The organism is Chondromyces crocatus (assembly GCF_001189295.1).
Lineage (GTDB): Bacteria > Myxococcota_A > Polyangia > Polyangiales > Polyangiaceae > Chondromyces > Chondromyces crocatus.
Genome location: NZ_CP012159.1, coordinates 3566347 through 3624017 on the forward strand (window position 1 = coordinate 3566347; position 57671 = coordinate 3624017).

Sequence of the window (57671 nt, forward strand, 5' to 3'; positions counted from 1 at the left end):
TGACCACGTACCAGGTCATCGCTGCGGGCACGCCCATCTGAAAGAACAGCACACCCGCCGTGCAGGCCGCACCAGGACCGAACGACAGCGCAAGCCCCGCGCGCTGGCTGCGCTCGTGCGCGCGGCCCAGCTCGAACAGATCGTCGAGCCGCTTCAGCGTCCCATCGACCAGCGTCACCTGCGCGCTGTCCACCGCGGCCGCCGAGGCACCGCGCATCGAGACCGAGAGCGTGGCCTTCCTGAGGGCGATCGCGTCGTTGATCCCGTCACCGACGAAGCACACCGAGCGCCCCTCGGCCTGGAGTTCCTCGATGATCCGCGCTTTGTCTTCGGGCCGGGTCTCGGCGTAGTAGTGCTCGATGCCCAGCGACTCGGCGAGCGCCCGGGTCGGCGACACGTGATCGCCCGAGAGGATGCGCACCGAGAGCCCTCGCTCGCGCATGCGCGCGATCTGCTCCTTCGCCTCGGGCCGGATGGCCGGGCAGAGTTCGAGCAGACCGATCAGGCGCCCCCCCGACGCTACGTGGACGAAGGAGTTTCCCATCGCCTCGCCCTTGGGGAGCAGATCCTGGATGTGCTCCGGCAGGGTCACCCCCTGGTTGCGCATGAACCGCTCGCTGCCCACCAGGACGGTCTCGTCCCCCAGGTGTGCCTTCACCCCGTGGCCTAGCTCGTAGTGAACGTCGTTGATGGGCGAGAGCGGGATCCCACGCTCCTCCGCCGCGTGCAGGATGGCCTTGGCGATGGGGTGACTCTGCCGCTGCTCGCAGGAGGCCGAGAGCCGCAAGAGCTCTCCCTCGGACACGTCGCCGAGGGCGTGGATCTCGCCGAGCTTGAAATCGCCCAGCGTGAGCGTGCCGGTCTTGTCGAAGACCACCGTGTCCACGCGCGGGATCAGCTCGAGCGAGCGGCCATCCTTGATGATGACCCCGTCCTGCGCCGCGCCCTCGGTGTAGTTCAGCATCATCCAGGGCGAGGCCAGCCGGTACACCACCGAGAAGTTCGAGGTGACCACCCCCTCCAGCCCCGTGAGACCGCGCAGGCCCAGCCCCAGCAAACCGAGGCCGAACGTGGGGAGCACCGTGGCGTCCGAGATCGACTCGCTGCGCGTCGTCAGCGAGTCCTCGAAGGTGGTGGTGCTGTTGATCACGCTCTCGATCTGCGACGCGGCCGTCGCGGCGCCCGTCTTCTCGACCCGGATCTTGACGCGACCGCGGACGATGAACGTGCTCGCCAGGACCTCGTCGCCGACCCCCTTCTCCGCGAGCTGCGCCTCGCCCGTCAGGAACCGCTGATCGACGGCGGCGGTCCCCTCGACGATCTTTCCATCGACGGCGACCAGCTCCCCTGCGCCCACGACCAGGATGTCGTGCAGCCGCACCTCCATCAGCGGGACGAGGACCTCGACGTCGTCCTTGACCAGCCACACCGCGGTCGGCTGCTCCTTGAAGACCTTCACGATCTTGTTGCGCAGCCGGTTCTTCGTCTGGATGCGCAGCTTCAGCCCGCCGAAATAGATGCACTCCGCGAGGGAGTTCAGGACGAACATCTTGGCGACGATGCCGATGACGATGGCGCCGAGGTCCATGACCTCGATGGGCAGCTTTCGCTCCTTGGCGACGCGCGCCGCGATGATCCCGCCCAGCCCGATGAGGTTGTACCCCACGCAGCCGAGGCTGACGATCGTCGCCGGTGGATACACGAACGTGCCTCCCACGGCGCAGGCGAGCCCTGCCACCGAGATGGCGAACCGCTGGTCGACCTCGCGCTCGGTGATGATCTCCTCGCCAGGGCTCGGCACCTCGTCGGAGGCCTCGTCCCCGGATGCCGTCACGTCCGCTTCTGGACCCTCGGAGGCCCCCTCGGCCTTCGCGGCTTCCCGGGACGTGGTCCAGTGCTCGTAGAGTTTCGCGCCTACGCTGACGACGCCACCGAGGATCAAGGCGCTCAAGATCATGGAGTGCGGCCGGAGTCTACGTACGCCGTGCGAAGAGGGTCAAGGCATCCACCTCGATGCGGTGATCGTGGTGTGCGCGTGCCCGACATGCTCCGCGGACATGAAGCGTCCCCGTTGCTCGACCTTACGGATGTCGTTATGGTCGGCGACGCTTGCCGACGGGACAGACCGATCGAGCTTGGGAGGTACGCTCTACATGATGCTGGACCCTGGCCGTCTCTCGACGCTGCGACGACTCGCTCGCGTGACGGGGACGTCATTCGAGGAAATGAGCGAGGTCGCGCGCCAGCGTCCGTTCGATCTCACCTCGTTTCTCCTCCTCCGCGCGGAAGAGGGGACCTATGCGCTCGCCGCCTTGAGGCAGTTCGTGCCCGACGCCCGCGAGCTGACCGCGAGCCAGGAGAGCGGTCCGACCCGCGCATCCGACGCGCCCCAGGGGACTTCGGGCATCCGGGTGAAGGGAAACCGTGCCGAGCTGAGCCTCACGAACGCGCGCCTCGCGACCCCGCGGATCGTTCGTCGGTCCGCGGGTGGAGATGCCGAGGGGACGGTGTCGGGTGAGCACCTCGATCGCCTGCTGCGCGCTCTGGCCGATCAGCCCCGCGTGCAGGACGTCGTCCTCACGGGAGGCGATCCCCTGGCGCTGCCGAACGAGACGTTGATCCCCTGGCTCGAACGGCTCGTGGCCATCCCCCATGTCCGCGCCGTACGGATCGACAGCCATGCCCTGAGCGCCGACCCGGACCGCATCGACGACGAGCTGCTCGCCTTCCTGCAGCGCCACCCCGTCTTCTGGTACGACGCCCACTTCAACCACCCGGACGATCTCGATCACCCCCTGGTCCTCGCGAAGCTACGCCAGCTCGTCCGGGCCGGCGTGCCGGTGACGAGCCAGACCGTCCTGCTCGGCGGCGTGAACGACGACGCGGCGACGATGACCCGCCTGATGGAGCTGGGTTACTTCAACAAGGTGCATCCCCGAGGCCTCGTCGTCCTCGGCGCGGACGACGTCCCCGCGCACCTCGCCGTCTCCGAAGACAAGGTCATGGACATCGCCCGCGCGCTGGAGGCCCTCCCGCGCCCCGCGCAGCCGCTCCTCGTCCACGAGGGCGACGACGCCAGCGATCGCCGTGAGGTCATCGAGCCGGCGCCCGTCAGCCGGATCATCGTCGTGCATGCGCCCCCCTCGGACCCGAGCGGCGCGCTGGCCAGGGAGCCCTCGTCCCCCGTCGTCAACTCCTGGAACGAGTGGGATCCGCTCGAAGAGGTCATCGTCGGCCGCGTGGACGACGCCTGCTTCCCCGCCTGGCCCACCGTCAACGAGGTCACCGTGCCCCGCGAAGAGTGGGAGCCCGCGGTGCGCGCCATGTCCGGGGAGCTGGGGCGCCCGTACCACGCCGAGGCGGTCCGCCGCGCGAACCTCGCCCTCGACCGTCTCGTCCACACCCTCGAGAGCGAAGGCGTCATCGTCCGCAGGCCGGATCGCGTCGACTACAAGCGCCCCTTCTCGACGCCCGACTGGTCGGTGACCACCGGCTTCTGCGGAGCCAACCCGCGCGACGTCGCCCTCGTCGTCGGCGACGAGATCATCGAGGCGCCCATGCCCGATCGATCCCGCTACTACGAGATGTGGGCCTACCGCACGCTCCTCAAGGAGTACTCGCGGAAGGGCGCTCGCTGGACGGCCGCACCCCGCCCCCAGCTCACCGACGAGCAGTTCGACAAGGACTACCGCCTGCCCCAGGAAGGGGAGCCCATGCGGTACGTGCTCACCGAGTTCGAGCCCACCTTCGACGCCGCGGAGTTCGCGCGATGCGGTCGCGATCTGTTCGTGCAGCGCAGCCACGTGACGAACGACTTCGGCATCGCCTGGCTCCAGCGCCACCTCGGCGACGGCTTCCGCATCCACGTCATCGAGTCCCGCGACCCCTACGCGATCCACCTCGACTCGTCCTTCGTCCCGCTGGCCGCTGGCAGGGCGCTCGTGAACCCCAAGTACCTCGACCTCGACAAGCTGCCCCCCCTCCTCAAGAAGTGGGACCTGCTCGTCGCGCCGCCGGGGATCCCCACCCCCCTCGACACGCGCTGCCTCCTGAGCGGCTGGATCCACCTCAACGTCCTGTCGCTCGACGGCGAGCGCATCCTCGTCGAGCAGCGGCAAGAGCCCTTGATCCGCGCCCTCCAGGGCTGGGGCTTCAAGCCCATCCCCGTCGACTTCGAGGACTTCTTCCCCTTCGTCGGCGCCTTCCACTGCGCCACGCTCGACGTCCGCCGCCGCGGCACCCTCCAGTCCTACTTCTGAGCGACCTCGGGGGCTCCGGCCTCCGGCACGCCCATCACCTCGCGATCGCGGGGAGGGACTGCCCCTGCGACGTGCGAGCGACGACGAAATCGCTCCGCCACGGCGCACTTTTCTCCATCGCGGCGGTGGCGAGCCCGCCGAAGCGAGGCAGCCCGACGAGCACGCGCATCCCGCCGAACACCGTGTGCTGCAGAGGGGGCGTGACGCGGTCATCGGTGGTCGGAAAGACGGCGCCAGGGGCGATGGCGCGCGCGTCCGCAGCGCCTTCTCGAAGACGCAGCGCATGTCCCTCGACGAGGAGTTCACCCCGGAGGCATGGCGGTGGCATGGCGTCGCCGAGTTCGAACTGCTGGCTCGTCTGGGCGACCATCTCGGAGAGCTGGATCAGCTTGATGTCCTCCTCCTGCTCGCAGGGTGCTGGTGCGGCCGGCGTGACGCTCTCGTCGCCTCGCTCGCCAGCGAGAACGTAGGAGCCAGCCGCCTCGCCCCGCGCGATCCTGTAGCGCGCCCCTTCGTGCGCCACGACGTCGAGGGCATCACCGCGACCGACCCAGAGACGCACGGCCGCGCACGTTCCGATGAGGTAGACCGTGTGTCGACCTTGCGGGGGCAGGGTGTGCGGTGTCTGGCGGTAGCGCTCGGGGATCGACTGGAGATCGCCTCCGGCCAGCGCCGCGGCGACCACCCAGGGCGCGTTGCTCGCGTCGATCGCGCTGCAATTGAGCTCGCGCTGCGAGACGCGCGCGCGCACCTCGACGCTTTCCGAGGTGGCGTTGTCGATCTCCAGCCCGAAGTACGGCGGAGGCGTGGGGGTGATCGGAAGGCACTGGCCACCGCCGGTCGTCCGGGTGTCGCTCGGGCACGGGAACGGACAGCCTGCGAGGAAGAGCGCGCACCCCAGGAGACCGACGCGCAGCATGCAGGGAGAACGCATGGTCGGCGTCGAGCTTACACGTCCCATCGAGGAGACGCGCTGGTGCCGCGGGAGCACGTGGGCACGCCCGAGAGAAGTTGCGGGGGAGGTGGGGGGCTCGTGGAGGAAGGCGGAGGGGAGAGTGCGTGAGGCGGAGGCGGGGGCGCGGGCGGCGCGGGCGGCTGCGCGAGGCGGAAGAAGTGCGGCGCGCGGGGGAGGGGGCGAGGTGAGGTGGGATCGAGGGGCAGGTCGCGGAGAAGACGCAGCTCGCGGAGAAGCCGGGGAGCTGAGGTCGGAGCGGGTTGTTGCTCGCGAGGGAGGGGAGGAGATGAGGTGAGATCGGGCTGCTGCTCGCGAGGGAGGGGAGGAGATGAGGTGAGATCGGGCTGCTGCTCGCGAGGGAGGGGAGCGGATGAGGTGAGATCGGGCTGCTGCTCGCGAGGGAGGGGAGCGGATGAGGTGAGATCGGGCTGCTGCTCGCGAGGGAGGGGAGCGGATGAGGTGAGATCGGGCTGCTGCTCGCGAGGGAGGGGAGCGGATGAGGTGAGATCGGGCTGCTGCTCGCGAGGGAGGGGAGCGGATGAGGTGAGATCAGGCTGCCGCTCGCGAGGGAGGGGAGGAGATGAGGTGAGATCGGGCTGTCACCGGCGGGGAGGGAGAGTGTCTGAGGTGAGATTTCTCGCTCACCAGCGGGAGGGGGGAAGAGATGAGGTCAGATTTCGTTCTCCCTGACGGGGGGCGGGAAAATCCGAAGTGAGATTTTGTTCTTCCTCGCGAGGGAGGACAAAATCTGATTTCGCACTGTAAGCATTCTCCCATTTGGGCAGCGACGGATTGCAGTGATGCGACAAGGTGGCTCGTCGTGGGGGCCTGACCTCTCCGCCGTCTCGTCGCGTGGGCTTCGCTCGGGCTGCGCGTTTCGAGCGGCGCGGCGCTGGCATGCCTCGACGCCGCGGCGTGACGGATGACCGGCGTGCGCAGGTCGAGATCAGTGCCCCGCGTCCACCTTCACGTCCGCCGCGGGGCGTCCCAGCAGCAGCACCAGCGGCAGGGTGCAGACGATGACCACCGCCGTCAGCACGAAGGTGTCCCCGTAGGACATCACCGCGCTCTGCAAGCTCACCGACCGATCCAGCAGCGACAGCGCCTGCTGCTGGGCGCTCACCGGGTCCGAGCCGCGCGCGACGAGGCCCGCGGCCGTCGCCGTGAGGCGCGCCTGCACCGCTGGATCCGTGACGCTCAGGTGCTCCACGAGCACCGACCGATGGAATGCCTGCCGGTGGATGAGCAGCGTGTTCAGGAGCGCGATGCCGATGCTGCCCCCGAGCTGCCGCGTCAGGCTGAAGAAGCCGGTCGCCGCGGCGATGTCCTGCTTCGGGATCGGTCCCAGCGCCGCCATGCTCAGCGGGAGCATCATCAGCGCCGTCCCGATCGAGCGCACGATGAGCGGCATCATCAGGTCGTCCTGGGACGTCTGCGGGCTCGAGCGCGCCAGCCAGAGCACGGATCCCGTCAGCACGAGCGCCCCGATCACCAGGAGGATCTGCGGTGGGTAGCGCCGGGTGAGCCGTGCGGCGAGGGGCATCATCAGCGCCGACGTGAGCGCCCCGGGCAAGAGCAACAGGCCCGTCTGCTGCGACGTGAAGCCCATCACCTGCGCGGCGAACAGCGGCAGCGAGAACAGCGCGCCGTAGAGCGCCATCCCCATCACCACCGACAGCACGCTCCCGGCCCAGAGGGACCGGTACCGGAGCACCCGCAGGTCGACCACCGGGTTGTCGGACTTCAGCACCCGCACGACGAACACCGCGAGGCCGACCACTGCGCACACCGAGAGCGCCACGATGAACTGCGAGTCGAACCAGTCGTGCGTGTTGCCCTCTTCGAGCAGGGTCTGCATCGAGCCCAGCCCCACCGCGAGCAGCGCGATCGCCAGCCAGTCGACGGACCCGCGCGCCCCTTTCGGTGGGTCTCGCGGCAGCGCCATGCTCACCATCGCCACCGCCAACACGCCGAGGGGCAAGTTGACGAAGAAGATCCAGCGCCACCCGATGTTCGTGACGATGTACCCGCCCAGGGTCGGCCCGATCGTCGGCCCGGCGATCACGATGGCGGAGAAGAAGCCCTGGGCCATCGCCTGCTCCTCCTTCGGGAAGGTCTCGAAGAGGATCGACTGCGCCTTGGCCAGGAGCCCGCCTCCCGTCAGGCCTTGCAGCACCCGGGCGACGATCAGCGTCGGCAGGGTCGTCGCCATGCCGCACAGCACCGACGCCAGCGTGAAGCCCACCAGCGAGAACAGGAAGTACCGCTTCTTGCCGAAGCGGTGCCCCAGCCACGCCGACAGGGGCAGGATGATGACGTTGGCGATGCCGTAGCTGGTGATGACCCAGCTCATCTGCTCGATCGACACCCCCAGCGAGACGGCCATCTCGGTGAGCGCGACGTTGACGATGGAGCTGTCGATCAGCTCCAGCAGCGCGCCGAGCGACACCGCGATGGCGATGACCCACTTGCTCGCCACCTTCGCCGCTGGCTGCGCCGGGTCGGAAAGTGGCACCTCCAGGGGGGGTGCCGCCGCACTCATCGCGCCCTCCGCCGTTCGTCCGTCAGCCTCTCGCTCATGGGCGTCACCCGGGGGTCACAGACGGGTGTCGACCTCGATCTCGGCGCTCATCCCGGGCCGCAGTGCGACCCCTGGCGGCACCTCCGTGAGGCGCACCCGCACGGGCAACCGCTGCACCACCTTGGTGAAGTTGCCGCTCGCGTTGTCGGGCGGAAGCAGCGCGAACTTCGCGCCCGTCGCCGCCGAGAAGCTCTCCAGCTCTCCCTTGAGGGGCGCTCCTGGGTAGGCGTCGACGCGCACCATGACCGGCTGACCCGTGTGCATGTGCGCGAGCTGCGTCTCCTTGAAGTTCGCCGTCACCCACACCTGCCGCGTGGGCACGAGCTGCCCCACGGGGGCGCCCGCCGAGAGCGTCTGCCCCACGACGATGTTCTTCTTCGAGACCACCCCATCCTGCGGCGCGCGGATCGTGGTGTACGACAGGTCCAGCGCGGCCAGGTCCCGCGCCGCCTGCGCCGTCGCCACCTGCGCCCGCGCCGCCCGCGCCCGCGCTTGCGCTTGCTGCACCACCACGTCGACCTCCCGCGCCTGCACCGCGCGCGCGGAGGCTTCTTGCACGCGGCTGCTCGCCGCCACCGCCGTCGACCGCAGCCCGCTCAGCGCTGCTTGCGCCTGGGTCAGCGCCGCCGACGCGCTGTCGAAGGTCGTGTTCACCCGGTCCAGCTCCGCCTGCGAGATCGCCCCGCCCTCGAACAGCCGCACGGTGCGCTCCTTCTCGCTCGTCGCCTGCTGGAGCGCCGCCTGCGCTGCCGTCACCCGGGCTTGCCCCTCCGCGATCTGATCCTTCGACGAGAGCGCGCCCGCGCGTGACGCTTGCAGCGACGCCTCCGTCACCGACCGGTTCCCGAGCGCCGTGATCTCCGCGACCTGCGCGTCGGCCTCGGCCGCCTCGGCGCTGGCGATCGCCACCTTCAGGTTCGCCTCGGCCTGCGCGAGCCGCGCCTTGCTCGGGGCGTCGTCCAGCTCGGCGAGCACCTCGCCGGTCTTCACCTCCTGGTTCTCCTCGAAGCTCACCTTCACGACCACGCCCCCGACGCGCGGGGCCACCGCCAGAAGCTCCGCGTCGATCTGCGCGTTGTCCGTAAATTCGAGGCCACGGTGCGTCACCCACCAGCCGACCCCTGCGAGCACGGTGATCGCGCCCGTGACGCCGAGCAGCAGCGCGCGCCGGGGGGCCAGGGGGGAGGTGGCATCAGGGAGGGCGAGCGTGCTGCTCATGATCTGGGCTCCAATTCAGGCAACTCTAAGTTGCCATAGTAGGTCCGCGGGGATGAAAGGCAACAATTGGTTGCCTTTGGTTTGTTCTGGCTGGACAAGAACAAGCTCTTTCCGTTGAGGTGGGACGCACGCACGCCGCCATGTCGACCCCCGAAGAACGCCGACCGCGCCGCCGCACCGAAGGCGTCCGCCCCCGGGGGCGGAGCGCGCGCGTGGTCGAGACGGTGCTGCTCGCGACCGCGGAGGAGATCGGCCGGGTCGGTTACGCAGCGCTGCGGATCGAGGACGTGGCCGAGCGCGCCGGGGTGAACAAGACCACCATCTACCGTCGCTGGCCGACGAAGCCGGCGCTGGTGGCCGCCACCCTCGGCCATTTCACCGAGCCCGAGGAGCCCCTGGAGTCCGGCTCGTTCCGCGAGGAGCTGCTGAGCGCCGTCCGCAGCTCGTGCCATCTGTGGGGCTCCGCGCTCGGCAAGGGGCTGGGGCGGATGATCCAGGACGAGCGCGCGCTCCCCGAGGTCGACGCCATCGTCCGCACGTTGCGCGACGAGTACCGGGCCAGGCGCCGGGCGATCATCGCGCGCGCCGTCGCCCGCGGTGAGGTCCCCGAAGGGAGCGACGCCGAGCTGCTCATCGACGTCACCTTTGCCCCGGTGTCTTCGCGGATGCTCCGGAGCGGGGAGCCCGTCGACGATGCCTACCTGGTGAGGCTCGTGGACTTCGTGGTCGCCGGCGCGCGCGCAGGAAACGCCGTGCCGCGCACCAGGGGCTGAAGGGGAGCGGGAGCTGGGCGTCGGGGAGGGATGGTCGCTTCGTCGAGCTTACGTAGACGCCTTCGCGCGCTGGCTGAAGCGCGCTGGCTGAAGAAGGAGGTCTATCGATGCGTGCCCGACGGGACCCTCACCTCGTCTCGCTTCTTTCGCTTTGGCTGGCACGGTGACACGATGATTCAGGAGGTGATGACGCCAGCGGTGATGCGCATTGAGCGATGTTATCACTTCGACTGCGCCGACGAGCCCGGGGCGCACCGTGAAATCCAGTGGTAGGCATGTCCTCGGAGAGGTCACGAGGACGGTCTGGGGCGACGCTTCGATGCGTGAGAGAGCCGAGGCGTCGCCCCCGGGGTGGTGAGTGCGAACGCTGTGAAGGCCGTGGCGATGGGCCACGCCGCGGCAGGATGGAGGCCCGGGTGGAGAGGGGAGTGAGCGGAGAGAGCCAGACCCGAGAGCTGCAGGCGTTGCGCGTCTGGTACGCGGATGAGCGCGCCCAAGCGTGTGTCGTGTATGGGTCCGTGGAGGCCGACAAGGGGGCTGTCATCGAGCATTTCCTGCGCGAGACGGGGGCTCCCGGCGTGCAGCAGGTCATGGTGCGGGTGGGCCGGGTTCAGGGGGCCCCCTTCGAGCAAGACGTCCTCGCGGCGATCGCGGCAGCGCTGTGGCCCGAGGAAGCTCCTTTCATGGAGGACCTCTTCGGGCTGCGTGAGCGGTTGCTGAATCACCTCGCCAACCGCGATCAGGAGAACGACGATGCTCCTCTCCTGCTGTCGCTGGTCGATCTCGACGCCTGCCTCGACTGGCCCGAGGCCGCGAGGGCCTCCGTGGTGGCCTCGCTGGGGCCTGCGGTGCGCGTCGTCGTCGCCATCACCGGGGAGCGCGATGCGGGGGAAGCGTGGTCACGACGGCTCGGGTTGGGTGCCGAGGACGTGACCTTGGTCGGCGTGGATGCGGAGACGTGGAGGGCGTTCGATCTGGGGTCTCTGAGGCTCGTCGCAGCGTCGCTCATGGCGTGGTGTAGCGTGCAGCGAGAGACGGAGATCGTGGGGTTGCTCTCGTTGGTCTCGCGGGCGCTGGCTCCCCTCGAACTCGTGGATGTGGCCTCCGTGCTGGGTCGGAGCGAGGCCGAGGTGCGGGCGTTGATCGAGGCGCATCGAGACAGCTTGTCGATGCTCGTCACCTGGGAGGGAGAAGCGCTGCGCGCCATCCGGTTCACGCATGAGGCGTTCTGCACGGTGTGGGAGGAGGCGCGCGACACCATCGAGGAGGCGGTGGACCCTCTGGACGCGATGAGGGATGCGGCGGCGTTTCACCATGCCGATCCCTTCGCCGAGGCCGCCAGACGCTTCGTCCTTTCGCGCATCGCGCGCAGCGACGAAGAGAGCGACGGAGGGACCTACCTGCGTCGCTTCGCTGGCGATCATTGGCGGCTGTCGATGGGGCAATCGGCAGAGTTCGCGACGCCAGAGGGCCTCGCGGCGCTGAGCGATCCGAGGTGGGCCTGGCCGTCGACCCGGTCGGATCTCGCGGCACGAAGGGCGGAGCTTCGGCGGGCGCGTGGCCTGATCGCTGAGCCGTCTCGGTTTCTGGCGCCCTCTGGAGGGGTGGTGGCCGCCATGGTCCGACTCGTGGAGACCGGGATCGCGCAAGGGGTGCTGGGGACGCTCCACGAACAGTGGACTCCCGGGGAACGACGACCGTGCTCGGAGGCGCTGGAAGGGGCCGACTGCGCGCTGGCCATGGCGCTGCTGGCCCTCGCGGTACACGCGCACCCGCATGATCCGGGCGAGACCATGAAGCTGGGGTCGCAAAGCGCCGTCGCGTCGTCTCCGGGTGGCGTGGCGAGGCCGCTTCGGCACGAACTCATCGCGCAGGCGCTTGCGCTCGCGGTCCGGGGTGGCGCCGGATGGCAGGCGCCACAGGCGCTGCTTCTCGTGGCGCGCGCGGCGTCCGAGGTCGATGCCTCCGAGGCCGCCGAGTTCGCGCGGCGAGCCCTCGCCTTGGTGGATACGCGAGGAGAAGCACTGAGCTTTTCCGACTGGCTCGCTGCGGTCGACCTCGTGCCCGTTGCCGAGGCCGAGCCCCTCGTGGAGAAGACGCTCGCCGAGCTTCGGTCGCGCGCGAATCCTGGGCGGTGGCTCGCTCGCCTCGGAAGCGCGGAGGGACTCTCCACGGCGCTCGCGTCGAGGCTCTTTCGGCTGGCGATGGACCTGCCACCTGCATCCCGCGCGAACGCGCTGGCGCCTCTCCTGGGGAGGCTGCCGGCCGAAGCGCGAGAGCGCGCGCTGTCCGTCATGTTCGAGGCTTTCTTCGAGGGGGAAGATGCGGGGGACGAGGGGGAGGCGGGAGGGGAAGGGGAGTTCGACGGCGAAGGGGAGGCGGGAGGCGAGGAGGCTGCGCTGGAGGATGGGGGAGATGCTGGTGAGCTGCTCGACCACGGTGCGTGTACCGAGGCGCTGGCTCCTTTTCTGAACCTGGCGCAGGTCGTGCGGCTGCGCGGGGAGGCGATGGGAGGGATGGGGGAGCCTCTCGCGCGACGCTTTGCCGAGCTGGGTGAGACAGGCGATGAGCTCGAGACCATCGACACGCTGTGCGGAGGCGGCGTCGATGGTGCGCGCGCGCTGCTGAGGGCGGCGTCGACCCCGGGGGGGCGCGCGTTGGTTTCTGCAGCGCAGGGGGCCGTGGCGGCGCTCACCCCTGCCTGGGTCGCGGCGTCGCTCGTGCGGGATCAGGCGGAGGCTGCCCTCCAGGTGCTCGGCCTGGATCAGGCTGTCGCGCTCGCCGAGCGAGGAGGAGACGAGGCGTCGCTCTTCGGTCGGATCACGGCGCTGGTCGCGCTCTGTCGGGTGGCGTCCGAGGCGCTCCGTCCTGGGCTCGCCACGCGTGTGGTCGCGGCGTACAGGGACGATCCCGGCAGCGAAGGGCTGGAGAGCGTGATGCGCTGTGCGCCGTGGATGGCGCTGGAGGATGCGGCGTGGCTGCTGTCCGTGAGCCTTGGCGACGCGGCAGGGGCGGCGACGCTGGTCTCCACGCTGAGCGGCTGGGGAGGCGTGGAGATGCTCGCGCCGGTGGTCGCGAGGCTTGGTGGAGACGAGGCGGTCGACGCGGTGGCAGCCGCTGCACAGCGGCAGACGGAGTGCTGGGCGGAGATGGCGCGGGTACGGCTGGAGGGGGACGGAAGCACGCCGCTGGAGTCGCGTACTTCTGCGGTGTGAAGGAGAGGGCTGACCGTGGCCGATGCCGCGACGGCCTGTGAGCGTCTGCTCCTACGCGCGCATGGAGATCGGGTGTAGAGACCGTCCCTCATGGGAACCGTGTGGCTTCATGGTGCGAGCGGGTTCGGCGTCGTCTCGGTGGAACTCGGGGGCAAGCCGCTCGTGGCCGGACGGAGCGGCGACCTGCGGCTCACCGAGGACATGATCGAGAAGAAGCATGCGCGGTTCGTGCTTCGGGACGGGAAGGTCTTCGTGACGCCCATGGGGCGCGGGGACGTGAGCGTCGGGGTGGAGCGGATCTCGGGCGAGAAGGAGGTGGCGCCAGGGGACCTGGTCCTTCTGTCGACGCATGCCGTGATCTTCGTCGCCGCTGACGTGGACCCGACGCCCTCGAAGAAGGCGCGTGATGCGCTCCGCGATCTCTCGCGTTCCGAGCGCGATCGGCTCCTCGTGCGGCTCCTGGAGCTTCCCGCGCCGAAGCTCGTGGCGCTGGTGGTGAGCGATGTTCTCTTGCTCCCGGCGCGTCGGGCGCATGCCGTCGCATCGACCTTGAAGACCGTGCTCGACCGGCTGGCCGAGCGCGCCGACCGGCCGCCGGAGGACAGCATGTCGGCGCTCCGCTCGCTGCTCCGGACCGAGAAGCCAGCGTCGGCGGTGCTGGCCGACGAGGAGGCGCTGGCGCGGCGACGGGCGGCTGAGGCAGCAGCACCTCCTCCGCCACCCATCGACGAGGACGCGGATCCCGAGCTTTCGGCAGGGACGGGGACGCCGACGCGGGCGTGGAATGTGGTGCCCGCCGACGGGGACGTAGGGCACGGCTTCTCGTTCGGGGTGCCGCCCATCCCGGTGGCACAGTGGCCACGGTCGCGTCGCGATGGCGTGCCGATGGTGCACCTCGGCACGCTGCTGGTGCCGGCCGAGTACCGGGTGGGTGGTGAGGGGAAGGTCGCGATCGCCCTCTTCCAGGCCGACGATCACACGCGGCGAGAGGTCGAAGGAGCGCCGCGTCACGAGGGGGATGCGTGGGTGATGGAAGACGAGATCGGTGGCGGTTACGCGCTGATCTGGCTCGACGCGCCGACGTTCGCGCAGGGGCAAGGCCGCGAGGTTCCCGCGGGGGTGCAGACGAAACCACCGCAGTACCTGCGTCTCCGGGCGCGCATCGGCGATCCCAGCGTCGGCGCGGTGATCCCCGACTGGGATGCCGCCGAGGACGATGCCATCATCCCCGGCTCCGACGCCTGGGAAAAGCTGGACCTCGCGCGGTACTCGTTCCAGCGGAGCAAGGCGCTCGTCCACTTCGGTGGGACGTCGATGGCCTGTGACAACTTCGCCCATGGCCTCGGGCCGGTGTACGTCGGCGTGGAGCACGCCTTCGGGGGCGCCAATTTCGGTGGGGGCAATGCGGTGATCGATCTGGTGCGCAAGGAAACCGTCTTCGGGCAGTAATCCTCGGAGAAAGGCGCACGGGGCGAGGACTCGGGTCATCACCTGATGCGTGCGTGGTGAGGACTGCGGACCTCACCCGGGGGGAACATCGCGAGGGGACGGCTGGCCATGCCCCTCGCGCGTGCTGGCCATGCCCCTCACGCGTGAAGACCGTCGCGACGGAGGTCTCCGTCCATCGAACGGCAGCCACCGAGGGCGCCGATCCTCCGGGGTGACCAGGAGCATCAGACACCCGAAAGTCTTCGAGAATCAGGAGCGGAAGTGTGCGCCATGGGTGGCCTGTGGTGTGCATCGAGCGCGCGCATGCACTCCCTGGATCGAGGGCGAGCAACCGTTTTGCGCATGAACACCTCCCGGGAGGAAACACCTCTCGGGGGAGTGAAAGGAGTCACGGGCATGAGGATGGGTTCGGGGCGGTTCAGGGTGGTCTGTGCCTCGGTGGAGGAACACCACCGCATGCATGCCCTTCGTCTGGCGAGCAGCTTCGAGCGTGCCCTCTCGACGAGGTCCTTCCGTCTGCCCTTCGACATGGTCAGGGCCGCAGCGATCTTCAGCGAGCTGCCGGACGCGGAGCTGGTCTTCGGCGGCGGGAGGAGCTCGGGCCATGGCGCGCTGCCGGTCTCCAGCTCCGTCGCGGCGCAGATCGCGGACGTGGCGAACTTCCTGGATGACGCGGCGGCCCCGCTCCTGCCGACCTTGCGCGCGGCCATCGAAGCGGCGATCGCGCAGGTCTTCACCGGGCTCGACGCGCAGAAGGAGGCACCCTGGCTGACGCTGAGTGAGGAAGAGGGCGTGACGCGCTACCGTTACAACCTCTTCTTCGCGGCAGCCCACCCGTCGATTGGGGGACCCGCCTTGCGCGCCTTCCCCCTTTCCCTCTGCGTGCAGGTCGACAAGCCGGTCGCCGAGGTCCTCTCCTTCGTGCCGACCACCGAGGCCGTCTTCCGGCTGACCTACGGCGCGCTGGTCTTCGAGCAGCGTCTCCCGAGCGCCTGAAGTCGCCTCAGATCCCGCTCCCTTCGAGCGAGATCGTCTCGTCTTCGTGCAGGGTCGAGCTGGCCGCGTCGCTCGGCAGGTCCTGGATCAACTCCAGCAGGTTCCCGTCGGGATCGCGCAGGTGCGCGATGCGCAGCCCCCAGTCGGGCATGTCCCTCGGCGCACCCAGGAGCGCCACGCCCCGCTGGCCGAGCGCGACGGCGAGCGCGTCCACGTCCTCGATCCGCAGGATGAGCACGAAGCGATCCTGACCTTCGCCTTCGCGAGGCAGCTTGGCCGTGCCCACCGTGCTCGCCATCAGCTCGCGGCGGAACAGCCCGATCGTTCCGCCGTCGGGCAGGTCGAAGCTCGCGTAGGGGCCGGAGGCGTCACCCCAGGTCAGGGTGAGACCGAGCGCTTCCCGGTAGAACTGGAACATCTCTTCGAAACGCACGACCAGAAGGCGGACGTTGTCGAGCTTCATCCGGTGGGTCTCCTCATGTTCATGGGGGATGGGTCGTCAGAGCCGGCGGCTTCAGGTCGAGGCGGGATCCTCGACGCGGCCGACGAACAGGATCATGCCGGAGCGCACGTCGCGGATGAAGAACAGGAAGGGGTGATCCGCGTGGAAATCGACGATCGGCTCCGGCCTCGGGGCGGCGCTGCGGACGCCCATGATGACGCCCGTCGCGGCGGCGGCCTCGGTCCCTTGCTCGTCGACCTTCACGAACGCCTTGTGAAGGACCTGGGTGATCAGGAGCCGGTTGCTCGGGTTCGTGGGGTTGGCGATGCCGGTGAAGTCCGCGCGTCGCTCGTCGAAGGCGTCGGGCATGCCCAGCGTGGAGAGCGGGTTGCGGAGCGCATAGACGCTCGGGGACAGCTCGAACTGCGGGAGGGCGACGTTGACCTTCGCCCGGGAAGCGGCCTGGATCCAGGAGGACAGCTTGTCGGCCGTGAGCTGCTTCTCGACGGCGGGGAGTCCTTTCTTGTCGTCGGGCAAGACGAGCGTCATCGAGAGTTCGTCGCCCTTGTAGGGCAGCTCGAGCACGCGCAGTCCGTCGACCGCGGCGTACTTGAAGTGGCTGGTGAGGTTCATGGTCGGGACGTCCTTCGCGGCGCCCTTGCTTCCATGGAAAGGGGCAGGCCGGGTGGAGGCCTTGGGGAAGGGGGTCACCCAGCTGCCGAGGAAGTAGATGGCGTTCACCAGGACGAGGCGGGTGCTGGTGTCGAGCACGCCGCTCGGGATCAGGTTCTTGATCCGATCCTGGGTCTCCTTCTCGACCCAGCCGTTGATGCGGGCGCGCGCCGTCTCGGGGGCCTTCGCCGAGCTGGCGAAGTCCGTCGGCTCCAGCGGGGCGCTGAAGGAGGTGGCGGTCTTCTTCAGGAAGGCGTCCTCGAAGGTGAAGGTCTTTTCCCCGAAGAGGCGGTTGGCGACGCGCAGCGTGTAGGCCGTGCGGGAGGCGTCGTTCCACACCGAGAGCTGCTTGCCGGCGGCCTCGAAGACGGCGTCTTGCCCGCCGGTGAGGTGCAGGACCTTGGCCATCTGAGATGCGGTCTCGCCCTTGGCTCCACCCCAGGTCATGGTCAGGGCGAGGGTGATGCTCGCGGGCGAGAAGGCGAGGTTCCCTTCCTTGGTGCGGAGCTGGGCGTAGAGATCGGTCGCGAAGGCGTTGCTGCTGGCGGCGAGGTCCATGCTCTCTCCCTCGGTGGGCGGGCTGGGGCGGGGCGCGGCGGACGGCGAGTCGCCCTCGGTGGTAGCCCCCGTGGGCGCGCTCTGGGTCGCGCTGGGCGCGGTCGGGGTGGTCGTCGTGTCGGTGGTCGACGAGGTGGTTCCGCTCGGTCCGCACGCCACGGCGAGCAGGGGCAAGAGGCAAAGAGCAAAGCGCATGGGTCGACTCCTCTCGGTCGTCCGGCGGATGGGGCTCGCCGGGCGTCGTTGATGCGCGGCAGGGTAACCGATGGGCGGCGTCGGAGCGATGGGCTCCATGAGGCGAGGCGCGCGTCCGTGGAGGCCGGACTCAGGCCACCTGCGCCGGTCCAGGCTGGGCGCGACGCTGGCCTTCCCAGGGAGAGACCTTGAGGAGCTTCCAGCCGCGTGCGCGGGTGACCTCGTCGAGTTCACCGCGCGAGGCGAGGCGGAGAGCGCGTGCGAGATCCTCGATGCGATCGAAGCGATCGGCTGACTTCTTGGCGAGGCCGATGGCGAGCACCAGCTCGACGTCGCTGGGGAGCTGCACGAACTGCGACGGTGCGGTCGGTTGCGCGAACATCACCTTGTAAGCGATCTGTGCGGCGTCGTCGCCTTCGAAGGGGGCGCTGCCGGTGAGCGAGCGGTAGGCGATGGCGGTGGCGGCGTAGAGATCCGTGCGGTGATCCACCTCGCCAGCGAGCTGCTCGGCGGCCATGTACGAAGGCGTGCCGAGGATCTGGCCCTGGGTGAGGGTGCTGGTGGTGCCGAGCGCCTTGGCCACGCCGAAGTCGAGCACCTTCCACAGTGACGGGCCCGCAGGGCGCCCACGCTGGGTCGGCGCCTGGCGTGCGAGGACGATGTTCCCCGGCTTGAGATCGCGGTGGACGATGCCAGCCTCGCGCATGACGGCGAGGGCCTTGGCGAGCTGCTCGACGAGATCGACGACCTCGCCGAGGGGGAGTGGACCGCGGCGGCGGAGGTGCCAGCCGAGGTCGTTGCCATCGAGCAGCTCCATGACCAGGAACGGCGCGCCGTCCGGAGCGCGGCCCAGGTCGATGACGTCGACGATGTGCGGCGTGCGTACGGCCGCGGCGATCTCGGCTTCCTGCAGGAAGCGGCGGACCTGCTCCTCGTCGTCGAGGAGGCCGAGGTGCATGATCTTGATGGCCACCTGGCGAGCGGTGATCACGTCCTCGGCGCGGTACACCTCGCCCATGCCACCGCGGCCGAGCAGCTCGCCGAGGCGGTAGCCGCCGAGGACCTGGCCGGTGCGACGGCCCTCGCCGGCCTGGAGGGCCCGATCGAGTTCGCGACGCGCTTCCGCGAGCTGGGCGTCGCGCTGGCGGATCTGCATCGCGGCGCGCTGCGCCTGGTGGACGGCGTTCTCCAGCGCCGCGCGGTTGCGCTGGGCCATGAACAGCGTGATGGCGAAGAAGACCTGCGACATGCCGACCTGGAACCACTGGACGGCTGGCGGCACACCGGCGACCGAGAAGAGGGCGATGTCGGGGAGCAGCCCCGAGGCGATGCCCGCGGAGAAGAAGAAGTAGAGGATCGCGATGGTGGCGTAGGCGGCGATGCTGGAGCTTCGGTTCCCGCTGGTGGAGAAGAAATGGATGCCGAGGATGAGCACCATGCTCCCGGCGCAGAAGATGCCGATGAAGTACAGGATCGCGGTGCCGACGAGACAGCACCCGGCGGCGAGGAGCGTGACGCGGGGCCCGGTGTAGCGTGCGGGATCCTTGGCCAGGTGACGGCCGATGGCCGTGAGGATGACGCACACGACGAGGACGACGCCGGCCATGATGCGGGCGTCGCCAGGGAACGGGAGGAGCGGGACGCAGAGCAGGTTCGCGGCCGCGAGGAGCAGGGCGGAGGGAAAGAAAATACGGGCACGCGCGACCTCTTCTCGGTGCAGCACGTCGCCAATCGACAGCGAAGGCAACCCGCTCTCGGGGGTGAGGGATGCCTGCAAGGTCGCGGGGGTCTTTCCACCAGAGTCCATCGGATCGCGGCGAGCGTAGCCAGACCTGGCGCGGATCGGGCCAGCTTTCCGGCGTTGACGCGGTGCGTTCTCGATGCCGTGCTGGCGTGGTCCGGGGCTTTACATCGGGCGAAGCACCCCGTAGGTCGGTGATCCGACCGACGAACCAAGGAGAAGTCGCATGGAGTACCGCACGCTCGGCAGGAGTGGCGTCAAGGTCTCGACGCTGTGTCTCGGGGCGATGACCTTCGGCGAAGCCGACGAGAAGAGCATGATGCACGGCATCTCGTGCGACGAGGACACGTCGCACCGGATCATGAGCCGCGCCCTCGAGCTGGGGATCAACTTCATCGATACCGCCGACATCTACGGACAGGACGGCCTGTCAGAGCGGGTCGTCGGAAGCTGGCTCGCGAAGGGGCAGCACCGGGACCAGGTGGTGCTGGCCACGAAGTTCAGGTTCCGGATGTCCGAGGGGCCGAATGGCTCCGGGGCGTCCCGCTACCGGATCATGCGCGCCGTGGAGGCGAGCTTGCGCAGGCTCCAGACCGATCGCATCGACCTCTACCAGATCCACATGCAGGACATCGACACGCCGGAGGACGAGATCCTGCGCGCGCTGGACGACCTGATCACCCAGGGCAAGGTGCTGTACCTGGGGGCCAGCAACTACACGGCCTACCGGCTCGTGGACAGCCTGTGGACCAGCAAGAGCGAGGGGCGAGCGCGCTTCGTGAGCCTCCAGATGCAGTACAGCCTGCTCGTGCGCGAGCTGGAGCGGGAGCACATCCCCCTGTGTCAGAAGTTCGGCCTCGGCGTGCTGCCGTGGTCCCCGCTCGCGGGAGGCTTTCTGACCGGCAAGTACGACAAGGATCAGCCGCCTCCGGCTGGTACCCGGCTCGAGAAGTGGAAGGAGCGGCTGTCGAGGTACGACTCACCCAGGAACTGGCGGATCATCGATGCGGTGCGCGCACTGGCGACGGAGCGGGGGTCGACGCCGACGGCGGTGTCGCTGGCGTGGCTCGTCCAGAAGCCCACCGTGAGCTCGGCGATCTTCGGTGCGCGCAGCCTCGATCAGCTCGAGCAGTGCGCGGCGGCGGCCAAGGTGACGCTGTCGGACGAGGACATGAAGCGCCTGGACGAGGCGAGCGCGTTCGACCTGGGCTACCCCTACGACTTCATGGGACACATCCAGAAGCGCTGGTGAACGCCTGGAAGCGCGGATGAACGTCTGGAAGCGCCGATGAACGCCGGGCGGACCGAGCTGACCCGTCCGCAGCGTGCGACATCGAGGCGCTCTGGAATCTCCGGTCTTTACCAGCCCCTGCGAGGGTGACATACTCGCGTCGTGGAGCAGGGGCGACCCGGCTCCACGGACCCGTAGATCAGGGTACTGGAGCGCCAGCGTTTCCTCACGGAACGCGTTTTGTTGCAATCGCAACTTCCCCGCAGCACAGGGGACGAGCTCGCCTGACGGGATCCTGGGCGCCTTCGCGGAACGCGGAGGATGCCCCGTCTTGTCGCTGCACGGCTGCGCAGGCTAGATTGAGCGTCCGGCCTTGGATGTTCTGTCGGGTCGCGACGCAGGAGGCGCAGCGTGAGGCTCACGTCACAGGACTACTGGAAGCGACACTGGCAGGACTACGGTGACGATCTCAGCGAGGGCTGTGAGCTCTACGACGACGTCGCGCCCTTCCTCCCTCCCGGTGAGGGGCGCAGCTTCCTGGAGATCGGCTGCGCTCCTGGGCGAATCCTCGCAGATTTCTGCGGCCGCCTCGGGTTCACCGCGTACGGCCTGGACTACACCGCCGATCCCGAGGTGATCGAGAACAACCTGCGCAAGCGCGGGCTCGACGTCGGCAAGATCCACAAGGCGGACTTCTTCACGTGGGAGAGCGAGGAGCGCTTCGACGTGGTCGCCTCGTTCGGGTTCATCGAGCACTTCGAGGACGCCGACCGTGTGGTCGATCGGCACTTCGAGCTGTGCAAGCCGGGCGGCACGGTGGTGATCGGGATGCCGAACTTCGGAGGCGCGCAGCGGGCGCTGCACTGGCTCCTCGATCGGAAGAACCTCCTGCGGCACAACACGAAGATCATGAACCTGCCCTTCCTCGAGTCCGCGGCGGCCAGGAACGGCGCGGAGCTCGTGCAGGCCCGCTACACGGGCGGCCATTTCCACTTCTGGGTGGAGGACGACGCGCCGGTCCTGGCGCAGAAGGCCGTCCGCCGGCTGACGGGGCCGCTGCGCTTCGTGGCGAACCGGGTGGTCCCTGGCGAAAGCAACCCGTGGTTCTCGCCTTTCCTCTTCGCCATCTACCGGGTGCCGGGGGCCGAAGTGAAGGCCGCCGCCGCCGCGTGACGACACGATGGTGAGTTCCTCGGATGCACGTGGCGTGAGTCCCTCGCAAAGTGAGGCCCAGGGTCCCCCCGACGTCGTCGACCAGGACGCCGATCGTCGCTTTCGGGAGCGCGCCCTCGCGCTCGGCTGGAACCCCGACGACGTCTTCGTCGGTGGCTACGTGTCCTGGGAGTGGGAGCGCAGCCGGCACGCCTTCCAGGCGATCTTCGGATCCGTCCGGAGGTTGCGGGTGCTGGAGCTGGGTTGCCATCTCGGGGCGACGGGCATCGTGCTCGCGTCGCTCGGCGCGGAGGTGACTGGCGTCGACATCAGCGAGAAATACGTCGAGCTGGCCCAGCTCAACGCGGCGAGGCACGGCCTCGGGGACCGGGTGCGGGTGATGCATCTGCCCGACACGACGCGCATGCCCTTCGAGTCGGGCTCGTTCGACGTGATCTCCTGCAACAGCGTGCTGGAGTACGTGCCGCCGGAGATCCTCGGCGCGGTGCAGCGCGAGATCGATCGCGTCCTCGCCCCGGGTGGGTACGTGGTGGTGCTCGGCACGAGCAACCGCCTGTGGCCGAAGGAGTCCCACTCCGCTCGCTGGGGCGTGAGCTACGTGCCGCAGCGGCTCCAGCAAGCCTTGCTCGGGTTTCGCGTCGAGAGCGTGTCGCCGTTCAGGTTGCGCGCGGGGTTCGCCGGCTACCGCGATCTGGGGCTGCGGGACGGTGGAAAGCTGCTGATGGATCTGAAGACGCGGATGGGCGTCAGCGGCAAGCGGAGGCAGGTGCTCTCGGCCGCGAACCGGCTGCTCTTGCCTCTGGGGGCCCACGTGGGCTTCATCTCCCCGACCATCACGATGATCCTGCAGAAACCTTAGGGGTTCTATGAGCGACAGGACGCGGGTCTACATCACGGTCGACGTGGAGTGCGCCGAGGAGCGGATGGGCGAGGGGCGGGTCAAGCCGCCGATCGGCTACGACGTCCGGGTGTGGGGCCGCCTGGTGAACCAGCGGGAGCCGCTGGGCATCGAGCGGATCATGCGGGAGCTGGAGGCCTGCGGGCTGCGCGGCACGTTCTACATGGAGGCCCTGGGCGCTCGCTATTTCGGCGTCTCGAAGCTGCGCGAGATCTGCACCGCGCTCCGGAGCCGCGGGCACGACGTGCAGCTCCACATGCACCCCGTGCAGCGGGTGGCCGATTTCATGAGCCGTGGCGAGTCCAGAGCGCCGGACGACATCGCCGCATACACGGAAGCAGAGCAGGTCGCGCTGCTGATGGAGGGCCGCTCCTTGCTCGCGGAGGCCGGCGTGCCCGAGTCCGAGATCGTGTCGTACCGGGCCGGGAATTTCGGCGCGAGCAACGCGATCTGGGGGGCGATGAAGCAAGCCGGGATCGCCCTGAGCAGCAACTACAACCCCTGCTACTTCTCCAAGAACTGCCGCATGCGCCTGAACGAACCCGCGCTCGGCCTGTTCCGCTCTCCGGAGTCGGGCGTGTGGGAGCTACCCATCACCAACTTCACCGAGCTGCGTGGTGGCTACAGGCACCTGCAGATCAGCGCCGTCTCCGTCGGGGAGACCATCAAGTGCTTGCGGCGCTACCGGGCGCTCGGCGTGCGCGAGGTGACGCTGGTGACGCACTCGTTCGAGTTCTTCTTCCTGGACGAGCCCGAGCGCCGACGGGGACGGCCGAACCAGATCAACCTGGAGCGGCTGCGCGGTCTGTGCCGCTACCTGCAGCAGCACGCCGACGAGTTCGAGGTGGACACGGTCGGTGCGCTCGGGCAGCGGCTTTTGCGGGGAGAGGAGACGGCTCGGCCGGTGCGCGGTGCTTATCCGCGACTGGGGCCGCTCCCGTATGCCCGCCGCCTCGCCGAGCAAGCCCTGAAGCGGGTCGCGCAGCGCGTTTCGTTCAAGTAGGGGCGCAGGCCCGCCAGGCGGCACGCTCGTGACACCTCCGGACGGCGCGGGGCTTGCCCTTCCGGCCTGGATGATGAGCAGCGTGAAAGCAGGCACGCTCGTGGTGGTGGCCCTGGCACTCGCTGCCTGTGCGGGGGCATCGCAGCGCGGGCGAGCGCCAGCGGGGCCAGAGAGCACGGAGATGTGGGAGAGTCAGGTGCTCGACGAAGGGCCGAGGGAAGTCCCCCGGCGCCTTGCGCCACCTGGGCGAGCGACCCCAGGGGCGAACCTGGACGGCTGGTTGAACACGATGCCCGGGGGCGTGTCGCCCGCATTGCCCGATGACATGCCCGGTGCCTTCGAGGGTCTGCCGCCAGGTGGGAGCGGTGCAGCGCCGGGGACGAGATCGGTGCCCCCGTCCCAGTGGGAAGGGCCGGACGCGCAGCGACCCCATGACCCGCTGCTGCGGCGATGACGGTAGACCCGTACGGGGTGCGAACGAAACGCGAGGCGCGGCCACGGCATGAGCGACTAGACTGCGCCGGATGAGCTGGATCGACGCGCTCCTCCTCGGAATCCTGGAGGGGCTGACGGAGTTTTTGCCTGTCTCGTCGACGGGACACCTGATCCTGCTCGGGTCGTGGCTCGGACACGAGGACGAGGCCGCGAAGACCCTCGAGGTGGTGATCCAGCTCGGGGCGGTGATGGCGGTGGTGGTGTACTACCGCAACCGGCTGCTGGACCTCGGGCGCGGTGTGCTGGCGCGGGATCCGGCCAGCTTGCGGTTCGTGATGGCGCTGGGCATCGCGTTCATGCCCGCTGCGGGCCTCGGCTACCTGCTCCACAAGAAGATCAAGGCGCTGCTGTTCGGGCCGATGCCGGTGGCGGTGGCCTTGATCGTCGGTGGCGTCGTGATGATCGCGATGGAGCGGCTCCAGCGAAAGCGCGGGCAGGAAGGGCTGACGCGCCTGCAGGACGTCACCCCCAAGCGCGCACTGATCATCGGCATCGCGCAAGCGTTCGCGCTGTGGCCGGGGGCGTCGCGGTCGATGTCGAGCATCCTGGGGGGGCAGCTCGTCGGCCTGAGCACGGCGGCGGCGGCGGAGTTCTCGTTCCTGCTCGCGATCCCCACGCTGGGTGCGGCGACGGTCTTCGACCTCGTGAAGAACGGGCAGACGTTGCTCGATGCGCCAGGGGGGATGCTGAACCTCGGCGTGGGGCTCGTGGTCTCCTTCATCGTGGCGTTGCTGGTCATCTCGGGCTTCCTCCGTTACCTGAAACGGTTCGGTCTCACGCCGTTCGGGTGGTACCGGATCGCGCTCGGCGTCCTGGTGCTCGCGCTCGCATCCCGGTAGGCAGCGCCGGCGGCTGCGGTAAGCTCGCAGGCGCCATGTTCCGTCGAACATTCCCCCCCCTCGTGTTCCTGAGCAGCGTGGTGGCCGGGTGCTCGGGCGCGCCGGCGACCACGGTCCACGCGCCCGCGCGGAAGGTGACGGAGGCGCCGAGCGCTCCTGTGGAGACGGCGATGCCTGCCCGCTGGGTGGTGTCGGGAGGAGCGACGCTGGTGGGGCCCAGCGTGGAAGGCGGGACGCTGGTGCTGCTGGGGGGGCGCCGTGGCGTCGTGTCGGCCGATGGAGCGCTGCGGACCTCGAAGGAGGTCGACCCGGAGCCGCTGGAGGAGGTGCTCGAGGTGCCCGCCGTCGAGCCCTCGGGCAAGCCGCGCGTCGTGCTGCGGGGGGCCCATGGCATCTACCGCCTCGATGAGCCCCTGGGGCCGCTGGTCCCGCTGGCCCACGCCGAGAGCGTGGTGCAGCGGCTCGGTTCGGCGCCTGGCAGGGTCATGGTGTTCCTCGTGGGGCCCGCGAGGCCACAGAGCATCGACGTGGAGACGGGGAAGCCGAACCCGCTCGCGAACCTGCCCTTGCCCCCCCTCAGCGCGCTGAGGTTCCTGGATGCGAAGGTGGGGGCTGCGCTCTTCGAAGTCTCGGGCCTGGCGGTGACCAGCGATGGGGGAGCGACCTGGCGGCTCCCGTCGGGTGGGGAGCGGAGAGCCGCGCTGCGGATGCGTGGTCTACGCGTCCGGGGTGGGGAGCTGCGCGCTTACATCGATGAGCACGGCTCGGCAGAGAAGGCGATCGACGCGGCGACCGGGCGGCTCTCGGCGATCGAAGCCCAGCCTGCTGCCGCAGCGTCCGAGCCGGCCTTGCTGCGCTGGGTGCGCCGGACAGGGCGTGATCCGCTGGAGGCCGCCGTGGTGAGCGGGGTCGCGGCCGCGACCGGGACCGCCGTCGTGGCCAGCCACGGGCTCGCAGCGCGGGTCGACCTCGTGACGGGGAACGTGCTGGAGCTTGCTTCGATCTCGCAGGTGGAAGAGCCCGAGACATGCGGTGTGGGGGGCACGGCGCGAGCCGCCTGGGTGGCGTGCGCCATGGATGACAAGTCCACCCGCGATGTCTACGAGCCCTTCGGGGTGGTGCGGATCCCTCTCGGCGAGGAGCGGCTCGTGGTGGAGCCGCCCACCCTCGTGCTCGATGGAGCGCAGCCGCTGCGCACCTCTCCCAGCGGCGGCGTGATGCTGGTCGGGCCTTGCAAGGACGGGGCGGAAGGAAACGTCTGTGTCCGGCAGCCGAACGGGAAGTGGCTCACGCTGATCGCCTCCGGCGACCCTTACGGCAGTGGCGCTGGTGCTTTGCTGGGAGGTCGCGTGGCGCAACTCGGAGGCCTCTGGCGTGGCGACGAGATGCCGCCCTTGCAGTCGGACAAGGCCCTTGATGGGAAGGGTGGCGACGAGGAGGAGGGAGCGTCGGACACCTGGGTCGGACCGTTCATGACGGCGACGGGACCCGATGGCCATGTCGTGCGCGTGGGCTCTCTCGGATGGGGGAGCGAGATCACCGGCGGTGGAGAGGAGGTGGACGAACTGCAGTTGCTGAGCCCGATCGAGGAGGGAGAGGATCACGCCCTGTCGTTCGTGCTCAAGAACGGTGGGTCGATCTGGTCTGTGGTGCAGCCGTCGGGCGAGGGGCCCTACGTGCTCACCGCGCTCACCGACACGAAGCACGCCTCGATCCGTCAAGGCCATGGCCTCGCGCTGGGAGAGAATGGAGAGGTGCAAGGCTCGCTCGACGGCGGGCGGAGCTGGGTCCACATCGCGGCGCCGGCGGCCGTGCGAAGCGCGATCGGCCAGATGGATTTCCATCATGCCGCGGACTCGGAGGAGACGCTCTCGGTGGGGACGGTGGGCATGAAGATCGACACCCACCTCCGGCTTGGCTGGGGGCCTGCCGGCGGCGGGATCGCGCTGGCCGCTGCAGCACGCTCGGGCTCAGGAGTTCCCGACGCGACCCCGGCGAGCGAGGCGCCAGCGACCCCGGCGGGAGCAGGGACGCTCCTTTCCCGCCCCGTGCGCGAGCGCGCTGCACCCGAGCGCATCCTCGGCTGCGCTTCTCGTGGCCCCGCGCAAGGGCTCGCCGTGCTGGGGTCACCCCTGCAGCTGAGTGAGCTGCTCAGCCGTCGCACCAAGCGGCCTCCCACCGCGGCAGACGAGAGGCAGAGCACCGCCACCCAGGGACGCTGGGGCGTGCTGGATGCCATGGGCCTCCTCGAAGCGCGGCGTCCGAGCGCCCCGGCGAATGCTGCGCTCACCTGGACCCTGCACTGGCTCGATCCGAGCGAGGTGGGGAGCAAGCTGCGCTCGTGGACGGGCAAGGCGCCGCCTGGCGTGACCCAGAACGCGACTCTCTCCGCGGTAGCCGCATCCGGAGATCGCGCCCTGTTTTCCATCCGCGCAGGGCACGACAACCTGCTCGTCCGGGTGAAATCGGCTGGTGGTATCGAGGTCGCGAAGGTGCCGTGGAACCTGCTCCCCACGGGTGACGTCGTCTTCGGCACGGAGAAGGGAGAGACGATCGCGTGGGAGCGTGAAGCCCAGGTCCTGGCGTGGAGGAGCGGGGAGCCGCCGCGCGTCCTGGCCCCTGCTGCCCTGTTCACCGGGCGCACGACGCTCGGGCAGCCGACGGCGCGAGGTGTTCCGCTGCTCCTCTACAGTGTCGAGCAGCCAATTCTCCGGATGCTCTCGCTCGACGTGCCTGGCGCGAATGCGCCCGACGCGCTTTCCAACCCGACGGTGGCCGCGCTCCCGCTCGACGGCTGGACGCCCTCGCTCGACCTCCACGAGCGCCTCGGAACGCTCCCCGCATGCGGCGCCCGCCCACAAGGCGTGCACTTCCGCATCGGCCGCTCGCGTGGCGAGGGACTGGTCGACGGGTCACGCAGGGACATCCGGACGGCCCTCTACGACGTCTGGGTCCACGAACGGGAGGCCTGCGTGAGCCACGTGGTGGCCCTGCTGGATCCTCAGCCTGGGTCCCCACCTCCCCAGCTGGCGACATCTTCAGCGCCTCCCGCGGGTCCGATTCGCTTCGTGCGGATGGACCTGGTCGGCAAGCGCGCCGACGGGGGTGACCGCGGGGCAGCGAGCACGCTCCAGCGGTTGACGTGCACCCTGGAACCACGTCCCTGAGGCGGCTCCGCTCCAGCGCCGTGAGCACGGCGCCCCACCTCGGCCCGGGTCATCGTATGAGCCTCCAGCGCATGAGCCTCCTTCGCTTCCCTCCTCCTCGCGCTCGCGCCCAGCTCCTGGCCCCGGTCGTCATGGCCGTCGCCGCAGGAACTGCGTGCAACACCGGCGTGAACACCCGCGGAACCTCCTCCGTCTCCCCGCCCGCCCAGCCCTCCGTCACTCGTGTCGGACCTCCCCGCCCGGCGTCCTCCACGTCGCCCGCGCCCGCACTCCCCGTGGCGCCCGAAGAGCCTGCCGTGCCCCTCGGGCCTGCGCGCAAGGTGAGCGTCGATGGCTCGACCGCCTGCGCAGTGCTCACCAGCGGCCGGGTGGCGTGCTGGGGGGCGCTTCAGACTGGCCCGAGCGACGTCGTCTTGACGGGAACCCCGCGCCTCGTGAAGGGGCTCGAAGAGGTGGTCGACGTGATCGTCGGCGACCTGAGCTGCGCCCGAACGACGAGCGGACCCGTGAAGTGCTGGGCCTTCGGCGAGCAAGCCCGTCCCCTCGCCGGCACCGAGGACGCGCGCGACGTGGCGCGGACCTCCGCTGGCGTGTGCGTGGTGCTGTCCAGCGGCGCGGTCCGTTGCTTCGACATGCAAGGGCGAGGCACGGACCTGCCCGCGCTCTCCCGCGTGGTCGCGCTGAGCGACACCTCCCTGGGTCGAACCTGCGCCGCCCTGGAGGACGGCCGCGTCGCCTGCATTTCTCAGGACGACGACAGCATCGGTGTCCGCCTGTCGCAGAAGCCCACCTTGCTGCCCGGCATTCGCAACGCCATCGATGTGGTCAACATGAACCAGTGGCGGGTGTGCGCGATCACCCGGCAGGGCACCGTCCAGTGCGTCGCGTCTCCGGTCGCTGCCTGGACCGGGCCCAGCGCGGCGCAGCAGCTCTTCGAAGCGCACGCCCTCGGCCCTTGCTACCGGCAACATCAACGTGTCGGCTGCCTCTCGGCGGGCGGAGCGCGCGCGCGCGACCTCGACCTCGGGGGCGCCGCCGTCGACCTCTCGTGCAGCTCGTCCACATGCTGCGCCGTGCTGGAGCGAGGCGAGGTGAGCTGCTTCGGATCGAACGAGAGCGGCCAGCTCGGCGACGGGAACGACGTGAACCGCCCGGACCCAGCGCCTGTCCCCCGAGCCCAGGGGCTACGCAAGGTGCTCGCTGGGCACCAGGAGACGATGGCGCTCACCCACGACGGCCGCCTCCTCGCCTGGGGGCAAAGGCAGCCCATCCACACGCCACGGACCTTCGAGACCAAGGTGCGCGACCTCCGGCACGCCCTCCACTGGCTCGTCCGGACCGAGGCCGAAGCGCTCTGGCTCGGGACGCCCATCCGGGGCGAGTGGCTCTGGTGGAAGGCCCCCGCCCATGGAAAGACCGTGCGCGACGTGAGCATCGACGTGCACGACACCGTGTGCATTGCGAGCGACGACGGCCGGGTCCACTGCGCCTTCGGCACCGACGAGGACGCGCCTCGCGCTGGCAAATGGCTCCCGATGGCCGGCTTCACCGACATCGTCGCGCTCGACGCCCACGGGAGCACCACCTGCGGACGCCGGAAGAGCGGCGAACTCGTCTGCTTCACCGACACACGCTTCGAGGGGGACGTCGCCCTCCCGCACCACGAGCCCAGGCCCGTCGGTCACGTCGTGAAGTCCCTGTCCCCTGTCCGCGCCATGTCGCTCCCGATCGTCCAGCACACCGACGGCCAGGTGTCGGAGCTCGGCTACCCGGACCAGCAGCACCTCACTGGCATGCCGCGGCCCGAACTCCAGGGCTTCGAGAACATCGCCGCCGGGGATGACATGAGCTGCGGGCTGAGAGCCGGACAGGCGTTTTGCTCGGGAGGCCACAACGCCGAGGGACAGCTCGGCCGCGGTCACCTGGGCCGTCCGAAGACCCCCGTCGACCGGGTGGCCAGTGACGTCGCGCTCTCGGGCTTCAGCGTGGGGTTCAACCACGTGTGCGCCCTCGATCCTGCTGGCCAGGCATGGTGCTGGGGAAACGACGCCCTCGGGCAGCTCGGCCGAGGTCGGCGCGTGGTGAGCAGCGCGCCGCAGCGGGTGGTCCTCCTCGGTCCTTGAGGCGTATCGCGCCGCATGGGCATCAGCTCCCGGAGGTCATGCCGGCTTGACGTAGCCCTCGGGGATCCAGTGCTGACGACCATCCCGCATCGTGACGAGGTAGCTCCCTGAGCCGAGCTGCGCGACCGTCCCCGGGTAGTGCTTGCCATCGGACCAGACGACGAGGACCGCGCTGCCGATCCGGGGTGCCGTTCGAGTGAATGAGTCGAACGCCGTTCCCAGCTCCTTGAAGCCCGAGACCAGCGCGTTCCCGACCGACTGCACGGCCTGGCCAGCCTTCTGCTCGAAGGACTGGGGAGCTTGCGGCGTCGGGGGAGCCTGTGGCGTCTGGGGAGCCTGTGGCGACGAGGGAGAGGCGAAGGGGATCGCACCAGGAGGCGGTGATGCGTACGCGCCAGCCATGGGCGCCCGTCCAGGTGGAGCCAGGTGCGAGGCCGATGCTCCAGGCGAAGCCGGTGCGACGGGTGACGTTGGTGCGACGGGTGACGTTGGTGCGACGGGTGACGTTGGTGCGACGGGTGACGTTGGTGCGATGGGTGACGCCGGTGTGATGGGCGAGACCGGCGTGAGCGGTGACCCTGATGTGACCGGCGAAGCGGGGATGACGGGGGAGGCGGACACGACGGGTGGACCGGATGCTTCTGGCGAAGCCAGCGCGACCGGGGGAGCTGGCGTGGCGGGTGGACCCGACGCGTCCGGCGAACCTGATGTGACGGGAGAGGCGGACACGAACGGCGCTCCGGAAGGCGCAGGCGATGGGGTCGCGGTGGAGGGCTTCTGGAGGGGGGCGCTCCGCGGGGCTCCGCCCGAAGCGAGCCGAGCCGCCTCTTGCTCCATCATGGCCAGGAAGGGAGCCACCAGCGCGGGCTCCTGTACGAGCCGCGAGTTCCAGTGGAATGCCATCTGAGACCATCGCAGCGCATCGATCCCGACCCGGAGCAACGTGACCGTCAGCCCTGACGCCATCGCCTCTCCGCAGACGGCTGCGTAGTCATCGAGGCCGATCTGCGGCGCCGGGCCGCGCCTGTTCGAGAGCGCCGCGTGGTACGCAGGCTGGTACCGCAAGGCCACCGCGCCATTCAGGGAGAGGTCCCTCAGCCGGCTCGTCCAGCCCGAGCGTGCCGCGTCCCAGTCTGCGCGCGCGATGCCGCGCGGCGCGAGGGCCTGGGCTACCCGCTCGGGATCATGAGGAGCGTCAGTGATCTCTGCACAAATCTCGGCGTACTGCTCGATGGAGAGGCCAGCGATGGGAGCGAGCGGATCCATGATGCCAAGCCAAGCCGGGCTTCGCGCGAAGGTCAAGCGACGCACGCGATGACGTGACCCGTCGCGCCTCGTGCCTGCGACGCGATCTTCGTATCCGGCATGAGCGATACACCTCTACGACCCTGTAGAGGTGCGTGGGCGACGAGCCGAGCCAGCGTGAGACGAGCGTCGTATCTGGCATGAGCGATACACCTCTACCGACCCTGTAGAGGAGCGTGGACGACGAACCGAGCCAGCGTGAGACGAGCGTCGTATCCGGCATGAGCGATACACCTCTACGGACGCTGATGAGCGTGGACGACGAGCGGATTCCACGCGAGATCATCGCCATGAGTCATGCATCCCAGATGACCTGTCCCGACCGCGACGAGTCCACCGGGTGCACGGTCCGCTGCAGCGCCGACGCTGGCTGGGCGCCTTGGCGAACGAACAGCGGGTGGTGGTAGAATAGGGAGCAGGATATGGCGAGCGAGCATAGGCACGGGGACCATGGCGAGGAAGGTGACGTCGCCGTCGAGCGTGAGCGCAAGGTCGAGCGCGCCAAGCGTTACCAGGTCGTCTTTCACAACGACGACTACACGACCAAATGGTTCGTGGTCGAAGTGCTCACGACCTTTTTCCACATGTCCGAGACCCACGCGACGGCGTTCATGCTCATCGTGCATCAGAATGGACGCGGTGTTGCCGGCGTCTACACCAAGGATATTGCCGAGACGAAGGCCGTTCAGGTGCTCGAGTACGCTCGCGAGTGTGGCATGCCGCTGCGCCTGACCGTGGAGCCCGACGACGAGTAGAACGCGCGCCAGCTGCACGGTACGCGCCCCTCGACTGCACCCACTCCGACGCGCCGCGCTTCCTGTGTCGCCCGTGCGGGCACGACGCTGGGCCGCTCCCGAGCCACGGACGAGTGTGTCGCCTCAGGTGTTGCGGTACTGCTCGTAGATGCCCAGAGCCCAGCGCCCGGCAGGGTGCTCTCGCCAGGCTTGCACCCGGGCGCGCAGCTCGGAAGGCAGCGCATCCACGGAGGGCAGGCGAGCCCCATAGCGCGATGGAAAGAGGACCGGCGCCGCCAAGCTGGCGAAGGTGAGATCCGCGGCGCTCAGCCGCGTGCCCACCAGGAAGGGCCTGCCGTCGAGGAGCCGCTCACCCACCCGTGCGAACGTCGTACCGATCTTGGTGAGCGAGCGCTCGGTGCTGGCTGGCGTGATGTCGAGGCTCTTGCGCAGCACCACGCGGAGCAGCGGCAACATCACGGTGAAACTGACGAGCTGCCAGGGCTGGGCGCCTGGCGACGCGAGCTTCATCAAGAGGCCCGTGTTGCGGAGCAGGTGAAAGTAGACCAACCGTCGCGTGTGCGGGCCGAGGTCCTTGTCGAGCTGAGCCTCGAAGGCCTCGATTTCCCGGCGCTCGGCCTCGGTGTCGCCGTAGAGGCCCCGTTCCGGTGTCGCCTTCCGGCTCGCCCACTGCATGATTGCTGTGGAGTCGGGGAAGACACCATCGTCCTCGATGAGCAGCGGCACCTGGCGCGTACCACCCGCGCGGAGCGACACGGGCGCATGGAACGGCGGGAGGTACGCCTCCTCCGTGAATGCAACGCCCGCATACTCCAGCGCCCAGCGCGCTTTCTCACAGTAATGACTGAAGGGGATGGTGATGAGGCGAGGCAGCGACATGGGCGCGCTGCCTTCGTATCACGCCCCACGTCAGCAGGGTAGCGGCGCGGCCTCGAGCGCTGGGGCCGCGACGCGCGCACCTGCGCTCGAATTCAGCTGATGAAGCTGTCCTGGTAGCCCCGATCCTCGACACCGGCGGCGGCTGGCGTGGGCGTCAGCGGTCGCAAGGTGTCCATCATCACGGCCAGCTCATCGGTGCGCGGCGCGCCCACGCTGGCCTCGTACGCCCCGGGGTGCGGCCCGTGCGGGATGCCCGTGGGATGGTACGAGATGCTCCCGGGACCGACGCCCCGGCGCGAGGTGAAGTTGCCCCGGCAATAGAAGAGCACCTCATCGCAATCCACGGACGAGTGCGGATAAGGACAGGGAATCGCTTCCGGGTGGAAGTCGACCACGCGCGGAACGAAGCTGCAGATCAGTGCACCCCGTGCGGCGAACGTCCCGTGCCAGTCGGGCGGCAGGTGCACCAGCCCTGCGCGCGGCTGGAAGTTGAGGATCGGGAACGCGAACGGATACACCGCGCCGTCCCAGCCGACCACGTCGAGCGGGGAGTGCGCGACGGTGAAGCCGTGGAAGGCGTTCCCTCGCTTCACGAGCATGTCGCGCAGCCCCTCGTCGAGCGGTCCGGTGAACGTCGGAAGCCGGAAATCACGGTGCGAGTACGGCGCGTCCATCCGGAGCTGCCCCGCCTCGTTGCGCCACTGGGTCGGGATGTGGACGCCTCCGAGCGCCTCGACCGTCAACCACACCTGGGGGCCCTCGTCCGGGATGGCCCGGTAGAAGAGACCCTTGGGAATCACCACGTAATCGTCCTGCTCGAACCGGAGATCCCCGAGCATGGTCCGGATCACCCCGCCGCCTTGAAAGACGAAGAACACCTCGTCGGCGTCGGCGTTGGCGTAATACAGCGGGTCGGCCTGGTCCGGACGGGCGATGCCGAGGACCACGTCTTCGTTGAAGAGCAGCGGCTCCCGCACGTCGATCTGCGGACCCGAGCGGGTCGGCACATCGAGGCTCCGGAAGTGTCGCTTGGCAAGAGGCGCCGGATCCGCCGCGCGAGGCAGGGTGAACCCGTGCTCGACTGGCGCGACCCGGTGCTCGTGCGGACGGCGCTCGTGGTAGGCGATCGTGTAGAGACCGTCGAACCCCTTGCGGGTCAGGCACTCCTCCCAGCGCAAGGCCCCGTCCTCACCCCGGAAGGCGATGTGGTGCTTGCGCGGAAGGGCCCCCCGGGCCACCCGCTCGATCACGCGACCTTGCCTTCGTTCTTCTGCTGCCGCTCGATGCTCTCGAACAGCGCCCGGAAATTCCCGCCGCCGAAGCCGCGGTCGCCCTTGCGCTGGATGATCTCGTAGAAGAACGGCCCCGCCGTCGGATCACCGTGGGTGCCGGCCGACTCCTTGAGGAAGATCTGGAGCAGGTACGAGTGCTTCGCGTCACCGTCCACGAGGATCTCCAGATCGCGCAGCAGGCTGATCTCCTCGTCGATGCTCTCGATGCCGAGCTGCTTCAGCCGGTTCGGCATCGCGTCGTAGTACGACCCGGGGGTCGGCATGAACTGCACGCCGCGCTCCCGCATCCCGCGCACCGCGCTGAGGATGTCGGTCACGGTGACGGCCGCGTGCTGCACGCCATCGCCGCGGTGCTCCTCGTTGAAGATGTTGATCTGCGAGCTCTTGAAGAACGGCCGGTACGGCTCGTTGTTCGCGAACTTCACCCCCGAGGCCGGATCCCACATCACGGCCGAGCGCAGCCCCGAGCCGTGATCCGAACCCTTGTTCACGTCCTCGGTGTGGAACTGGATCTCCCAGAACCGCTCCAGCCCGAGCACGTGCTCCATCCAGAGCAGCGCCGGCGACATGGTCTGGAAGTTCGTGGTGATGTGATCGAAGTCCTGGATGCCGAAGATGTTCCGGCCACCGCGCGGGATGTCGTAGTGCACCGCGCCGGGGAACAGCGGCCGGTAGCCGTCGCGCTGCACGAAGCGGAACGTCGTGTCGCCAAACGGCGAGGTGATGGAGAACGAGGCGAAGCGCCCCCCGCCCTCCTCGTGCCGGTAGATGTCGTCGATGGGCGTCCCACCACGGCCGTCGAGCAAGCGGAACGCCTTGTCGATGTCCTCCACCTCGAACACCAGCGTGCCCACCCCGTCCGGGTGCTTGCGCAGGTAGCGCGACGCTCGTCCGCCTTCACCGAGCGGCTGCGAGCAGAGCACCACACAGTTCCCCGCCTGGAAGGCGATCGACCGCTGCTTCGCGCTCGCCTCCAGATCGGGTGAGCTTGCGGCCACCTCGGCGAAGTCCATCTTCTCCGTGTAGAAGCTGCGCGTCCGCTCCAGATCCCGCACGTAGTAGTGCATGGACTCCAGACGCTTGATCCCGATCGACTCCACCTTGGCCATGGCGTGATTGCTCCTCTCCGGGCATCCCCGGCGTGTTTCTTTCTCTAGCGCGGTGGCGCTCCGGCGCCCAAGACGCGCTCCGTGCACGTTCACTGCTTCGGTGCGTCGGGCTGCCTGTCCGGATGCGCCGCCTGGAAGGCGGGGAGCAACATGCAGGCCTCCTCGATCCGCAGGAGCGTGGGGTACGGCGAGACATCCACCCCGAAGCGCCGCGAAGCGTAGAGCTGAGGCACGAGGCAGGCATCCGCCATGCTCACCTCGTCGCCGACGCAGTACCGCCCTGCCGTCTCCTCGGCCACCGCCTGGAAGGCCGCGAGCCCTCGCTCGATGTAGCGGTGCGAGAAGGTCTTGTCGTCGACCCCGAACGCCTCGCGGAGATGGAGCGACGTCCCCAGGTTCTGGAAGGGCTGGATCCCTGCGTTGATGATCTCCGCGAGCTGGCGCGTCCGAGCGCGCAGGTAGCGGTCCTCGGGGAGGAGCCGCGGCGTCGGGAACCGCTCGTCCAGGAACTCGATGATCGCCAGCGACTGCGCGAGGCGTAGCGGCGCACCACCGACCTCGATCTCCAGGACGGGCACCTGCCGCATCGGGTTCACCGCGCCGTAGGTGTCGAGGTGCTGCTCTCCCCCATCCCGGATGATGTTCACCGGGATGTACTCGTGCTCGATCCCCTTGTACGCGAGCGCGATCCGCACCCGCCACGTCGCCGAGCTTCGCCAGTATCCGTGGAGCTTCATGCCTTCACCACCTTCTGCTCGATCCGCCCGAACAGGCTGCGACCTGCTGCGTCGAGCATCTCGATTGCGATCGTGTCCCCCACCCGCATGAACGGCGTCGTGGGCTTGCCGTCGTCGAGCGTCTCGATCATCCGCCGCTCCGCCAGGCACGACACCCCGCGCGCCCTGTCGGCGTTGGACACCGTGCCGCTCCCGAGGATCGTGCCCGCCGTGTAGGACCGCGTCTTCGTGAGGTGAGCGATCAGGTCGAAGAACGAGAAGTGCATCTCCGGCCCGGCCTCGGGGTCACCTGCGAGTTCCCCGTTGTACGTCGAGCGCAGCCGCAGGTGGATCCGGCCGTCCTTGAAGACATCGCCCAGCTCGTCCGGGGTGATGGCGAACGGCGAGAACGCCGTCGCTGGCTTCGAGCAGAAGAACCCGAAGCCCTTGGCCAGCTCGTTCGGGATCAGGTTGCGCAGGGTCACGTCGTTCGCGAGGCAGAGAAGGCGGATGTGGCGCTCTGCCTCCAAGGCCGTGGTGCCCATCGGCGTGTCGCCCAGGATGGCGCAGACCTCCGCCTCGAAGTCGAGCCCCCACTGCTCGTCGCGCAGCGGGATGTCGTCCGTCGGCCCGAGCAGAACACCCGAGCCACCCTGGTACACCAGCGGATCCGTGCGCAGCGTCTCCGGCGGCTCCGCCCCACGCGCCTTGCGCACGAGGACGATGTGGTTGATGTACGCCGACCCGTCGACCCACTCGTACGCCCGCGGCAAGGGCGCGTGCAGCTTGCTGACGTCCAGCGGCTGCGCCTGCACCGTGCCTTGCTTCAGCGCCTCCGAGAGCTTGCGCAGCGCCGGCTCGGCCCGCTCCCAGTCGTCCAGCGCTGCCTGGAGTGTCGGCCACGTGGCACCGGCTGGCGTGTACGCCTGCCCGTCCTCGTGGACCACGATCAGCGTCCCGTCTCGCCCTGGCCCGCGCAGCGTTCCCAGCTTCATGGTGTAACTCCACAGGGCCGGTAGCACGAGGGAGGAGCACCGTTCAACTCCAGTGTGCCCTCGCCAGGGTCGGGCCATGGCGCAGCGCGTCCAGGTTCGCTCACGGTGGAACCACCCGCGGCGGCTCACTGCGTCACGGTGAGGTAGACTCGACCCATGACGGCGCGTGGCCGCTCACGGTACCTCATGGGACTCGCGGGAGCTGCCCTGGCGTTCGTGGCACCCGCCCCAGCCAAGGGCGGCAGCCGGTTCGCCATCGAGCCACCCGACATCGTGATTTCGCGCGCTTATCGCTACGCTGCCATGGAGAGCGAGCACTGCCTCTCGCTGCTCGCGTTGCGCGACGTGCCCTTCGAGGTCGCCCCACCGACGAAGGGCGTGGACACCCCGGTTCGTCTGACCGGCCCGGTGCGCGGCGTGCACTTCGTCCCCGTGGAGGCGCAGGGCCCGCCCGAGAAGGACTTCCGCACCATTGCCGACTGCCGCCTCGCGCTGGCGCTGGACGACCTGGCCCTGGTGCTCTCGCCGCACCACGTGCAGCGCGCCGAGTACTTCTCGATGTACCGGCGCAAAGGCGTCGGCTTCGTCAAGCCAGGCAAGCGCCACCCGGGAGGCCGCGCCATCGACCTCGTGAACCTCGTCCTTGCGGATGGGACGACCTACTCGGTGCGCCGCGACTTCCACGGCACGCGCGGCGTCGGTACCTGCGGCGACAGGGCTGGCAAGCCGCGGCGTGACACGGAAGGCGCGCGCGTCTGGTGGTCCGTGATCTGCGAGCTGGACCGGCTCCGCTCGTTCAACCTGATCCTGTCGCCCAACCACGACTGGGCGCACCGCGATCACCTCCACATGGAGGTGCGCTCGGGCATCCGCTGGCAGCTGATCCAGTGAGCCTTGGAGGTCAGGCCGTGACTCTGGCCGCCTCGACGACGCATGCCTCGGTGCCTGGCGCTCGTGAGCCCGTGTCGCTTCAGCTTTCGTTCTCGCCAGGAGGCGCCGGTAGCTTTCCGTTCCACAGGATGGAGAGAGGCAGCTCGATGGCGTCGAAGGGCGCGGCGCGGACGACGGCCTCGCCCTTGACCAGCAGCTCGGCCTCCCAGCGCTTCCGAGGGCCCAGGTGGTGGACCTCCAAGGTGCGCTTGATGGGATCGATGAGCCAGACCCACGTCACGCCCTCGCGGGCATAGACGGGCAGCTTGTCGAAGCGATCGTCGGTCGCCGTGCTCGGCGAGAGGACCTCGCAGACCCAGTCCGGGGGGAGGGACGTGGCTGCCGTCTCCGGGAAATCCGGCATCCGCTCGCGGCGCCACCCGGCGAGATCCGGAACGAGCACATCGCTGTCGAGGCGGAGCTCGGGCTCGAACAGGAGCCACCAGCCGCCAGGGCCACCCACGCCAAGCTGGAATGGGGGTCCCAGCACCATCCCCAGCGTCGAGGATGCGAGCGCATGCGGCATGGCGGGTCGCGGCGACATGAAGAGGGTGCCCCCGATGATCTCTCCGACCAGGTGCGAAGGTACAGCCTCGAGATCGGCGTACGTGGCGACCTGCGGTCGTTTTTTCGCCGGCTCGCCCATCACCCTGTCCGTACTGCAGCGTTCACTGACGTCTGAGCATAGTTCAAAAGTGACCCATGCTCGGCTCCCTTCGACGTGGTGCGCCGTCGATCCTGACGTCGTCGGGCAGTCGAAGGAGAAGCGATGGTGCCCGCCTCCGCTGGAACAAGTGGTGTGATGACGACAGGTTAGCTAGTCGACCTGAGCCCGCAGCACCAGCTTCTGCGGTGCGCGGATGAAGAACGACGGCGTCCACGCCACATCGCGCTCGGCGCGCTTCAGGTTCTTCGTTCGTGACAGCAGCGCCTCCAGCATCACCCGGCCTTCCATGCGGGCCAGAGCGGCTCCCAGGCAGAAGTGGATGTCGAGCCCGAACGCGAGGTGCCCCTTCGTATCGCGGTGGATGTCGAAGCGATCGGGATCCGGGAACTGGCTCTCGTCGCGGTTGGCCGAGGCCAGCAACGGGAGGACGACGGTGCCGCGCGGGATGACGGCCCCCTCCAGCTCCACGTCCGTGGTGGCCTGCCGGAAGATGCAGTGGGCGGGCGGCTCGAAGCGCAGCGCCTCCTCGACCAGCGCCGGGATCAACGCCAGGTTCTCCTGCACCTCCGCGAGCTGTTCGGGGTGATCCGTCAGCGTCACGATGGTGTTGGCCACGAGGCTCGTCGTGGTCTCGTTGCCTCCGATGAGCAGCGCGGTCACCACGCTCAGCAGCTCCTCGGCCGAGAGTCGCTCACCGTCCACCTCGGCGTGCACGAGCTGAGAGAGCAGATCCCCCCGCGGCTCACGGCGCCGCTCCTCCATCCGCTCCCCGAAGTAGTGGTAGAACTCCTGCGTCGAGCGCTGCAGCTTCTCGGTCTCCAGGGCCGCGCCGATCGCCTGCGCGCCGGCGAAATCGTCGGCCCAGCGCCGGAAGTCGTCCCGACGCTCCGACCCGACGCCCAGCAGCTCGGCGATGACGATCATCGGCAGCGGGATGGCGAGCGCCGAGAGCAGCTCGAACTCGCTCTCTCCGTGGAGCGACGCCATCAGCTCGTCGGTGATCTTCCGGAGCCGTGGCTCGAATTCCGCGACCGTCCGCGGGCTCAGTGCGCGGACGATCAGCGCGCGCACCTTCCCGTGCCGAGGAGGATCCAGCTCCACGAGCATGGGGGGCATGATGTCGAGATCCTGCCGCTGCGCCGGGCGACTCGCCGTGTACCCGGAGTTCGAGAACCGCTTCGAGTCGTGCAGCACGCGCACCACGTCGTGGTAGCGGCTCACACCCAGGAACTGGTTCGGCTGGATCCGGCACAGCGGCGACGCGCGCCGCGCCCTCGCGTAGCTGGGATACGGATGACGGATGAACTCGGGGGAGGTGACGTCTAGCTCGGCGAACACGCGCGTCTCCATTCTTCCTCGTGCCGCCGGAGGCTCACGGGCATCGCTTGCCGACGGTGTCGCCTCGGAGATGTGCCCGAGGACCTCAGCGGCGCTGGAGAGTGACCCCTATCACGGTTCCGCCGCCTCGCTCGTCACGGAAAGGCCACGCCGGCGGGCGCAGACGAGCGCGTTCTCGGGTCGAGGGCCGACACCGGCTGTGGCATGTCGTCGCGTCGATGGCTCACGCGATCTGGGCGCACAGCACGAGCTTCTGCGGCGTTCGGAGGAAGAAGGACGGCGCCCACGCGACCTCGCGTTCGGGGCGTCTCAGGTTCTTCGCTCGTGACAGCAGCGCATCCAGCATCACCCTCGCCTCCAGGCGAGCGAGCGCAGACCCCGGGCAGAAGTGGATGTCGAGCCCGAACGCGACGTGCCCTTTCGTGTCGCGGTGGATGTCGAACCGGTCCGGATCCGGGAACTGGCGCTCGTCGCGGTTGGCCGAGGCGAGCATGGGAAGCACCATGGCTCCGCGGGGGATGGTCACGCCGTCCAGCTCCACGTCCGTGGTGGTCTGGCGGAAGACGATGTGTGCTGGACTCTCGAAGCGCAGCACCTCCTCGATGAACGCCGGGATCAGCGCCGGGTTCTCCTGCACCTCCGCGAGCTGATCGGGGTGATCCGTCAGCGTCACCAGCGCGTTGGCGATGAGGCTCGTGGTGGTCTCGTTGCCCCCGATGAGTAACGCCGTCACGACGCTCAGCAGCTCCTCGGCCGTGACCCGCTCGCCGTCCACCTCCGCGTGCACGAGCTGGGAAAGGAGATCCTCCCGCGGCTCCCGGCGCCGCTCTTCCAGCTGCGCGCTGAAGTAATGGCAGAACGCCTGCGTCGAGCGCTGTAGCTGCTCGCGTTTCAAGGTCGACCCGATCGCGTGTGCGGCGGCGAAGTCGTCGACCCAGCGTCGAAACTCGTCCCGGCGCTCCGTCCCCACCCCCAGCATCTCGACGATGACGATCATCGGCAGCGGGATGGCGAGCGTCGAGAGCAGCTCGAACTCGCTCGCACCATGGAGCGACTCCAGGAGCCCATCGGCGATCTTCCGGAGCCAGGGCTCGAACTCCGCGACGGACCGCGGGCTGAGCGCCCGGACGATCAGTCCGCGCAGTTTTCCGTGTCGAGGAGGGTCCAGCTCCACGAGGTTCGGAGGCATGATGTCGAGGTTCTGCTGCTGCGTCGCGCGACTGGCCGTGTACCCGGAGTTCGAGAACCGCTTCGAATCGTGCAGCACGCGCACCACGTCGTGGTAGCGGCTCACGCCCAGGAACTGATTCGGCAGGATCCGGCATAGCGATGCCGTGCGGCGTGCTCTCGCGTAACCGGGATACGGATGACGGATGAAGTCCGGGGTGGTGACGTCTAACTCGGCTGAATCGGCTGATCCGGTGGACATGCGCGTCTCCATTCTTCCTCGTGCCGCCGTTGGCTCACGGGTATCACTCGTGGTGAGATTGCCTCTGGAGACCATCCCGAGGACCTCGGGTGGCACAGGAGAACAAAACGTACCACGCGTCCCTCGCCGAGCGAGGTAGGTCGGGGGAGCCGTCGCGCTGGTGGATCTGACGCGCCCTTTTCTCCATCCCAGAACGGACCAGGACCGCCGCTGCGCGTCCGAGCTGCGCTTCCGTCGACCTGAGCGTGGAGAACCAGGGACTGCGGTGAGCGGATGAAGAAAGATGGCGCTCAGGCGACGTCTTTTTCCGCGCGCTGAATGTTCTTCAGGCGCCCCAGCCTTTCTTCAGGAGCACCCTGGCCTCCAGCCGTGCGAGTGCGGTGCCGATGCGTCTGCTCTTCATCCGATCTGGGCGCGCAGAACCAGCCTTCGTGGCGATCGGATCAAGAAGGAAGAGGACCACGCGACCTCGCGCTCGGCGCGTTTCAGGTTCTTCGTTCGTGACAGCAGCGCTTCCAGCATCACCCGGGCCTCCATGCGGGCGAGAGCGGCTCCCAGGCAGAAGTGGATGTTGAGCCCGAAGGCGAGGTGCCCCCTCGTGTCGCGGTGAATGTCGAAGCGCTCGGGATCGGGGAAGTGACTCGCGTCGCGGTTGGCCGAGGCCAGCAGCGGGAGAACGATGGTGTCACCGGGGATGACCATCTCCGCAACCTCCACGTCTCTGGTGGTCTGCCGGAAGAGGCAGTGCGCTGGAGGCTCGAAGCGCAGCACCTCCTCGATCAGCGCGGGGATGAGCGCCAGGTTCTCTTGCACCTCTGCGAGCTGCTCGGGGTGATCCGTCAGCGTCACCAGGGCATTGGCGACGAGGCTCGTCGTGGTCTCGTTACCCCCGACCAGCAACGAGGTCACCGCGCTCAACAGCTCCCTGGCGGAGAGCCGCTCCCCGTCCACCTCGGCATGTACGAGCAGGGAGAGCAGATCTCCCCGTGGCTCTCGGCGCCGCTCCTCCATCCTCTCACCGAAGTAATGGTAGAACTCCTGCGTCGAGCGCTGCAGCTGCTCGGTCTCCACGGTCGCGCCGATCGACAGCGCGTCGGCGAAGTCGTCGGACCAGCGCCGAAAGTCGTCTCGGCGCTCGGACCCGATGCCCAGCAGCTCGGCGATGACGAGTATCGGCAGCGGGACGGCGAGCGTCGAGAGCAGCTCGAACTCCTGCGCGCCGTGGAGCGTCGCCATCAGCTCGTCGGTGAGCTGTCGGAGCCTGGGCTCGAACTCCGCGACGATTCGCGGGCTGAATGCGTGAACGAGCAGCGCGCGTACCTTTCCGTGTCGTGGGGGATCCATCTCCAGGAGCATGGGGGGCATGGTGTCGAGGCCCTGCCGCTGCGCTGGACGGCTGGTCGTGTATGCGGAGTTCGAGAATCGCTTCGAGTCGTGCAACACCCGCACCACGTCGTGGTAGCGGCTGACGCCCAGAAACTGATTCGGCTGGATCCGGCATAACGGCGAGCTGCGCCGCACCCTGGCGTAGCCGGGATACGGATGACGGATGAATTCGGGGGAGGTGACATCCAGTTCGGCGAACATGCGCGGTTCCATTCTTCACTCGTGGAGCGGGGAGGCTTCGGGCATCGCTTGCTGACGGGCCATCTCTGGGGACGGTCCCGAGGAATTCAGCCGTGATGGAACGTGATTTCTATCACGAGTCCGTCGACCCACCCGTCACGGAAAGGGCACGCCGAGGGACCTGACGCGCGCACGTCGGGTCGAACATCGGCGGGAGCCGTCATGGACTGGGGATGCCCTTTCAATCGATCCGAGCGCGCAGCGGCAACGACTGCGGGGAGCGGATGAAGAAGGAGGGCGTCCAGGCAACGTCTTTTTCCGCGCGCTGGATGTTCTTCATCCGGCCCAGCATTTCTTCCAGAAGCACCCTGGCCTCCAGCCGTGCGAGTGCGGCGCCGATGCAGAAGTGGATGTCGATCCCGAAGGCGATCTGTCCCTTCGTGTCGCGGTGGATGTCGAAGCGATCGGGATCGGGGAAGCGGCTCTCGTCGTGGTTCGCCGAGGCCAGCAAGGGGAGGACGACGGCCCCTCGTGGGATGGTCACGCCGTCCAGGTCCACGTCCGTGGTGGTCTGCCGGAAGATGCACTGCGCGGGGCTCTCGAAGCGCAGGACCTCCTCGATCAAGGCGGGGATCAGCGCCGGGTTCTCCTGCACCTCGGCGAGCTGATCCGGGTTGTCGGTCAGCGCCACCATCGCGTTCCCGATGAGGCTCGTCGTGGTCTCGTTGCCGCCGATGAGCAGCGTGTTGGCGAAGCTGAGCACCTCCTCGGGCGTGAGCCGCGACCCGTCCACGTCGGCGAGGAGGAGCCGGGAGATCAGGTCGTCGCGCGGCTCCTTGCGCCGCTCCTCCAGCACCTGGCCGAAGTAGCCGTAGAACTCCTCGGTCGAGCGCCGCACCCGCTCCCGGTTGCCAGGCTCGACGAGCGCCAAGGTGCTGACGAAATCGTCGGACCACCGCTTGAAGTCGCCGCGGCGCTCCGGCCCGACGCCGAGCAGCTCGGCGATGACGATCATCGGCAGCGGGATGGTGATCGCCGACGTCAGCTCGAAGGTGCTCTGTCCACGGAGCCCGTCGATGAGCTCGCGCGAGAGCTCCCGGATCCTCGGCTCGAGCTGGGCGACGGTGCGCGGGGTGAACGCCTTGGTGACCAGCGCGCGCAGCTGTCCGTGCCGGGGCGGATCGACCTGCACGATCGACGGCGGCATGGTGCTGTTCTCCTGCATCTCCTTCGGGACGCTCGCGTTGTAGCCGGAGTTGGAGAACCGCTTCGAGTCGTGCAGCACGCGCACCACGTCGTGGTAGCGGCCCACGCTCAGGAGCTGGATCGGCTGGAGGCGGCACACGGGCGAAGCGCGCCGCATCTCCGTGAACAGGGCATATGGGTTACGGGCGACCTCGGGTGAGGTGATGTTGAAATCGGCGATCATGGGCTCTCCCTCTCTTCGTCGGGCCGACGGAGCGCATGTGCACCTCGTCCAGACGGAGCAGCCAGGTGGTGAGGGCTGCTGGTCGCGTCGGACGGGCTGGAGAGTGCAATGTGCCACGCACCCGTCCCCGCGTGCGCCAGCGAGAACCACGATTTCGCGCTCGGGTCGCGCCCGAGGCGCGGCAGGTCACCGTGGGTCGTGCCCGGTGTTCCGTTCACGCACCTCGGCTCACGCACCTCGGCTCACTCACTTTGGTGCTGGGCGCGACGGCTCAAGGCAGGGAGGAAGAGCGCGATGAGGCTTCCGAGCGCACACATCCCGGCCACGTAATGCGCGGGCGCCATCGGCGAGGCCTTCAGCAGCAAGGTGACGAGGAGCGGCGTGAGACCCCCGAAGAGGGCATAGGCCATGTTGTAGGAGAACGAGAGCCCGGAGAACCGGACCGGCGGCGGAAAGGCGCGCACCATGACCCCGGGGATCGCGCCGGTGACACCGACGCACAGCCCCGTCACGACATAGAGCAGGGGGAGGTGCTCCGGCGTCGCGCTCGCGCCGCGGTAGAGCAGGTAGGTCGCGCCGAGCTGCGCGAGCATGCCGATGCTCAGCACCCGGCTGGCGCCGAAGCGGTCGGAGAGCAGCCCGGCGCTCACACACCCGATGGTGAGGCTCAGGGTCGCCAGGCTGTTCGCTTCGAGGGCGGCGGTGGCGGGGATGCCGTACAGCTTCTGGAGCAACGTCGGCGTCATCAGGATGACGACCACGATGCCCGCGGTGAGCACGCAGGTGAGCAGCATGCTCACCGCCACCGAGAGGCCATGACCGCGGAGCGCCGCCTTGAGCGGCAGCTCCTTCACCAGCGCGCGGCGCTGACGCATCTCCTCGAACACCGGCGTCTCGGCGAGCCAGCGGCGCAGGAACACCGAGAAGAACCCGAGCACGCCGCCGATCAGGAACGGGATGCGCCAGCCGAACGCCAGCAACGCTTCCTGGTCGTAGGCCTTGTTGACGGCGGTGGCCATGAGCGATCCCAGCAAGATCCCGAAGGTGAGCCCAGCCGTGAGCGTCCCGCAGGCGAAGCCGATGCGCCGCTCCGGCACGTGCTCGGAGACGAACACCCACGCCCCGGGCACCTCGCCCCCCACCGCAGCTCCTTGCAGGATCCGCAGTCCGAGGAGGCACAGCGGTGCCGCGTAGCCGAGCGTTTCGTACGTGGGCAAGAGGCCGATGAGCAGCGTTGGCACCGCCATCAGGAACACGCTGAGCGTGAACATCCGCTTGCGGCCGGTGCGATCGCCGAAGTGGGCCATCACGATGCCGCCCAGAGGGCGCGCCAGGTAGCCTGCCGCGAATAGCCCGAAGGCCTGGAGCTGACGCAGCCAGTCCGGCGTGTCGGGCGGGAAGAAGAGCTGCCCGATGACCGACGTGAAGAAGACGAAGATGATGAAGTCGTAGAACTCGAGGGCGCCGCCGAGCGCCGCGAGCGCGAGCGTTCTGGCATCCTGCCGGGAGAGCGCGCGCGGCGCGGGAGGGGGCCCGAGATCACCTGTCGAAGCGGACATCGCCATGGATGGGGCCGGCACGTTAGCGCAACGGACGCAGCGCAGAAGTGGGGTGTTCAAGGGGCGCTGTATGACGCTTTGTGCCGTGAGGGAGCTTCGATCCGTTCGTGCGTCAGCGAGCAGCGGGCGTGTCCGCGAGCAGCGGGCGTGTCCGCGAGCAGCGGGCGTGTCCGCGAGCGGCAGGCATGTCCGCGAGCGGCAGGCATGTCCGCGAGCGGTGGGTGTGTCCGCGAGCAGCGGGAGCGTCAGGGCGCGACGGGCGTATCTGCGAACGGCGGGAGTAGCCGCGCGGGAAGGAGCATCTGGGGGTGGCGAGAGTGTCTGGAGGCAGCGAGAGCGTCTGGGGGCGGCGAGAGCGTCTGCAGGACGTTCAAAACGAGATGACGCGCGCGTCATATAAAATCGACGTTATATAACGAGTACGTTATGTTCTCCTTCTCGACGCACGATGGTCCGGAGGTGCGAGATCCGGAGAGGTCCGAATGCCAGTCCGTGCGTGATGAACTCACCTGACCTGCGCTTCGGGGAGCCGAGTCCCGACGATTCTCTGGACGCGAGGGCCCTGGTCGCTCCTGCTGCATCCGCCCATGCTGGACAAGCCATCACCTTCAGGGTGAACCAGGCGTCGGGAACTTTTTTTTCGTCGGGTCACCCTCGTGACGGGGTGATGGCTGCGAGCGATGGAGGTTGGTTCCCCTGCGATCCTGGCGACATCGGTCGTCACGGAGCCCCCGTCACGAGGAACGGGCTCGCTGGTGCCGGGGTGCAAGCTCGGGTCGCCTCGCACCGAGGGGGGGTCCCCGGCGCAGGAAGAAGGTGTGGAGGTCGACCGGAGGCGAAGGCGGGCCGGACGGGATCCGGGGAGGCGTTCACCTGCGTGTCGTCCGTGTCGAGCGAGGGGTTGTCGCTCGAAACATGGTGTCGTCGGCCGTTGATGCGACCATGTTTCGGGCGTGACCAGGCCTCGTCGGTCGTTGATGCGACCATGTTTCGGGTGGGACCAGGTGCCGTCGACCGTTGATGCGGCCTGTTCCGCCAGGCGTGCGGCGGTGGCGCTACCTCGACGGTCTCACGCCTGTCCGTGCAGCGTCACGCCTGGGTAAAGCATCACGGACGGATTTTTGTGGACGGGCGGTCGGTCGTGCGCGGTCGAGCGCCGGTTCCCCTTCTGGCCGCTCGTCGAGATCGTCGTCGCTCGTCGAGGTCGTGGTCACTCGTCGAGGCGATGACTGCGGGCTCACGTGCCCGGAGCTGCCGTGGTCAGTTTTCGAGGCAGACGCGCTGCCCGCCGCCTCCCTCAGGACAGCATCGGTAACCGCCTTGCCACTCTTCGCAATAATGGTTCAGCGGACATGTGTAGGTCCCGTCGTCGCACGGGCTGGGGGCCGGGCAGGCGGTCCAGGGATCTACTTGATATCCATCGGCGCACCAGCATTCAGCCGAGCCGAGAAGATTGACGCACTCGGCGTTGATGCCGCACGTGAGGGTCTCCAGGGCACACTCGTCGATGTCGCTGCAAGTGGAGGGTTCGCCACTGCACGTGTATCCGGACTCGACGGCGCATTCGATGGAACAGCCATCACCTGGCGTGACGTTGCTGTCGTCGCACGACTCCCCTGCATCGAGGATCCCGTCTCCGCAAACGGGCGCAGGTGTCTCTCCACCCGTGCCGCCGCTGCCTCCAGCAGCGCTGGTGCTTCCCCCCGCGTCTCCCGAGGTCGCTCCGCCCGTGGTGGTCACGGTCGAGCTGGAGGTTGCGCCGCCGCTGCCGTCGCTCCCCCCTGGTGGTGCAGTGGTCTCACCTTCCTCGTCACCCTCGCTGGTGGCAATCTCGAAATCGCTCAGTCCCGAGACGAGCGCGCAGCTCGCCACGTGCAGCACAGCCACCACGAGCCAGACAGTCGACGACGGCCTCATGCTGGCGGCATGGAGCGCGCGACCCAGCATGTCCTGTCAGGCGGGGCCGGGAGGTGCCGTCGGCCAACGCCTGGAGAGCGAGCGGGAAGGCGCTTCAGAACCAGTCGCTCTGCATGCGCGCGTACGAGTCTTCCCCGGAGCGACAGAGGGCCGCCCAGTGAGCGACCCGGCCCAGCTCGCCTTCGATCCAGTACTGCGCCGCGCAGCGCTTGCCCTGATAGAAGGCGAGGTCTTCGGGGTGGTGGTGGAGACCTGCTTCGGCGGCGGTGGCCATCCGGAGCCACAGCCAGCCGACGACCACGGTGGCCATCATCTCCAGGTAGTCGACGCTGTGCCGGAGCATGGCCTCCACGTCGCCACTCTGGCCAACGCCGAAGAGGTGCAGGGACACGTCGCGCAGCTCCGCTGCCGCTTGCTCCACGCGCGTGCACCAGGTGTCCGCGATGCCGGCACGCTTCGCGGCGGTGACGCTGCTGGCGATCTCTTCGAGGAGCGCCCGGAGCGCCGCGCCACCTTCGGCGGGGACCTTGCGGGCGAGGAGGTCGAGGCTCTGGATGCCGGTGGTGCCCTCGTGCAAGCTGTTCAGCTTCTGGTCGCGCAGCCAGGCCTCCGGGAGGTACTCGCTGGAGTAACCGTAGCCGCCGAGCACCTGCACGGCGAGCGCGTTCACCTCGAAGCCTCGCTCGGCCGGGAAGGTCTTGGCGAGGGGGGTGAGCAGATCGAGGAGCAGCCTGGCGCGTCGCCGCTCGTCGTCGGTCTCGGCGTACTCGGCGAGGTCGGCGTAGCGCGCGGTGACGGCGAGGAGGAGCAGCCCGGCCTCGACGATGGCCTTCTGCCGGAGGAGCATGCGGCGCACGTCCTCGTGGGCGATGATCGGGACCTGGGGAGAGCGCGGGTCCTTGTTCGTGAGGGGCCGTCCCTGCGGGCGATTGCGCGCGTAATCGAGGGCCTCGTGGTAAGCGACCGAGGCGGTGGCGACGGCGTTCATGCCGACCATGAGGCGCGCCTCGTTCATCATCTGGAACATGTAGTGGATGCCGCGGTTCGGCTCGCCGACGAGGTAGCCGTGGCAGTCGTCCTGCTCGCCGTAGTTCAAGGCCAGGCTGGGCAGGCCGCGCCAGCCGATCTTGTGGATGACGCCGGCGACGTGCACGTCGTTGGGGACCAGCGCTCCTGCTTCGGGTCGCAGGCGGGGGATGGCGAAGAGGCTGACGCCCTTGATGCCCGGTGGCGCGCCGTCGATGCGGGCGAGGGTGAGGTGGACGATGTTGTCGGCGATGTCGTGGTCGCCGCCGGAGATGAAGATCTTCGAGCCGCGGATGAGGTAATGGTCGCCCGCAGGGGTGGCGCGGCTCTGGACGTCGCTCAAGCTGCTGCCGGCCTGGGGCTCGGTGAGGGCCATGGTGCCGGTCCACGCGCCGCTGTACATGGGGGCCATGAAGCGCTCCTTGAGATCGTCGCTCCCGAACGACTCGAGGAGGCGGGCCGCGCCCGCGGTGAGGCCGAGGTAGCCGTAGGCACTGAGGTTCGCGGCCATGGGATAGGCGCTGGCCAGCGTCATGATCGTGAACGGGAGCTGCTGCCCGCCCACCTCGGCGGGGCGGGTGGCGTTGAGCAGCCCGAGCTCCACGAGGCGGGGGTAGAGGTCCTTCATCAGCGGGTGGACGCGGACCTTGCCGTCGACGAGGCGAGGGGCCACTTCGTCCATCGGCTTGTACGCGGGGTAGAGCACCTCCCGGGCGAGGCGGCGGGTCGCGGCGAGGAAGAGCTGCAGCGTGTCCGGTGTGTGATCGCGGAAGGCGGGGAGCGCGAGCAGCGCGCTCACGTCGAGCACCTCGAAGAGGATGAAATCGACCGTGCGATCGTCGACGAGCGGGTTGTGCGGCGGCATCGGCCCGAGGGAATTCCGGGCCGGTGGGGGCGTCAAGCGGGGGTCGGAGACGGGGCGCGGCTCAGGGGCACTGGCCGGCTTCGTAGTAGTTCGGGGCGGTGCGCCGGATCCAGGTGGACATCATCGTGTAGAGGCCGAGGTTCTGGTTCGAGCCGAGGGCGCACACGTAGCTGTTCCCGAGGCCGCAGCGGACGGCGCGTCCGGTGCCGACGTGGTTGTAGTTGGAGTCGTAGAAGGCCTCGCAGGTCGCGGGGGAGCCGCCCGAGCCGCCAGCACCGCCCGAGCCGCCAGCACCGCCCGAGCCGCCAGCACCGCCCGAGCCGCCAGAGCCCGAGGTGGCGCTGGAGGAACTCGACGTGGTGGCGCTGGTGGAGCTGCTGGAGCTGCTCGAGGTGGTGGCGCCGCTGCCCGAGCCGGCGTCGAGGCCGAAGAAGAGGCCGGCGTGGTAGGAAGAGCAGAGATCGACGTCGAGGATGAAGGCGCCAGCGCTTCCGCAACCGCCGGCGGGAGCGAAGCCAGGGTCGACGGCGGTTCCATGGCCCATGCCCTGGATCGAGATGGCTTCGACCAGGGTCACGCCAGCGGCGTTGCGGTACTCGGTGCGGGTGGCGTTGCCCACGGTCGAGGTGGCGTCGGCGACGGCGTCGATGCCGTGCACGTTGGTCCACTGATCGACGCTCTCCTGCAGGTTTCGCACGGCCACGGTGAAGTCGGAGGTGCCGTGCCAGATGGACACGCGGGGGCGGGGGCCGTTGTAGCCAGGGAAGCTCTGGCGGACGAGGTCACCCCAGGCGGCCGGTGTGCGATCCACGCCAGGGCTCATGCACGAGAAGGCGTCGAGCGAGGAGGTAGCGCAGCGGTGAGGCATGCCCGCCATGATCGCGCCGCCCGCGAAGACGTCGGGGTAGTTGGCGAGCAGCGAGCTGGCCATGGCGCCGCCCGCCGAGAGGCCGGTGACGAAGACGCGGGCGGGATCGACGCCATGCTGCGCGACCATGGTGGCGACCATCTGGCGCATCGAGAGCATCTCGCCCGCGTCGCGCCGGGTGTCGTTGGCGTCGTACCAGTTGAAGCAGCGCCCCTGGTGGTTCGCGGTCTGCTGCTCGGGGTAGACGACGTGGAATTTCCACTGGTCGGCGAGCTGGTTCCAGCCCGCCTTCACGTAGTCCTGCGCGGTCTGGTTGCAGCCATGCAAGGCGAGGACGAGCGCTGCGCCCGGGGCGACGCCGGCGGGGCTGTAGACGTTCATCCTGAGGTTGCCGGGGTTCGAGCCGAAGCTGGAGACGACCGTGAGGGCATCGTCGGCCTGTCCGACGTCATCGACGTCATCACCGACGGGAAAAGCGCACGCCGCGATGAGCGAGGCGCCGACGAGACCGAGACCGATGCGGGCAGAGCGCGGTAGCGTCACGAGCAGTCTCCTTTCGGTTTCCAGGCTCTCCCGTATCACAGACCTCCTCCGCGCAGCCGGGGAGACGCGCGCGGGCACACCGAGCATGTCGAGCGCGACGAACGCAGGCGGATGGTGAGGGTGGAGACGACCGCTGCGAGAGGTCGAGCGCCGTCGCTTGACGGGCTGTACGGATGTCCATGAACATGCCGCGCGATGCCGCGCGCGAGTCCGCTCCGGCCCCGTCCGAAGGCGGCCCAGATCAAGGAGCGGATCAGCCAGCTCCACGAGCTCGTCCGCGCAGGGACCGAGAACCGATCTGGCGTCTACCAGATGGCGGACGAGGACGGCCACGTGCTCTACGTCGGCAAGTCCAAGCGCGTGCGCTCCCGTCTCCTCGCCTACTTTCGCTGCGAGCCGCGAGAGAAGGGCGCCCGCATCCTGAAGGAGTCGAGCCAGGTCTCGTGGGAGTACCTCCCGAGCGAGTTCGCTGCGCTGCTCGCGGAGCTGCGGCTGATCAAGCGCTTCCGGCCCCGGTTCAATGTGGCGATGAAGCGCGATCTGCGCCGCTACGCCTTTCTGCAGCTCACCTCGGGCGCGGCGCCGAAGCTGCGCGTCGTGGGGGGATCGGCGCACGACACCGGGAGCTTCTACTACGGCCCGTTCACCAGCCGGAGCCGCATCCGCGACGCCGCCCGCGCGCTCTCGAACGCGCTGGGTCTGCGCGACTGTGCGGAGGATGTGCCGCTGGTGTTCAGCGATCAGCGGGAGCTGTTTCCGCTCGGTCGGAGGACGCCCGGGTGCCTGCGCTACGAGATCCGACGCTGCCTCGGGCCGTGCGTGGGCGGCTGCTCCCGGGCCGAGTACGGCGACCGGGTGGCGCTCACGCGCGCGTTCCTGGAAGGCCATAGCGAGGGGCCGATCGCGCGCTTCCGGGCCGAGATGCTCGAGCACAGCGCGCAGGCGGAGTACGAGCGGGCCGCCGCGCTGCGCGATCGGGTCCGGCAGCTGGAGATGCTGCGCGGGCAACTCGACAGGCTGCGCTTCGCGCTGGAGTCGCTGTCGTTTCTCTACACCGTGCCGGGCCACGAGGGCGAAGACCGGGTGTACCTCGTCCGTCGTGGCAGCGTCCGCGCAGAGCTGCCCGCGCCGCGCACGGAGGCGGACCACCAGGCCCTGAAGGCGCTGGGAGAGCGGGTTTATGGCACCTGGGAGCCGGACGCGGCGCCGGTGCCGCTGCACGAGGTGGAGGAGATCCTCCTGCTCTCCTCGTGGTTCCGGCGCCATCCCGGGGAGCTGGAGAAGACCACGCCGTTCGTACCGAGGTCGCCAGGTCGATCGCGTGCGCTCCCGCTGTGCACGGAAGGGGCGATGCCCGATGTGGGCACCCCTCTTGCGTAGGCGCTGAAGCACTGAACCGACGACACCAGACGACGATCACGGAGAGACGCGACCGTCGCCGCGGAGGCCCGAGCAGAGGGCCGATCCGAGGCCTCGGTGCCTTTCCACGGAGGAAGACCATGGCGACGATGATTGGCAGTGAAGCGACGCTGATCGAGCTTCTCAACGATCTCATCGAGCTCGATTTCGATGCCATCGAGGCCTACAAGGCCGCGATCAGCCGTGTGGACAACCTGAACGATCGAGCGCAGCTCGCGAGCTTCCTCGAGGACCATCAACGTCATGTCGACGACCTGTCCCCCTTCGTCCGCGAGCTGGGCGGCGAGCCCGCAAAGGAGGGGGACCTGAAGCAGGTGCTGACGAAGGGTAAGGTGGTGCTCGGTGGCCTCATCGGCGACCGCGTGGTGCTCGCGGCGATGAAGACGAACGAGGACGACACCAACACGGCCTACGAGCGCGCGCTCAAGCGCAACGACGTGCCGATGCGCATGCGCGTGGTGTTCGAGCGAAACCTCGCCGACGAGCGTCGGCACCGCGAGTGGCTGGTGAAGCGCATCGGCGAGGCGGAAGGCACCGTGCGCCTGTAGGCCGTGCTCCCCGGCTGAATCACGCACTTCGTCCAGGGGAGAAGGGTCGGCTCGACCGAGGCCGTCGAGACGTCCCGGGCCGTTCGAGCGGGCGTGACGGTCCGGTTCAGGCCCTCCGGCAGGCTCGGACCGAGCTTGTCGCGCGGCGGGGCGCGGTGACACCATGGCCACCATGATCGTTCGCCCTTCTCTCGCCCTCCTCCTCGCGCTGACGTCCCTCACGGTCGCGTGCAACGAGACCAGCACGCCGACGCCCGCTCCGAGCGCCACCACTGCTGCGCACAGCAGCCAGGGTGACGGCACCGTGACGCTGAAGGCAGGGGACCCTGCGCCCGACGTCACGCTCAAGCTCCATGACGGCAAGGAGGTGAAGCTGTCCAGCCTCGCGGGCAAGCAGGTGCTGGTCTACTTCTACCCGAAGGACGACACGCCCGGCTGCACGGTCCAGGCCGAGGGCCTCCGGGACGGGTGGACCGACATCCAGGCGGCTGGGCTGGAGGTGTTCGGGGTGTCGACGCAAGGGGCGGAGAGCCACACGGCGTTCATCGACAAGTACAAGCTGCCGTTCCCGCTCGTCGTGGACGAGGACGGCGCCATCGCGCGCGCGTTCGGCGTGCCGGTGCGTGGGGTGTTCGCGTCCCGGCAGTCGTTCCTCATCGGCAAGGACGGGAAGATCAAGTCGACGTGGCGTGAGGTGGATCCGAAGGAGCACGCGGCCACCGTGCTGGCCGCCGCGAAGAGCTGATCAAGCCACCGTCCGCGCGCAAGGCGTCCGCCGGGGCGCTGGTCTTCAGGCGCTGGCCGAGGTGTCCTGGCGAGGCGGGACGACGAGCACGTCGCAGCCGACCTCGCGCAGGACCTCGCCGGCGACGGTGCCCAGGAAGGCGTGCGCGATGCCGGCGTAGCCGCGGGTCCCGAGGACGAGGAGGTCGATGTTCGCCGTCTCGACGACCTTGGGGATGACGTCCCGCGGTGAGCCGTGGCGGATGTACGTCTTCCAGGGGACCTCGGTGGCCTCCGGGTCGTCCACCTGGTCGACGGCGGCGGCGAGGAGCTTCGCCACGCCCTGGATGGCCTGCTGCCGGCACTGGTTGCGGTAGCCTGCGCCCTCTTCCTCCGACAGGCTCGGGTAGATCAGGTTCTGGTAGGGCGCGTTGTAGGCGTGGACGACGGCCACGGGAGGGCAGGGGGAGGGGAGCGTCTGGAGCAACAGGGTGATGACGTCGCAGGCCGCCTGGTCGAGCTCCAGGGCGAGCGCGGGCTTCCGGTACGAGGCGCGCGGGGAGAGGCGGACGACGAGCACCGGGCGCTGCCCTTCACGGACGATCCGCTCCGCCGTCGAGCCGAGGAAGGCATCCCGGATGGAGCGGCCGCTGCCCCGTCCGACGACGATGAGGTCGGCCTCGACCTCGCGGGCATGGGCGGCGATCTCCGCCGCCGGGGAGCCGACCTTCACGACCGGCTCCACCACGGTGCCTTTCGGGAGCTGCTTGGCAAAGCGCTTGGCCGTGGCAGCGAGTGCCTTGCGGGCATCGCCCTCGGCGCGCTTGCTCGCGTCGGTGGGGAGCCATCGGGGGATCACGTGGACGAGCGTCACCCGGGCGCCGTCGGCGAGGGGCAGCATTGCAGCCCGGCCGAGCACCCGCTCCGCACTCGGGGTGAGATCGACGGGAATGAGCAGCGAGCGGAACATGAGCCGCATATACCACGGGGAGGTGGTCGAGCTACACCCGTGGGGCGGCGTGAGGCGTGGTCGATGAGGGATGAGGGAACTGGCGAGATCGAGGTGAGCGCTTGCGGCGATCGGCTGCATGCGCGGCGAGCACCCTCCCTGTGGTGCGTCGGACCTCCGGGACGACTCAATCGCTGTTCACGTATCCCCAGCAATACTGCGTGCGGTAGCCGAGTCTCATGGCCTGGCAGTGTTGTTCACTGCGAGCCAGACAGTTGGAGATGTCCTGAAAGTGCCCGACGACCTGCCAGGAATCGCCGGACCTGCTACAGCGTGCAACGCAATAGTTCCCGGCGCTGTGGCACCCAATTGCGTCGTAATTGTTGTCGATCATGATGGCCTCTTCCGACGTGGCCACGTCGTCGACCATTCCTGCCTCGTCCGCATCCTCCTGGAGGCCTGTCTCGGATCCATTCCGAGCGTCCGTCATGACGCCCTCTTCCTCGGGGGTGGCCATTGCGCATGCCGCAAGCACGCACGACAAACACCCAGCAGCCAGCGCCCGCAGGTACTTCTGTGCATTCATGATGGTCTCCATGGATCCATTGAAAACGCCATCCATTGGCGTATTTGTCGAATGGATTGGTTTTGTGGATAACCGTTCTGTTTGTGATTGTAAATCTAATCAGCGGCGCCTGGTCGATTTTTGTTTTGAATGTCGTCATCGGCTGAAGATGACGTGCGCATGGTGCATCTCCGCTGAACCATCGTGTGTGAAAGCCCGAGGCTGGCCACGATGAAAACGCACATCAGTCTGTGTTTGCGTGTGCAGGTGCTCCAGGGTGCGTAGGTTCGAGTATGCGGGTGGTGCCGAACGTCAGGTCGGTGCGTTGCGTCAGGGGAGATAGTCAAGGGCAGCGATGTTGCCCGTGAGGATGGACCAGGGGGCGTCCTGGAAGACGGTACGTAGATGCACGGTCTCGTTGCGGAGGGGCGTCAGTGTCTCGGCTTCCCGCGTCGACTTCGTGTAGGTCCCGTAAATACCGACGCCTGCCTGGAGCGAAATCTGGGGCAATCCCATGAAGCCGAAGTGAATCTCGCTGCCGATGCGGTCGCCCACCTCGACGAGGGACCCACTCCAGCTGAACAGAATCGTCTCTCCATCCGCGATCACTTTCATGTCGTCGACGCGCTCATGATCCAAGCGCTCGGAAAGCGAATCGGCGCGCGCCGTCGCAGGGTACGATGCAGGAGGAGGGGGGAGCGGTGAGGGGGAGCGGTCTGCCCCGGTGGGGCGGCAGGTGTGTCGGTGCGATGCACGGGCCTCACCAGCAATGGCGAAGTGGTTGCCTCCGTCGAGCTGGACGGCGCGGGAGGAAGCGCTGGCGAGGCAGGGTCGAGCGCAGGAGGGGTCGGCGGAACCGGTACTCCTGCCGGATCCGGCGTCGTAGCCGGAGGAGACGGGGGAGGCTGCGCATTCGCAGGGAAAACCCCGAGCGGCAGCATGACCCTTGGAAGGACGAGGCATTCCCAGCGCACGAGCAGCAACTCCTGATCATCGACTCTGTTGCCGATGGGTGGCTGTTCATTCAAGCGATCTTGGAAAAACCGGCGCTGGTGTCACGCCGCCGTGAATACGGGTGCAATGGTGGTTCGACGTGCGCCGGTTCCTTCGGGTGACGTGAATGTGAGGGGATACCGGTAGCCGCCGTCGGAGCGGAGATACCCGCCGTCAATGCGGATCCCCGCGGCCTCTCAGGCGCCGCCGGCAGGGCGCTGGATGCCGAGGCGCTTCATCCGGCTCTGCAAGGTGGTGGGAGGCAGGCCGAGGACCATCGCAGCGCCGCCCTCGCCGTAGATCCGCCCGCTCGTGGCGCGCAGGACTCGCTCGATGTGTCGGCGCTCGTTCTCGGCGAGGGAGACCAGGGGTTCGTCCTCGGTCGGTCGTCCTGGGCCGCCACGTTTTCGTCGTGTCTGGTTCGCCAGACCGAGATCGACGCGATCGATGAGGCTGGAGGTCGCGCGGATGGCGCCTCGCTCCAGCAGGTTCGACAGCTCGCGGATGTTCCCCGGGTAGTCGAGGCCTCGGAGGGCTTCCAGGGCGCTCTCCGACAGTGCGAGTTCGGAGCGGCAGACGCGGGGGGCGAGTTCGCGCAAGAGGGTCCGACAGAGCTGGGGCAGGTCTTCGAGGCGCTCGCGGAGGGGGACCAGGCGGAGCGGGAAGACGGAGAGGCGGTAATAGAGATCTTCCCGGAAGCGCTGCTCGGCGACGGCTCGTTCGAGGTCGACGTGGGTCGCGGCGACGACACGTACATTCACCTTCAGGCGGTGCTCGGCGCCCACGGGCTGGATCTCGCCTTCCTGCAGCGCGCGCAGGAGCTTACTCTGCACGTCGAGCGGCAGTTCGCCGATCTCGTCGAGGAAGAGCGTCCCGCCATCGGCGGCGCGGAACAGGCCAGGGCGGGAGCGCAGGGCACCGGTGAAAGCGCCCCGCTCGTGGCCGAACAGTTCGCTCTCCAGCGTGCCGGCGGGCAAGGCCGCGCAGTTGACCGGGATGAAGGGGCGGTGGCGGCGCTGGCTCTTCTCGTGGATGAAGCGGGCGATGCGCTCCTTACCGGTGCCCGTCTCGCCAATGAGGAGCACCGTCGAGCTGGTGCCAGCCACGAGGAGGGCCTGGCGTGCGAGTTCGCGCACCCGGGGGTTGTTGCTCTCGCCGAGCACGCCGGCCTCGCCAGTGATGGTCTCGAGGTGACGATCGAGCGCCGCGATGCGCTCCTCGCGGGCGAGGTTCATCCGCGCGAGCTGCTGGCCCTGGCGGACGCAGTGTACGGAGAGGGCGAGGAGCTTGCCGAAGACCTCGG

At 68.7% G+C, this 57671-nt stretch carries 45 protein-coding genes (2 of these 45 only partly in view); 19 read left to right on the plus strand and 26 right to left on the minus strand.

Annotation, left to right across the window (positions count from 1 at the left end):
- On the minus strand, nucleotides 1-1957 hold the 5' portion of the coding sequence (locus CMC5_RS13320) for a heavy metal translocating P-type ATPase (RefSeq protein WP_050430764.1). It extends 101 nt beyond the left edge of the window; the window shows 1957 of its 2058 coding nt (coding positions 1-1957); the start codon lies at nucleotides 1955-1957; its stop codon lies beyond the left edge, outside the window.
- A 196-nt stretch (nucleotides 1958-2153) separates the two neighbouring features.
- On the opposite strand from CMC5_RS13320, the gene CMC5_RS46910 reads away from it, so the two are divergent.
- A complete protein-coding gene (locus CMC5_RS46910) occupies nucleotides 2154-4259 on the plus strand; it encodes a hypothetical protein (RefSeq protein ID WP_218920259.1) in 2106 nt (701 codons plus the stop codon).
- A 34-nt stretch (nucleotides 4260-4293) separates the two neighbouring features.
- Here the strand turns inward: CMC5_RS46910 and CMC5_RS13330 are convergent, their stop codons facing one another.
- The 3 genes from CMC5_RS13330 to CMC5_RS13340 form a co-directional block, all read right to left on the minus strand.
- Nucleotides 4294-5193, minus strand: a complete 900-nt coding sequence (locus tag CMC5_RS13330) for a hypothetical protein (RefSeq protein ID WP_156338547.1) — start codon at nucleotides 5191-5193, stop codon at nucleotides 4294-4296.
- 967 nt (nucleotides 5194-6160) lie between these two features.
- Nucleotides 6161-7756 carry a DHA2 family efflux MFS transporter permease subunit gene (locus CMC5_RS13335; protein ID WP_050430766.1) on the minus strand — a complete coding sequence of 532 codons (1596 nt, stop codon included), beginning with the start codon at nucleotides 7754-7756 and terminating at the stop codon, nucleotides 6161-6163.
- Between the two features lie 54 nt (nucleotides 7757-7810).
- Nucleotides 7811-9013 carry an HlyD family secretion protein gene (locus CMC5_RS13340; RefSeq protein WP_050430767.1) on the minus strand — a complete coding sequence of 401 codons (1203 nt, stop codon included), beginning with the start codon at nucleotides 9011-9013 and terminating at the stop codon, nucleotides 7811-7813.
- 140 nt (nucleotides 9014-9153) lie between these two features.
- On the opposite strand from CMC5_RS13340, the gene CMC5_RS13345 reads away from it, so the two are divergent.
- The 4 genes from CMC5_RS13345 to CMC5_RS13360 all read left to right on the plus strand — a co-directional run bounded on the left by CMC5_RS13345 (nucleotide 9154) and on the right by CMC5_RS13360 (nucleotide 15446).
- A complete protein-coding gene (locus CMC5_RS13345) occupies nucleotides 9154-9786 on the plus strand; it encodes a TetR/AcrR family transcriptional regulator (protein ID WP_050430768.1) in 633 nt (210 codons plus the stop codon).
- 428 nt (nucleotides 9787-10214) lie between these two features.
- Nucleotides 10215-13001: a hypothetical protein gene (locus CMC5_RS13350; protein WP_050430769.1), complete on the plus strand. Its 2787-nt coding sequence runs from the start codon at nucleotides 10215-10217 to the stop codon at nucleotides 12999-13001.
- A gap of 90 nt (nucleotides 13002-13091) precedes the next feature.
- A complete protein-coding gene (locus tag CMC5_RS13355; protein WP_050430770.1) occupies nucleotides 13092-14450 on the plus strand; it encodes an FHA domain-containing protein in 1359 nt (452 codons plus the stop codon).
- A 402-nt stretch (nucleotides 14451-14852) separates the two neighbouring features.
- Nucleotides 14853-15446 (plus strand): hypothetical protein, encoded by a 594-nt coding sequence (locus tag CMC5_RS13360; RefSeq protein WP_281180884.1) that lies wholly within the window; start codon nucleotides 14853-14855, stop codon nucleotides 15444-15446.
- Between the two features lie 7 nt (nucleotides 15447-15453).
- Here the strand turns inward: CMC5_RS13360 and CMC5_RS13365 are convergent, their stop codons facing one another.
- From CMC5_RS13365 to CMC5_RS13380, 3 genes are all read right to left on the minus strand, one after another.
- Nucleotides 15454-15909: a VOC family protein gene (locus tag CMC5_RS13365; RefSeq protein WP_050430772.1), complete on the minus strand. Its 456-nt coding sequence runs from the start codon at nucleotides 15907-15909 to the stop codon at nucleotides 15454-15456.
- A gap of 51 nt (nucleotides 15910-15960) precedes the next feature.
- Nucleotides 15961-17313, minus strand: coding sequence for a serpin family protein (locus tag CMC5_RS13370; RefSeq protein WP_156338548.1), 1353 nt, complete (start codon nucleotides 17311-17313; stop codon nucleotides 15961-15963).
- Between the two features lie 130 nt (nucleotides 17314-17443).
- The gene (locus CMC5_RS13380; RefSeq protein ID WP_050430775.1) at nucleotides 17444-19120 is read right to left on the minus strand and encodes a serine/threonine-protein kinase; all 1677 of its coding nucleotides are present in this window, start codon (nucleotides 19118-19120) and stop codon (nucleotides 17444-17446) included.
- 160 nt (nucleotides 19121-19280) lie between these two features.
- On the opposite strand from CMC5_RS13380, the gene CMC5_RS13385 reads away from it, so the two are divergent.
- The 8 genes from CMC5_RS13385 to CMC5_RS13415 all read left to right on the plus strand — a co-directional run bounded on the left by CMC5_RS13385 (nucleotide 19281) and on the right by CMC5_RS13415 (nucleotide 29983).
- The gene (locus CMC5_RS13385; RefSeq protein WP_050430776.1) at nucleotides 19281-20306 is read left to right on the plus strand and encodes an aldo/keto reductase; all 1026 of its coding nucleotides are present in this window, start codon (nucleotides 19281-19283) and stop codon (nucleotides 20304-20306) included.
- Between the two features lie 390 nt (nucleotides 20307-20696).
- Nucleotides 20697-21458, plus strand: coding sequence for a class I SAM-dependent methyltransferase (locus CMC5_RS13390; RefSeq protein WP_082362455.1), 762 nt, complete (start codon nucleotides 20697-20699; stop codon nucleotides 21456-21458).
- A gap of 34 nt (nucleotides 21459-21492) precedes the next feature.
- On the plus strand, nucleotides 21493-22317 hold the full coding sequence (locus CMC5_RS13395) for a class I SAM-dependent methyltransferase (RefSeq protein WP_245678425.1): 825 nt from the start codon (nucleotides 21493-21495) through the stop codon (nucleotides 22315-22317).
- A 7-nt stretch (nucleotides 22318-22324) separates the two neighbouring features.
- Nucleotides 22325-23359 carry a polysaccharide deacetylase family protein gene (locus tag CMC5_RS13400; RefSeq protein ID WP_050430778.1) on the plus strand — a complete coding sequence of 345 codons (1035 nt, stop codon included), beginning with the start codon at nucleotides 22325-22327 and terminating at the stop codon, nucleotides 23357-23359.
- 82 nt (nucleotides 23360-23441) lie between these two features.
- On the plus strand, nucleotides 23442-23813 hold the full coding sequence (locus CMC5_RS44430; RefSeq protein WP_156338549.1) for a hypothetical protein: 372 nt from the start codon (nucleotides 23442-23444) through the stop codon (nucleotides 23811-23813).
- A gap of 70 nt (nucleotides 23814-23883) precedes the next feature.
- The gene (locus CMC5_RS13405; RefSeq protein ID WP_050430779.1) at nucleotides 23884-24693 is read left to right on the plus strand and encodes an undecaprenyl-diphosphate phosphatase; all 810 of its coding nucleotides are present in this window, start codon (nucleotides 23884-23886) and stop codon (nucleotides 24691-24693) included.
- A gap of 35 nt (nucleotides 24694-24728) precedes the next feature.
- A complete protein-coding gene (locus CMC5_RS13410) occupies nucleotides 24729-27860 on the plus strand; it encodes a hypothetical protein (RefSeq protein ID WP_156338550.1) in 3132 nt (1043 codons plus the stop codon).
- A gap of 71 nt (nucleotides 27861-27931) precedes the next feature.
- Entirely contained in the window at nucleotides 27932-29983 is a 2052-nt protein-coding gene (locus CMC5_RS13415; RefSeq protein WP_169796531.1) for an RCC1 domain-containing protein, read from the plus strand.
- A 36-nt stretch (nucleotides 29984-30019) separates the two neighbouring features.
- Here CMC5_RS13415 and CMC5_RS13420 read toward each other — a convergent pair whose 3' ends face one another.
- Nucleotides 30020-30385 (minus strand): tudor domain-containing protein, encoded by a 366-nt coding sequence (locus CMC5_RS13420; RefSeq protein ID WP_050430782.1) that lies wholly within the window; start codon nucleotides 30383-30385, stop codon nucleotides 30020-30022.
- A 130-nt stretch (nucleotides 30386-30515) separates the two neighbouring features.
- On the opposite strand from CMC5_RS13420, the gene CMC5_RS13425 reads away from it, so the two are divergent.
- Nucleotides 30516-30890: a hypothetical protein gene (locus CMC5_RS13425; protein WP_156338551.1), complete on the plus strand. Its 375-nt coding sequence runs from the start codon at nucleotides 30516-30518 to the stop codon at nucleotides 30888-30890.
- Between the two features lie 820 nt (nucleotides 30891-31710).
- On the plus strand, nucleotides 31711-32043 hold the full coding sequence (locus tag CMC5_RS13440) for an ATP-dependent Clp protease adaptor ClpS (protein ID WP_050430786.1): 333 nt from the start codon (nucleotides 31711-31713) through the stop codon (nucleotides 32041-32043).
- 123 nt (nucleotides 32044-32166) lie between these two features.
- Here the strand turns inward: CMC5_RS13440 and CMC5_RS13445 are convergent, their stop codons facing one another.
- The 5 genes from CMC5_RS13445 to CMC5_RS13465 all read right to left on the minus strand — a co-directional run bounded on the left by CMC5_RS13445 (nucleotide 32167) and on the right by CMC5_RS13465 (nucleotide 37034).
- Entirely contained in the window at nucleotides 32167-32922 is a 756-nt protein-coding gene (locus CMC5_RS13445; RefSeq protein WP_050430787.1) for a glutathione S-transferase family protein, read from the minus strand.
- 92 nt (nucleotides 32923-33014) lie between these two features.
- Nucleotides 33015-34172, minus strand: coding sequence for a homogentisate 1,2-dioxygenase (locus CMC5_RS13450; protein WP_050430788.1), 1158 nt, complete (start codon nucleotides 34170-34172; stop codon nucleotides 33015-33017).
- Nucleotides 34169-35323, minus strand: a complete 1155-nt coding sequence (locus tag CMC5_RS13455) for a 4-hydroxyphenylpyruvate dioxygenase family protein (protein WP_050430789.1) — start codon at nucleotides 35321-35323, stop codon at nucleotides 34169-34171. Before CMC5_RS13455 ends, CMC5_RS13450 begins: the two co-directional genes overlap by 4 nt.
- A gap of 89 nt (nucleotides 35324-35412) precedes the next feature.
- Complete coding sequence (maiA, locus tag CMC5_RS13460; protein WP_050430790.1) at nucleotides 35413-36060, minus strand: maleylacetoacetate isomerase; 648 nt, start codon at nucleotides 36058-36060, stop codon at nucleotides 35413-35415.
- Entirely contained in the window at nucleotides 36057-37034 is a 978-nt protein-coding gene (locus CMC5_RS13465) for a fumarylacetoacetate hydrolase family protein (protein WP_050430791.1), read from the minus strand. The genes maiA and CMC5_RS13465 overlap by 4 nt, the downstream gene beginning before the upstream one ends.
- A gap of 156 nt (nucleotides 37035-37190) precedes the next feature.
- Between CMC5_RS13465 and CMC5_RS13470 the strand changes: the two genes are divergently transcribed.
- Nucleotides 37191-37925: an extensin family protein gene (locus CMC5_RS13470; protein WP_050430792.1), complete on the plus strand. Its 735-nt coding sequence runs from the start codon at nucleotides 37191-37193 to the stop codon at nucleotides 37923-37925.
- A gap of 79 nt (nucleotides 37926-38004) precedes the next feature.
- Here CMC5_RS13470 and CMC5_RS13475 read toward each other — a convergent pair whose 3' ends face one another.
- The 9 genes from CMC5_RS13475 to CMC5_RS13515 form a co-directional block, all read right to left on the minus strand.
- Nucleotides 38005-38610: a Uma2 family endonuclease gene (locus CMC5_RS13475; protein ID WP_050430793.1), complete on the minus strand. Its 606-nt coding sequence runs from the start codon at nucleotides 38608-38610 to the stop codon at nucleotides 38005-38007.
- A gap of 171 nt (nucleotides 38611-38781) precedes the next feature.
- Complete coding sequence (locus CMC5_RS13480; RefSeq protein ID WP_169796533.1) at nucleotides 38782-39969, minus strand: cytochrome P450; 1188 nt, start codon at nucleotides 39967-39969, stop codon at nucleotides 38782-38784.
- Nucleotides 39970-40192: 223 nt separating this feature from the next.
- Nucleotides 40193-41398, minus strand: a complete 1206-nt coding sequence (locus tag CMC5_RS13485; protein WP_063796554.1) for a cytochrome P450 — start codon at nucleotides 41396-41398, stop codon at nucleotides 40193-40195.
- Nucleotides 41399-41797: 399 nt separating this feature from the next.
- Complete coding sequence (locus CMC5_RS13490) at nucleotides 41798-42985, minus strand: cytochrome P450 (RefSeq protein ID WP_050430796.1); 1188 nt, start codon at nucleotides 42983-42985, stop codon at nucleotides 41798-41800.
- 220 nt (nucleotides 42986-43205) lie between these two features.
- A complete protein-coding gene (locus CMC5_RS13495) occupies nucleotides 43206-44393 on the minus strand; it encodes a cytochrome P450 (RefSeq protein WP_050430797.1) in 1188 nt (395 codons plus the stop codon).
- A gap of 242 nt (nucleotides 44394-44635) precedes the next feature.
- Entirely contained in the window at nucleotides 44636-45958 is a 1323-nt protein-coding gene (locus CMC5_RS13500) for an MFS transporter (RefSeq protein WP_156338552.1), read from the minus strand.
- Between the two features lie 1254 nt (nucleotides 45959-47212).
- The gene (locus tag CMC5_RS13505) at nucleotides 47213-47869 is read right to left on the minus strand and encodes a hypothetical protein (protein ID WP_245678426.1); all 657 of its coding nucleotides are present in this window, start codon (nucleotides 47867-47869) and stop codon (nucleotides 47213-47215) included.
- Between the two features lie 94 nt (nucleotides 47870-47963).
- The gene (locus tag CMC5_RS13510) at nucleotides 47964-49760 is read right to left on the minus strand and encodes an acyl-CoA dehydrogenase (protein WP_050430799.1); all 1797 of its coding nucleotides are present in this window, start codon (nucleotides 49758-49760) and stop codon (nucleotides 47964-47966) included.
- A gap of 61 nt (nucleotides 49761-49821) precedes the next feature.
- On the minus strand, nucleotides 49822-51171 hold the full coding sequence (locus tag CMC5_RS13515) for an extracellular catalytic domain type 1 short-chain-length polyhydroxyalkanoate depolymerase (protein WP_050430800.1): 1350 nt from the start codon (nucleotides 51169-51171) through the stop codon (nucleotides 49822-49824).
- A 195-nt stretch (nucleotides 51172-51366) separates the two neighbouring features.
- Here CMC5_RS13515 and CMC5_RS13520 point away from each other — a divergent pair, with 195 nt between their 5' ends.
- The 3 genes from CMC5_RS13520 (at nucleotide 51367) to CMC5_RS13530 (ending at nucleotide 53883) form a co-directional block, all read left to right on the plus strand.
- Nucleotides 51367-52551 carry a GIY-YIG nuclease family protein gene (locus tag CMC5_RS13520; protein WP_050430801.1) on the plus strand — a complete coding sequence of 395 codons (1185 nt, stop codon included), beginning with the start codon at nucleotides 51367-51369 and terminating at the stop codon, nucleotides 52549-52551.
- A gap of 119 nt (nucleotides 52552-52670) precedes the next feature.
- A complete protein-coding gene (locus CMC5_RS13525) occupies nucleotides 52671-53138 on the plus strand; it encodes a PA2169 family four-helix-bundle protein (RefSeq protein WP_050430802.1) in 468 nt (155 codons plus the stop codon).
- A gap of 172 nt (nucleotides 53139-53310) precedes the next feature.
- Nucleotides 53311-53883: a peroxiredoxin gene (locus CMC5_RS13530; RefSeq protein ID WP_218920260.1), complete on the plus strand. Its 573-nt coding sequence runs from the start codon at nucleotides 53311-53313 to the stop codon at nucleotides 53881-53883.
- 45 nt (nucleotides 53884-53928) lie between these two features.
- Here the strand turns inward: CMC5_RS13530 and CMC5_RS13535 are convergent, their stop codons facing one another.
- The 4 genes from CMC5_RS13535 to CMC5_RS13550 form a co-directional block, all read right to left on the minus strand.
- On the minus strand, nucleotides 53929-54831 hold the full coding sequence (locus CMC5_RS13535; protein ID WP_169796534.1) for a universal stress protein: 903 nt from the start codon (nucleotides 54829-54831) through the stop codon (nucleotides 53929-53931).
- Between the two features lie 166 nt (nucleotides 54832-54997).
- Nucleotides 54998-55396 (minus strand): hypothetical protein, encoded by a 399-nt coding sequence (locus tag CMC5_RS13540; protein WP_156338553.1) that lies wholly within the window; start codon nucleotides 55394-55396, stop codon nucleotides 54998-55000.
- Between the two features lie 309 nt (nucleotides 55397-55705).
- Complete coding sequence (locus tag CMC5_RS13545; RefSeq protein WP_156338554.1) at nucleotides 55706-55990, minus strand: hypothetical protein; 285 nt, start codon at nucleotides 55988-55990, stop codon at nucleotides 55706-55708.
- Between the two features lie 575 nt (nucleotides 55991-56565).
- Nucleotides 56566-57671, minus strand: the 3' portion of a protein-coding gene (locus CMC5_RS13550; protein WP_050435881.1) for a sigma 54-interacting transcriptional regulator. 463 nt of this gene lie beyond the right edge of the window; the window shows 1106 of its 1569 coding nt (coding positions 464-1569); the start codon falls outside the window, past its right edge; the stop codon is at nucleotides 56566-56568.

What these genes read in the sequence shown, in the direction of transcription:
- CMC5_RS46910 (WP_218920259.1), top strand. Translation starts at nt 2,154, where the DNA reads ATGATGCTGGACCCTGGCCGTCTCTCGACGCTGCGACGACTCGCTCGC.
- CMC5_RS13330 (WP_156338547.1), bottom strand. Translation starts at nt 5,193, where the DNA reads ATGCGTTCTCCCTGCATGCTGCGCGTCGGTCTCCTGGGGTGCGCGCTC.
- CMC5_RS13335 (WP_050430766.1), bottom strand. Translation starts at nt 7,756, where the DNA reads ATGAGTGCGGCGGCACCCCCCCTGGAGGTGCCACTTTCCGACCCGGCG.
- CMC5_RS13340 (WP_050430767.1), bottom strand. Translation starts at nt 9,013, where the DNA reads ATGAGCAGCACGCTCGCCCTCCCTGATGCCACCTCCCCCCTGGCCCCC.
- CMC5_RS13345 (WP_050430768.1), top strand. Translation starts at nt 9,154, where the DNA reads ATGTCGACCCCCGAAGAACGCCGACCGCGCCGCCGCACCGAAGGCGTC.
- CMC5_RS13355 (WP_050430770.1), top strand. Translation starts at nt 13,092, where the DNA reads ATGGGAACCGTGTGGCTTCATGGTGCGAGCGGGTTCGGCGTCGTCTCG.
- CMC5_RS13360 (WP_281180884.1), top strand. Translation starts at nt 14,853, where the DNA reads ATGGGTTCGGGGCGGTTCAGGGTGGTCTGTGCCTCGGTGGAGGAACAC.
- CMC5_RS13365 (WP_050430772.1), bottom strand. Translation starts at nt 15,909, where the DNA reads ATGAAGCTCGACAACGTCCGCCTTCTGGTCGTGCGTTTCGAAGAGATG.
- CMC5_RS13370 (WP_156338548.1), bottom strand. Translation starts at nt 17,313, where the DNA reads ATGCGCTTTGCTCTTTGCCTCTTGCCCCTGCTCGCCGTGGCGTGCGGA.
- CMC5_RS13380 (WP_050430775.1), bottom strand. Translation starts at nt 19,120, where the DNA reads ATGGACTCTGGTGGAAAGACCCCCGCGACCTTGCAGGCATCCCTCACC.
- CMC5_RS13385 (WP_050430776.1), top strand. Translation starts at nt 19,281, where the DNA reads ATGGAGTACCGCACGCTCGGCAGGAGTGGCGTCAAGGTCTCGACGCTG.
- CMC5_RS13400 (WP_050430778.1), top strand. Translation starts at nt 22,325, where the DNA reads ATGAGCGACAGGACGCGGGTCTACATCACGGTCGACGTGGAGTGCGCC.
- CMC5_RS13405 (WP_050430779.1), top strand. Translation starts at nt 23,884, where the DNA reads ATGAGCTGGATCGACGCGCTCCTCCTCGGAATCCTGGAGGGGCTGACG.
- CMC5_RS13410 (WP_156338550.1), top strand. Translation starts at nt 24,729, where the DNA reads ATGTTCCGTCGAACATTCCCCCCCCTCGTGTTCCTGAGCAGCGTGGTG.
- CMC5_RS13415 (WP_169796531.1), top strand. Translation starts at nt 27,932, where the DNA reads ATGAGCCTCCTTCGCTTCCCTCCTCCTCGCGCTCGCGCCCAGCTCCTG.
- CMC5_RS13420 (WP_050430782.1), bottom strand. Translation starts at nt 30,385, where the DNA reads ATGGCTGGCGCGTACGCATCACCGCCTCCTGGTGCGATCCCCTTCGCC.
- CMC5_RS13425 (WP_156338551.1), top strand. Translation starts at nt 30,516, where the DNA reads ATGGGTGACGCCGGTGTGATGGGCGAGACCGGCGTGAGCGGTGACCCT.
- CMC5_RS13440 (WP_050430786.1), top strand. Translation starts at nt 31,711, where the DNA reads ATGGCGAGCGAGCATAGGCACGGGGACCATGGCGAGGAAGGTGACGTC.
- CMC5_RS13445 (WP_050430787.1), bottom strand. Translation starts at nt 32,922, where the DNA reads ATGTCGCTGCCTCGCCTCATCACCATCCCCTTCAGTCATTACTGTGAG.
- CMC5_RS13455 (WP_050430789.1), bottom strand. Translation starts at nt 35,323, where the DNA reads ATGGCCAAGGTGGAGTCGATCGGGATCAAGCGTCTGGAGTCCATGCAC.
- maiA (WP_050430790.1), bottom strand. Translation starts at nt 36,060, where the DNA reads ATGAAGCTCCACGGATACTGGCGAAGCTCGGCGACGTGGCGGGTGCGG.
- CMC5_RS13465 (WP_050430791.1), bottom strand. Translation starts at nt 37,034, where the DNA reads ATGAAGCTGGGAACGCTGCGCGGGCCAGGGCGAGACGGGACGCTGATC.
- CMC5_RS13470 (WP_050430792.1), top strand. Translation starts at nt 37,191, where the DNA reads ATGACGGCGCGTGGCCGCTCACGGTACCTCATGGGACTCGCGGGAGCT.
- CMC5_RS13475 (WP_050430793.1), bottom strand. Translation starts at nt 38,610, where the DNA reads ATGGGCGAGCCGGCGAAAAAACGACCGCAGGTCGCCACGTACGCCGAT.
- CMC5_RS13485 (WP_063796554.1), bottom strand. Translation starts at nt 41,398, where the DNA reads ATGTCCACCGGATCAGCCGATTCAGCCGAGTTAGACGTCACCACCCCG.
- CMC5_RS13490 (WP_050430796.1), bottom strand. Translation starts at nt 42,985, where the DNA reads ATGTTCGCCGAACTGGATGTCACCTCCCCCGAATTCATCCGTCATCCG.
- CMC5_RS13495 (WP_050430797.1), bottom strand. Translation starts at nt 44,393, where the DNA reads ATGATCGCCGATTTCAACATCACCTCACCCGAGGTCGCCCGTAACCCA.
- CMC5_RS13500 (WP_156338552.1), bottom strand. Translation starts at nt 45,958, where the DNA reads ATGGCGATGTCCGCTTCGACAGGTGATCTCGGGCCCCCTCCCGCGCCG.
- CMC5_RS13505 (WP_245678426.1), bottom strand. Translation starts at nt 47,869, where the DNA reads ATGAGGCCGTCGTCGACTGTCTGGCTCGTGGTGGCTGTGCTGCACGTG.
- CMC5_RS13510 (WP_050430799.1), bottom strand. Translation starts at nt 49,760, where the DNA reads ATGCCGCCGCACAACCCGCTCGTCGACGATCGCACGGTCGATTTCATC.
- CMC5_RS13520 (WP_050430801.1), top strand. Translation starts at nt 51,367, where the DNA reads ATGCCGCGCGCGAGTCCGCTCCGGCCCCGTCCGAAGGCGGCCCAGATC.
- CMC5_RS13525 (WP_050430802.1), top strand. Translation starts at nt 52,671, where the DNA reads ATGGCGACGATGATTGGCAGTGAAGCGACGCTGATCGAGCTTCTCAAC.
- CMC5_RS13530 (WP_218920260.1), top strand. Translation starts at nt 53,311, where the DNA reads ATGATCGTTCGCCCTTCTCTCGCCCTCCTCCTCGCGCTGACGTCCCTC.
- CMC5_RS13535 (WP_169796534.1), bottom strand. Translation starts at nt 54,831, where the DNA reads ATGTTCCGCTCGCTGCTCATTCCCGTCGATCTCACCCCGAGTGCGGAG.
- CMC5_RS13540 (WP_156338553.1), bottom strand. Translation starts at nt 55,396, where the DNA reads ATGAATGCACAGAAGTACCTGCGGGCGCTGGCTGCTGGGTGTTTGTCG.
- CMC5_RS13545 (WP_156338554.1), bottom strand. Translation starts at nt 55,990, where the DNA reads ATGAAAGTGATCGCGGATGGAGAGACGATTCTGTTCAGCTGGAGTGGG.